The sequence below is a fragment of the Pseudoalteromonas sp. SG45-3 genome, from assembly GCF_014164075.1.
Classification (GTDB): domain Bacteria; phylum Pseudomonadota; class Gammaproteobacteria; order Enterobacterales; family Alteromonadaceae; genus Pseudoalteromonas; species Pseudoalteromonas distincta.
In genome coordinates this window covers 404,594-462,264 of the sequence record NZ_JACJEN010000001.1, presented here as the reverse complement: position 1 = coordinate 462,264, position 57,671 = coordinate 404,594, and the positions used below count along the sequence as shown (strand labels likewise).

At 39.8% G+C, this 57,671-nt stretch carries 58 protein-coding genes and 10 tRNA genes (1 of these 68 cut by a window edge); 38 read left to right on the top strand and 30 right to left on the bottom strand.

Features of this window, described 5'->3' with window-relative positions; all coding sequences use genetic code 11:
- From H5126_RS02125 to hemA, 13 genes are all read right to left on the bottom strand, one after another.
- Positions 1-1,012: the beginning of a PKD domain-containing protein gene (locus H5126_RS02125; protein ID WP_182721305.1), read on the bottom strand. The gene continues 2,297 nt to the left of window position 1, outside the view; 1,012 of the gene's 3,309 nt are visible here — the first part of the coding sequence; the start codon lies at positions 1,010-1,012; the stop codon falls past the left edge of the window.
- Positions 1,013-1,028: 16 nt separating this feature from the next.
- Positions 1,029-2,114, bottom strand: coding sequence for a 23S rRNA (cytidine(2498)-2'-O)-methyltransferase RlmM (gene rlmM, locus H5126_RS02120; RefSeq protein WP_024605425.1), 1,086 nt, complete (start codon positions 2,112-2,114; stop codon positions 1,029-1,031).
- A 17-nt stretch (positions 2,115-2,131) separates the two neighbouring features.
- Positions 2,132-2,500 (bottom strand): DUF423 domain-containing protein, encoded by a 369-nt coding sequence (locus tag H5126_RS02115; RefSeq protein WP_024595287.1) that lies wholly within the window; start codon positions 2,498-2,500, stop codon positions 2,132-2,134.
- Positions 2,501-2,519: 19 nt separating this feature from the next.
- Positions 2,520-3,155 (bottom strand): alpha/beta family hydrolase, encoded by a 636-nt coding sequence (locus tag H5126_RS02110; RefSeq protein ID WP_182721304.1) that lies wholly within the window; start codon positions 3,153-3,155, stop codon positions 2,520-2,522.
- A gap of 2 nt (positions 3,156-3,157) precedes the next feature.
- Positions 3,158-4,060 carry a transcriptional regulator GcvA gene (locus tag H5126_RS02105; protein ID WP_002958561.1) on the bottom strand — a complete coding sequence of 301 codons (903 nt, stop codon included), beginning with the start codon at positions 4,058-4,060 and terminating at the stop codon, positions 3,158-3,160.
- A gap of 121 nt (positions 4,061-4,181) precedes the next feature.
- The gene (gene kdsA, locus H5126_RS02100; RefSeq protein WP_002958560.1) at positions 4,182-5,036 is read right to left on the bottom strand and encodes a 3-deoxy-8-phosphooctulonate synthase; all 855 of its coding nucleotides are present in this window, start codon (positions 5,034-5,036) and stop codon (positions 4,182-4,184) included.
- Between the two features lie 9 nt (positions 5,037-5,045).
- A complete protein-coding gene (locus H5126_RS02095) occupies positions 5,046-6,299 on the bottom strand; it encodes a DUF819 domain-containing protein (protein ID WP_024595290.1) in 1,254 nt (417 codons plus the stop codon).
- Between the two features lie 14 nt (positions 6,300-6,313).
- Positions 6,314-7,141: a tetratricopeptide repeat protein gene (locus H5126_RS02090; protein ID WP_002958558.1), complete on the bottom strand. Its 828-nt coding sequence runs from the start codon at positions 7,139-7,141 to the stop codon at positions 6,314-6,316.
- Between the two features lie 149 nt (positions 7,142-7,290).
- On the bottom strand, positions 7,291-7,665 hold the full coding sequence (locus tag H5126_RS02085; protein WP_007583965.1) for a SirB2 family protein: 375 nt from the start codon (positions 7,663-7,665) through the stop codon (positions 7,291-7,293).
- Positions 7,666-7,694: 29 nt separating this feature from the next.
- Positions 7,695-9,239, bottom strand: a complete 1,545-nt coding sequence (locus H5126_RS02080) for a response regulator (RefSeq protein WP_182721303.1) — start codon at positions 9,237-9,239, stop codon at positions 7,695-7,697.
- A 54-nt stretch (positions 9,240-9,293) separates the two neighbouring features.
- On the bottom strand, positions 9,294-10,133 hold the full coding sequence (gene prmC, locus H5126_RS02075) for a peptide chain release factor N(5)-glutamine methyltransferase (protein WP_182721302.1): 840 nt from the start codon (positions 10,131-10,133) through the stop codon (positions 9,294-9,296).
- 2 nt (positions 10,134-10,135) lie between these two features.
- Positions 10,136-11,221 (bottom strand): peptide chain release factor 1, encoded by a 1,086-nt coding sequence (gene prfA, locus H5126_RS02070; RefSeq protein WP_002958554.1) that lies wholly within the window; start codon positions 11,219-11,221, stop codon positions 10,136-10,138.
- 7 nt (positions 11,222-11,228) lie between these two features.
- Positions 11,229-12,485, bottom strand: a complete 1,257-nt coding sequence (gene hemA / locus H5126_RS02065; RefSeq protein ID WP_024594740.1) for a glutamyl-tRNA reductase — start codon at positions 12,483-12,485, stop codon at positions 11,229-11,231.
- A gap of 83 nt (positions 12,486-12,568) precedes the next feature.
- Between hemA and lolB the strand changes: the two genes are divergently transcribed.
- The 16 genes from lolB to H5126_RS01985 all read left to right on the top strand — a co-directional run bounded on the left by lolB (position 12,569) and on the right by H5126_RS01985 (position 19,252).
- Positions 12,569-13,156 (top strand): lipoprotein insertase outer membrane protein LolB, encoded by a 588-nt coding sequence (lolB, locus tag H5126_RS02060; protein ID WP_033020640.1) that lies wholly within the window; start codon positions 12,569-12,571, stop codon positions 13,154-13,156.
- A gap of 2 nt (positions 13,157-13,158) precedes the next feature.
- Positions 13,159-14,016: a 4-(cytidine 5'-diphospho)-2-C-methyl-D-erythritol kinase gene (gene ispE / locus H5126_RS02055; RefSeq protein WP_182721301.1), complete on the top strand. Its 858-nt coding sequence runs from the start codon at positions 13,159-13,161 to the stop codon at positions 14,014-14,016.
- 88 nt (positions 14,017-14,104) lie between these two features.
- The gene (locus tag H5126_RS02050; protein WP_002958550.1) at positions 14,105-15,052 is read left to right on the top strand and encodes a ribose-phosphate pyrophosphokinase; all 948 of its coding nucleotides are present in this window, start codon (positions 14,105-14,107) and stop codon (positions 15,050-15,052) included.
- A gap of 149 nt (positions 15,053-15,201) precedes the next feature.
- Positions 15,202-15,813 carry a 50S ribosomal protein L25/general stress protein Ctc gene (locus H5126_RS02045; protein WP_002958549.1) on the top strand — a complete coding sequence of 204 codons (612 nt, stop codon included), beginning with the start codon at positions 15,202-15,204 and terminating at the stop codon, positions 15,811-15,813.
- Positions 15,814-15,832: 19 nt separating this feature from the next.
- A complete protein-coding gene (pth, locus tag H5126_RS02040) occupies positions 15,833-16,417 on the top strand; it encodes an aminoacyl-tRNA hydrolase (RefSeq protein WP_002958548.1) in 585 nt (194 codons plus the stop codon).
- A gap of 53 nt (positions 16,418-16,470) precedes the next feature.
- Positions 16,471-17,562, top strand: coding sequence for a redox-regulated ATPase YchF (ychF, locus tag H5126_RS02035; protein ID WP_002958547.1), 1,092 nt, complete (start codon positions 16,471-16,473; stop codon positions 17,560-17,562).
- 456 nt (positions 17,563-18,018) lie between these two features.
- Positions 18,019-18,095: transfer RNA gene (locus tag H5126_RS02030), tRNA-Met, on the top strand.
- 46 nt (positions 18,096-18,141) lie between these two features.
- A tRNA-Leu gene (locus H5126_RS02025) sits at positions 18,142-18,226 on the top strand.
- A 39-nt stretch (positions 18,227-18,265) separates the two neighbouring features.
- Positions 18,266-18,340 (top strand) — tRNA-Gln (locus H5126_RS02020).
- Between the two features lie 5 nt (positions 18,341-18,345).
- Positions 18,346-18,422: transfer RNA gene (locus H5126_RS02015), tRNA-Met, on the top strand.
- An 89-nt stretch (positions 18,423-18,511) separates the two neighbouring features.
- Positions 18,512-18,596: transfer RNA gene (locus tag H5126_RS02010), tRNA-Leu, on the top strand.
- 40 nt (positions 18,597-18,636) lie between these two features.
- Positions 18,637-18,711, top strand: a tRNA-Gln gene (locus tag H5126_RS02005).
- A 71-nt stretch (positions 18,712-18,782) separates the two neighbouring features.
- Positions 18,783-18,867, top strand: a tRNA-Leu gene (locus H5126_RS02000).
- Between the two features lie 39 nt (positions 18,868-18,906).
- A tRNA-Gln gene (locus H5126_RS01995) sits at positions 18,907-18,981 on the top strand.
- Positions 18,982-19,052: 71 nt separating this feature from the next.
- Positions 19,053-19,137 (top strand) — tRNA-Leu (locus H5126_RS01990).
- 40 nt (positions 19,138-19,177) lie between these two features.
- A tRNA-Gln gene (locus tag H5126_RS01985) sits at positions 19,178-19,252 on the top strand.
- 41 nt (positions 19,253-19,293) lie between these two features.
- Here the strand turns inward: H5126_RS01985 and H5126_RS01980 are convergent.
- Both H5126_RS01980 and H5126_RS01975 read right to left on the bottom strand, forming a co-directional pair.
- Positions 19,294-20,877, bottom strand: a complete 1,584-nt coding sequence (locus H5126_RS01980) for a bifunctional diguanylate cyclase/phosphodiesterase (RefSeq protein ID WP_002958546.1) — start codon at positions 20,875-20,877, stop codon at positions 19,294-19,296.
- Positions 20,878-21,031: 154 nt separating this feature from the next.
- Positions 21,032-22,201 (bottom strand): FAD-dependent monooxygenase, encoded by a 1,170-nt coding sequence (locus tag H5126_RS01975; protein ID WP_259418318.1) that lies wholly within the window; start codon positions 22,199-22,201, stop codon positions 21,032-21,034.
- 256 nt (positions 22,202-22,457) lie between these two features.
- Here H5126_RS01975 and miaB point away from each other — a divergent pair, with 256 nt between their 5' ends.
- From miaB to lnt, 5 genes are read left to right on the top strand one after another with little or no spacing between them, the layout of a single operon-like run.
- Entirely contained in the window at positions 22,458-23,906 is a 1,449-nt protein-coding gene (gene miaB / locus H5126_RS01970; protein WP_002958544.1) for a tRNA (N6-isopentenyl adenosine(37)-C2)-methylthiotransferase MiaB, read from the top strand.
- Positions 23,907-23,956: 50 nt separating this feature from the next.
- Positions 23,957-25,015, top strand: a complete 1,059-nt coding sequence (locus tag H5126_RS01965; RefSeq protein WP_002958543.1) for a PhoH family protein — start codon at positions 23,957-23,959, stop codon at positions 25,013-25,015.
- A gap of 4 nt (positions 25,016-25,019) precedes the next feature.
- On the top strand, positions 25,020-25,478 hold the full coding sequence (gene ybeY, locus H5126_RS01960) for an rRNA maturation RNase YbeY (RefSeq protein WP_002958542.1): 459 nt from the start codon (positions 25,020-25,022) through the stop codon (positions 25,476-25,478).
- Between the two features lie 22 nt (positions 25,479-25,500).
- Positions 25,501-26,385, top strand: coding sequence for a CNNM family magnesium/cobalt transport protein CorC (gene corC, locus H5126_RS01955; RefSeq protein ID WP_002958541.1), 885 nt, complete (start codon positions 25,501-25,503; stop codon positions 26,383-26,385).
- A complete protein-coding gene (gene lnt / locus H5126_RS01950; RefSeq protein ID WP_182721207.1) occupies positions 26,366-27,916 on the top strand; it encodes an apolipoprotein N-acyltransferase in 1,551 nt (516 codons plus the stop codon). Before corC ends, lnt begins: the two co-directional genes overlap by 20 nt.
- A 480-nt stretch (positions 27,917-28,396) precedes the next feature.
- On the opposite strand, the gene H5126_RS01945 is transcribed toward lnt, so the two are convergent.
- The 4 genes from H5126_RS01945 to H5126_RS01930 all read right to left on the bottom strand — a co-directional run bounded on the left by H5126_RS01945 (position 28,397) and on the right by H5126_RS01930 (position 32,062).
- The gene (locus H5126_RS01945; protein ID WP_182721206.1) at positions 28,397-28,846 is read right to left on the bottom strand and encodes an ATPase; all 450 of its coding nucleotides are present in this window, start codon (positions 28,844-28,846) and stop codon (positions 28,397-28,399) included.
- Between the two features lie 89 nt (positions 28,847-28,935).
- Positions 28,936-29,784 (bottom strand): alpha/beta hydrolase, encoded by an 849-nt coding sequence (locus H5126_RS01940; protein ID WP_182721205.1) that lies wholly within the window; start codon positions 29,782-29,784, stop codon positions 28,936-28,938.
- A gap of 29 nt (positions 29,785-29,813) precedes the next feature.
- Entirely contained in the window at positions 29,814-30,824 is a 1,011-nt protein-coding gene (locus tag H5126_RS01935; protein WP_182721204.1) for an RDD family protein, read from the bottom strand.
- Positions 30,825-30,976: 152 nt separating this feature from the next.
- Positions 30,977-32,062 (bottom strand): alkene reductase, encoded by a 1,086-nt coding sequence (locus H5126_RS01930; RefSeq protein WP_182721203.1) that lies wholly within the window; start codon positions 32,060-32,062, stop codon positions 30,977-30,979.
- A gap of 180 nt (positions 32,063-32,242) precedes the next feature.
- On the opposite strand from H5126_RS01930, the gene H5126_RS01925 reads away from it, so the two are divergent.
- Together H5126_RS01925 and H5126_RS01920 are read left to right on the top strand one after the other, a co-directional pair.
- Positions 32,243-33,019 carry a hypothetical protein gene (locus H5126_RS01925; protein ID WP_182721202.1) on the top strand — a complete coding sequence of 259 codons (777 nt, stop codon included), beginning with the start codon at positions 32,243-32,245 and terminating at the stop codon, positions 33,017-33,019.
- A 67-nt stretch (positions 33,020-33,086) separates the two neighbouring features.
- Positions 33,087-33,611 (top strand): CIA30 family protein, encoded by a 525-nt coding sequence (locus tag H5126_RS01920; RefSeq protein ID WP_182694060.1) that lies wholly within the window; start codon positions 33,087-33,089, stop codon positions 33,609-33,611.
- Between the two features lie 21 nt (positions 33,612-33,632).
- Here the strand turns inward: H5126_RS01920 and H5126_RS01915 are convergent, their stop codons facing one another.
- The 5 genes from H5126_RS01915 to H5126_RS01895 form a co-directional block, all read right to left on the bottom strand.
- Positions 33,633-34,169: a hypothetical protein gene (locus H5126_RS01915; RefSeq protein ID WP_182721201.1), complete on the bottom strand. Its 537-nt coding sequence runs from the start codon at positions 34,167-34,169 to the stop codon at positions 33,633-33,635.
- A 146-nt stretch (positions 34,170-34,315) separates the two neighbouring features.
- The gene (locus tag H5126_RS01910) at positions 34,316-34,570 is read right to left on the bottom strand and encodes a hypothetical protein (RefSeq protein WP_182721200.1); all 255 of its coding nucleotides are present in this window, start codon (positions 34,568-34,570) and stop codon (positions 34,316-34,318) included.
- A gap of 25 nt (positions 34,571-34,595) precedes the next feature.
- Positions 34,596-35,072: an FKBP-type peptidyl-prolyl cis-trans isomerase gene (locus tag H5126_RS01905; RefSeq protein WP_182721199.1), complete on the bottom strand. Its 477-nt coding sequence runs from the start codon at positions 35,070-35,072 to the stop codon at positions 34,596-34,598.
- A 2-nt stretch (positions 35,073-35,074) separates the two neighbouring features.
- Positions 35,075-37,498 carry a Lon protease family protein gene (locus tag H5126_RS01900; protein ID WP_223231687.1) on the bottom strand — a complete coding sequence of 808 codons (2,424 nt, stop codon included), beginning with the start codon at positions 37,496-37,498 and terminating at the stop codon, positions 35,075-35,077.
- A gap of 77 nt (positions 37,499-37,575) precedes the next feature.
- Complete coding sequence (locus H5126_RS01895; RefSeq protein WP_002958528.1) at positions 37,576-38,034, bottom strand: zinc ribbon-containing protein; 459 nt, start codon at positions 38,032-38,034, stop codon at positions 37,576-37,578.
- A gap of 175 nt (positions 38,035-38,209) precedes the next feature.
- Here H5126_RS01895 and leuS point away from each other — a divergent pair, with 175 nt between their 5' ends.
- From leuS to lipA, 13 genes are all read left to right on the top strand, one after another.
- Complete coding sequence (gene leuS / locus H5126_RS01890; RefSeq protein WP_024594703.1) at positions 38,210-40,798, top strand: leucine--tRNA ligase; 2,589 nt, start codon at positions 38,210-38,212, stop codon at positions 40,796-40,798.
- Between the two features lies 1 nt (position 40,799).
- The gene (gene lptE / locus H5126_RS01885; protein ID WP_024594704.1) at positions 40,800-41,291 is read left to right on the top strand and encodes an LPS assembly lipoprotein LptE; all 492 of its coding nucleotides are present in this window, start codon (positions 40,800-40,802) and stop codon (positions 41,289-41,291) included.
- The gene (holA, locus tag H5126_RS01880) at positions 41,291-42,328 is read left to right on the top strand and encodes a DNA polymerase III subunit delta (protein ID WP_002958525.1); all 1,038 of its coding nucleotides are present in this window, start codon (positions 41,291-41,293) and stop codon (positions 42,326-42,328) included. The genes lptE and holA overlap by 1 nt, the downstream gene beginning before the upstream one ends.
- 17 nt (positions 42,329-42,345) lie before the next feature.
- Positions 42,346-42,981 carry a nicotinate-nucleotide adenylyltransferase gene (gene nadD, locus H5126_RS01875; RefSeq protein ID WP_024594705.1) on the top strand — a complete coding sequence of 212 codons (636 nt, stop codon included), beginning with the start codon at positions 42,346-42,348 and terminating at the stop codon, positions 42,979-42,981.
- A 55-nt stretch (positions 42,982-43,036) separates the two neighbouring features.
- A complete protein-coding gene (gene rsfS / locus H5126_RS01870; protein WP_002958523.1) occupies positions 43,037-43,354 on the top strand; it encodes a ribosome silencing factor in 318 nt (105 codons plus the stop codon).
- A gap of 37 nt (positions 43,355-43,391) precedes the next feature.
- Positions 43,392-43,862 (top strand): 23S rRNA (pseudouridine(1915)-N(3))-methyltransferase RlmH, encoded by a 471-nt coding sequence (gene rlmH / locus H5126_RS01865; protein WP_002958522.1) that lies wholly within the window; start codon positions 43,392-43,394, stop codon positions 43,860-43,862.
- A gap of 9 nt (positions 43,863-43,871) precedes the next feature.
- A complete protein-coding gene (gene mrdA / locus H5126_RS01860) occupies positions 43,872-45,740 on the top strand; it encodes a penicillin-binding protein 2 (protein WP_033020633.1) in 1,869 nt (622 codons plus the stop codon).
- The gene (rodA, locus tag H5126_RS01855; protein WP_002958520.1) at positions 45,737-46,843 is read left to right on the top strand and encodes a rod shape-determining protein RodA; all 1,107 of its coding nucleotides are present in this window, start codon (positions 45,737-45,739) and stop codon (positions 46,841-46,843) included. Before mrdA ends, rodA begins: the two co-directional genes overlap by 4 nt.
- Positions 46,843-47,607 carry a septal ring lytic transglycosylase RlpA family protein gene (locus H5126_RS01850; protein ID WP_182695326.1) on the top strand — a complete coding sequence of 255 codons (765 nt, stop codon included), beginning with the start codon at positions 46,843-46,845 and terminating at the stop codon, positions 47,605-47,607. The genes rodA and H5126_RS01850 overlap by 1 nt, the downstream gene beginning before the upstream one ends.
- Positions 47,608-47,706: 99 nt before the next feature.
- Positions 47,707-48,870, top strand: coding sequence for a serine hydrolase (locus H5126_RS01845; RefSeq protein ID WP_002958518.1), 1,164 nt, complete (start codon positions 47,707-47,709; stop codon positions 48,868-48,870).
- A 174-nt stretch (positions 48,871-49,044) separates the two neighbouring features.
- The gene (gene ybeD / locus H5126_RS01840; RefSeq protein ID WP_002958517.1) at positions 49,045-49,323 is read left to right on the top strand and encodes a DUF493 family protein YbeD; all 279 of its coding nucleotides are present in this window, start codon (positions 49,045-49,047) and stop codon (positions 49,321-49,323) included.
- A 19-nt stretch (positions 49,324-49,342) separates the two neighbouring features.
- Positions 49,343-49,996, top strand: coding sequence for a lipoyl(octanoyl) transferase LipB (gene lipB, locus H5126_RS01835; RefSeq protein WP_010554695.1), 654 nt, complete (start codon positions 49,343-49,345; stop codon positions 49,994-49,996).
- Entirely contained in the window at positions 49,993-50,958 is a 966-nt protein-coding gene (gene lipA, locus H5126_RS01830) for a lipoyl synthase (protein ID WP_002958515.1), read from the top strand. Before lipB ends, lipA begins: the two co-directional genes overlap by 4 nt.
- 80 nt (positions 50,959-51,038) lie before the next feature.
- Here the strand turns inward: lipA and H5126_RS01825 are convergent, their stop codons facing one another.
- Positions 51,039-52,325, bottom strand: coding sequence for a VCBS domain-containing protein (locus tag H5126_RS01825; protein ID WP_182695327.1), 1,287 nt, complete (start codon positions 52,323-52,325; stop codon positions 51,039-51,041).
- A gap of 255 nt (positions 52,326-52,580) precedes the next feature.
- On the opposite strand from H5126_RS01825, the gene H5126_RS01820 reads away from it, so the two are divergent.
- Together H5126_RS01820 and H5126_RS01815 are read left to right on the top strand one after the other, a co-directional pair.
- A complete protein-coding gene (locus H5126_RS01820) occupies positions 52,581-52,820 on the top strand; it encodes an RNA-binding protein (protein ID WP_002958513.1) in 240 nt (79 codons plus the stop codon).
- Positions 52,821-53,139: 319 nt separating this feature from the next.
- The gene (locus H5126_RS01815; RefSeq protein ID WP_182721533.1) at positions 53,140-54,759 is read left to right on the top strand and encodes a M28 family metallopeptidase; all 1,620 of its coding nucleotides are present in this window, start codon (positions 53,140-53,142) and stop codon (positions 54,757-54,759) included.
- 36 nt (positions 54,760-54,795) lie between these two features.
- Here H5126_RS01815 and H5126_RS01810 read toward each other — a convergent pair whose 3' ends face one another.
- The 5 genes from H5126_RS01810 to H5126_RS01790 form a co-directional block, all read right to left on the bottom strand.
- Positions 54,796-55,743: a PDC sensor domain-containing protein gene (locus H5126_RS01810; protein ID WP_024603579.1), complete on the bottom strand. Its 948-nt coding sequence runs from the start codon at positions 55,741-55,743 to the stop codon at positions 54,796-54,798.
- A gap of 220 nt (positions 55,744-55,963) precedes the next feature.
- Entirely contained in the window at positions 55,964-56,179 is a 216-nt protein-coding gene (locus H5126_RS01805) for an EF-hand domain-containing protein (RefSeq protein ID WP_024597051.1), read from the bottom strand.
- An 80-nt stretch (positions 56,180-56,259) separates the two neighbouring features.
- Complete coding sequence (locus H5126_RS01800; protein ID WP_007585537.1) at positions 56,260-56,466, bottom strand: hypothetical protein; 207 nt, start codon at positions 56,464-56,466, stop codon at positions 56,260-56,262.
- 169 nt (positions 56,467-56,635) lie between these two features.
- Positions 56,636-56,848, bottom strand: coding sequence for a calmodulin (locus H5126_RS01795; protein WP_007585535.1), 213 nt, complete (start codon positions 56,846-56,848; stop codon positions 56,636-56,638).
- A gap of 599 nt (positions 56,849-57,447) precedes the next feature.
- A complete protein-coding gene (locus H5126_RS01790; RefSeq protein WP_002958506.1) occupies positions 57,448-57,663 on the bottom strand; it encodes a TIGR02450 family Trp-rich protein in 216 nt (71 codons plus the stop codon).
- Between the last annotated feature and the right edge of the window lie 8 nt (positions 57,664-57,671).

Here is a 57,671-nt window from a genome sequence, read left to right as displayed (position 1 = left end):
TAAATTCAGTGGCTTGATTATATTGCACGCTAATACTTACATCATCTGCAGTTGGTGGATTGTTTGGTGCTAATACTACAACTGTTTTTTGAGCGCTATTTGTAGCGTTATCGTCATCGGTTACAGTAACCACAAATGTAACATTGGTATTTTGTGAAACAGTGGGCGCATTAAAGCTAATGCTTGTTTGTGTTTGAGTAAGTTCAACTACAGGACCACTTATTTGCTGCCAAGTTATGCTATTAATACTACCATCGCTGTCTTGTGCATCTGCAACTAAGGTTACACTGTCACCTTTTTCAGCTTCTTCAGGGCCTGTAACAATGACTGTTGGCGCGCTATTGACTTGATTAATTAAAACCGTTTTACTCGCTTGAGCGCTTTTACCTGCATTGTCAGTTACGGTTACGCTAAAACCTAGTGTTGTATTTTCAGATACATTAGGGGCGGTAAAACTAAGGACTCCATCAGTTTGTGAAAACTCAACATTGTCCCCAGCAGACTGAATCCAATTAATATTACTTATAGTGCCATCTGTATCTTGAGCGTTAGCAACTAAACTAACTTGTGTGCTGGCAAGTGCACTACTTGGGCCTGTTATATTAACTGTAGGAGCATTATTTTGAGAGGTGATAGTGCCTGAAAAAACTTGTTGTGCAGTAGCACCTGAGTTGTCAGTAACTGTAACCGAAAAGCTAAAGGTCGTATCGGTTGTTACACTAGGTGCAGTGGCTGTAAGCGTGTTACCGTTAGAGGTAAACGTAAACTCAGGCCCGCTAAGTTGTTGCCATTGATAGCTGGCAATTTGTCCGTCGCTATCACTTGCAAGCGCTGTAATAGTAAATGATTGATTAGAAGTAATAACGTTACTGCTAACCGAAAGCGTAACACTGGGCGCAGCGTTACCAGGGGCCGTAGTTGTATCACTACTTTCGCCTCCCCCGCCACAGCCTGTGATTAAAAGTGATAAAAAAAGTAAACTTAGCCATTTATTAATATTGTTTTTTACCACTTTTAGCCTCTACATATTAACTATACAAATTTTGTGGCACCTTAGTAACGTTTAAATGAACGGTTATTTCCTCACGATCATGATATAGATGTTTAGCTTGCAACTCGTAATTGATACCTTGTTTCTCAAGCTCTTTTCTGATCATCGAAAGACATTCATAAACACTATCAAAGCGTTTTTTCATAGGCAGCTTTAAGTTAAATATAAACTCTTTTGCGTATGCATTTACTGCCCAGTCAATCATTAGCGTAGTCACTTTGGTCGGTTTTTCCACCATATCGCACACTAACCAAGTAATATTTCTTTTTTCTGGGCGATATTTAAAACCGTCGGCTCTAAAATGTTTAACTTGCCCAGTTTGCATTAAATCGTCATTCATTGGGCCGTTATCAATCGCACTTACAAACATACCACGGCGTACAAGCTGATAAGTCCAACCACCTGGGCATGCACCTAAATCAACACTGCGCATACCGGCAGCTACGCGTGACTCGCGTTGTTGCTCAGGTATAAATACGTTAAATGCTTCATCGAGTTTTAACGTTGAGCGACTCGGTGCATCGCTTGGCATACGAAGGCGCAAAATACCCATGAAAAATGGAGAATTATTAAAGCTATACGAGTAACCAACATAAGCCGTATTGTTTGTTAAAAACATGACATGCATTACTGGGCGATTTGCTTTTGGCTCACGTAGTACAGTATTTTGTTTTTCGAGGGCTTTTTTAAGCGGTGTTGAGATTTTTTTACAGAACGTTAAAAGCTCTTTGCCTTCGTTTGTGTCTGGCGTTTCAACGCGCAGTTCTGAGCACAATGTAAAATCTTTAGCAGCTTCAACTACTGCGCTCACACGGTCCTCTACTGGCATGTTTTCAAGTAATGTGCCGGCAAACCATTGACGTGCAAACACCATGTTTTTAAAATCAACTTTTTTGATTATTTCATCGCTGTGATGCGCTTCAAAACATTCGTAAACAACATAACCTGTATTGGGTTTTGCTTTTACATACCCTGCAAAACCTTGCTCTGCAGCATGAAACGTTATTTCAGCAGCGGCATCGTTTTCAAAACCACTACGACAAAAAATCACAACACTAGACATATTAACCCTTAAACTCTTTAAAACTTAAATCGTGCAACTTGCACTAAAATAACAATCCAACCAATAATAAAGCACAACCCACCAAGCGGTGTTATAGGCCCAAGCCACTTCATTCCTGTTAGAGCGAGTAAATATAAACTACCACTAAAAAGTAGTGTGCCCATTATAAAAAAGCCACCAGCCCAACTCAGGTTTATGCCCCATTTAATTAAAATAGCCACCGCAATAAGTGCAAGTCCATGTACCATTTGATACTCAGCAGCCGTTTTAAAAACGCCTAATGAATACTCCGATAAGCGGCTTTTTAAACCATGGGCAGCAAATGCACCTAACATCACCGAAAGCATACAAAAAATACTACCGGTCATTAAAAATAATTTAATCATCTAACCCCCTGCTCGAGTCTTAACGTATCTCAATTTGTTGCTTAATAAATTCAACAGCACTTAACGCTGCTGTTTCTCTATTTTGCAGTTCAGTTACGCCACTTTTTATACGTGGTTTTAATGAGTGATCGCCATCACTCAGCCAAGTAAACAAAGGCTGCTTTGGCATTTTCATAGTAAGAAGTTCTTCACGTGTACCAAATGTATCTCGCTCGCCCTGTAATACTAAAAAAGGGCAAACAATATCAGCAAAATGATCGGTGCGTAATTTTTCTGGCTTACCCGGCGGATGAAATGGATAACCAAATGCTATAACACCTGAAAGGCTTTGCTCTGTACTACATGCAAGCATTGATGCCATGCGACCGCCCATCGATTTACCGCCTATAAACAACGGCAAATCTGGCTGCGCACTCGTTAGCACTCGTTCATAATAAATAAGTAGCTTTGGTGCTCGCTCAGGAGGCCTGCGTTTATTAGTTTTTTTAGCGATTTGCATATATTCAAAATCAAATAAACCAACATCAACACCCTGCTCGCTTATTAATTTTGCCATGTGCTGCATAAAGTCAGAATCGCTACCAGCACCTGCGCCATGTGCAAATATAAACTGTGCTATTGCAGGTTTCTCCGTGCTTTTAAACCATTCAATCATTATTAATACTCATGTTCTTGCTCATGCTCTACTAAGCTCAGCATCCACTCTTTAAACGAAACTATTTTACCAAGCTCTGTTTGCGACTCACGAAGCACTAAGTAATACGCATTTTTACTCTCTAGGCTATGATTAAACGGAATTACCAAACGCCCTGCGTCTATGTCGGGTTTAGCTAATACACTATTGCCAATTGCCACACCTTGTCCATGTACCGCTGCTTGTAAAACCATAGAGGAGTGGCTAAATATAGGCCCTTGATTTACCTGGATGTTACGCACGCCTGCGGTTTTCATCCACGTCTTCCAGTTTTTACGTGTAGTGTCGTGTAATAGTGTGTGATGCGCTAAATCACTAGGTTGATCAAGCGGCTTTAACCCGCTTAATAACATAGGACTACAAAGTGGTACTAAATATTCGGTATGAAGCTTGTACGCTTGTACGCCATTCCAATGGCCCCTTCCATAATAAATAGCAATATCTACGTCATCAGTGAGTGAGTTTTCATCTTGGTCTTGTGCTTTTATTCGAACATCTATCTCTGGATGTAACTCATTAAACAAACTCAAACGAGGCACTAACCACTGAATAGCAAAACTAGGGGTTAGGCTTACCGTTAGTGAGCCCTTAGCGCCACGAGCTAATAGCTTTTCAGTTGCATCAATAAGCTGAGTAAAAATCTCTTTAATATCTAAAAAATAGCCTTGGCCTTCTTCAGTTAATAATAAAGAGCGGTTTTTACGTAAAAACAACTTCAGCCCTAAATGCTCTTCAAGAGTTTTTATTTGATGACTTACTGCCGCCTGCGTTACATAAAGCTCTTCTGCAGCTTTTGTAAAGCTTAAATGGCGTGCAGCCGCTTCAAAGGCTTTTAATGCGTTTAATGGAGGTACCCGTCTTGACATAATAACCAAGCTTAGAATTAGTTTTTCTTATGCGTGAGATTATATACATCATATAAGTTTGTGTATATTAAAGGCATAAAAAAAGCGACCTGAGTCGCTTTTTAATAAACATCATGCTTAATTATAAATCGCTTGCACTTGTATCAAGTGGAGCAAAACTTTTAATTAAATCATCAACCGCTTTCATTTGCGTTAAGTAGCCTTCTAACTTACTAAGCGCTAGCGCACATGGGCCATCACATTTAGCTTCGTTAGGATTTGGATGCGCTTCGATAAATAAACCAGCAATACCCAACGCCATACCACTGCGCGCAAGCTCTGCAGCTTGTGCACGACGACCATCAGCAGAGTCAGCTCGTCCACCAGGGCGTTGTAGCGCATGTGTTGCATCAAAAATAACAGGTGCCATTGCCTTCATGTCATCCATACCCAGCATATCAACCACAAGGTTGTTGTAACCAAAGCTAGAACCACGCTCACAAAGAGCTACGTTGTTATTACCAGCTTCATTAAATTTAGTAATGATATGACGCATTTCATGTGGCGCTAAAAACTGTGGTTTTTTCACATTAATAATTGCACCTGTTTTAGCCATCGCCACAACTAAATCTGTTTGACGCGCTAAAAAAGCAGGTAACTGAATTACATCAACAACTTCTGCAACAGGTGCAGCTTGATGCGGTTCATGTACGTCAGTAATTAGTGGAATTTTAAACGTGTTTTTAATTTCTTCGAATATTTTTAAACCTTCTTCCATACCTGGACCACGGTACGAATTGATTGAAGAGCGATTAGCTTTATCAAATGAGGCCTTAAATACATAAGGAATATTTAGTTTCGTCGTAACTTCTACGTAATGCTCTGCAACACGCATTGCTAAATCGCGAGATTCTAATACGTTAATACCACCAAACAATACAAACGGTTTATTGTTTGCAAGTTCAATTTCATTAATTTTAATAATTTGGTCTTTCATTTAAATTCCTTAAGGTGCAACTGCTTGCATCATTAATCCACAAATATAAGCCATATAAGTACCCACACCGTAGCCTAGTACAGCTAACAAGACACCAACAGGCGCTAATGACGGATGAAACGCTGATGCTACAACAGGTGCTGACGCTGCGCCGCCCACATTAGCCTGAGAACCCACTGCCATATAAAATAACGGTGCTTTAATCAGTTTAGCCACAATTAACATAATGCTTGCATGCACTAACATCCAAATTGCACCCACTAAAAATAGCCCAGGGTTATTGAAAATAGCGGTTACATTCATGTGTAAACCAATCGATGCAACCAAAATATATAAAAAGCTAGAAGCTACTTTTGAAGCGCCAAACGCTTCTATTTGCCTCACTTTAGTAAACGATAAGCCTATACCAATCGTTGTTGATATAACAATTAGCCAAAAGAATTTACTGTTTAAGCTGTATTCTTTTGCCCACTCATAAGTAGTGCCAAAGTATGGTCCTAAAAAGTCAGCGCAAAAGTGCGCTAAACCAGTTATACCAAATGCAATTGCAATCAGCGTCATGTAATCATTAAGAGTTGGGATGCGTGCATGTTCTGCGTGATATTCTTCCACACGCTTTTTCAAGTCTTCAATTGCGCTTGTATCAGCACCCGTCGCTGCATCAATCTTTTTATGATTTGCTGCCATTAACAATAAAACAGCCATCCAAATATTAGCGACAATTACATCGACTGTAATCATTACAGAAAATATATCACCACCAACTTCAAACATTTCTTTCATTGATGCTTGGTTAGCACCGCCGCCAATCCAGCTACCTGCAACAGTTGTCATACCGCGCCATACGGCATCTGGGCCATGCCCACCAACAATACTTGGGTCAAATGCGCTCACCACTAAAATAGCTAATGGCCCACCAATAACAATGCCTAAAGTACCCACTAAAAACATAATAAGTGCTTTAGGGCCTAAGTTAATAATCGCTTTTAAATCAATACTAATGGTAAGTAGTATTAAACAGGCAGGTAGTAAGTAGCGCGAAGCCACATAATAAACATTAGATTTATTACCATCTACAATACCAAAGGTATTTAATAACGAAGGTAAAAAGTAACACAGCAATAAAGCAGGTACGTATTTATAAAATCGTTTTAAAGCTGGACGCTCACTGTTTGAGGTTTTAAAAATAAACCCCAAAATAATAGCAAGCAAACCAAGCACAACGGCATCATTTGTAATTAATGCGCTTTGAGTTTCAACCATAATTATTCCTATTCTTAATGGTGCGTTTTATTATTATCTTCTAGTTCTTCTATTTGGTGTTGAATAATCTCTATTGCAGGATCGTCCGGACACTCATCTACAAAAAACTGTAAATCATCACGTGCCATTTTAGGGCAACCGAGCTGATTTAATAAGTAACCTCTGTCGCGTCTCTCATACGGGTCGTCGCCTATTAACTCCATTAGCATCTCTACACAGGTTAAAGCATGACCAAATTTATTTTCGCTAATGAAAGACCATTTTTGCTGAGCTAAAAATAACTTATATACTTCGTCATCAAAAATCAGTTCTAGTGGCTCTTGCTCTTGACCATCATCTTCATCTGCGTTTTCAGGGATAATATACCAACTTTGTTGTCCACTGCTTGGCTCTATTATGTAGCCTTCTTCATCACTAATCGCCACATGTACACCAACATCACCTTGGGTAAGACTAAGGTTCGCGTCACAGTTAGCTTGTTGTAAAAAATGACAAAGTATAATTGCCAGTGTTGTAGGTGAACCACTGCGCATAGAAAGCGTATAGCTTAATGTATTTAATTTATATTCAGGCACTTTTAAACCTGATGCACTAAATAGCCAATCACTGTAAAACATATCTAATAATTTTTCGAGGCGATCGTGCTCATCACTCACTTTTAAACACAGCGCTGAAATTTGCTGTTCAAAGTCAGTTAAAGTTTCATAACATGGTGTTAAATCTATCTGAGGGTCCCACTTTGACTCTGCTTTAATACAGCGGTAAATCGCTGGAGGTGTAAATTCATCGTAAGCATCATCAAGATAAGATTCATCGTGTTCGTCAAACCCGAGGGTAGTCATTAATACTGCAACATTTTAGAAAACGAAGGCGTAGTTTACCTAACTTTAAAGCTATATACCAATATAGAGGTGTATTTGAATATTTTCTGAGAGGGAGTTGTATTTGAGCTTTACAAAACAACTATAAAGCTCAAATAGTCAGATATTACTTAAAGCAAAAAAGCTGATTTAGACGTCGCTAAATAACCTATCGCTAAAATAACAGCGGTATTAACTAAAACGTAAGCAACTTTAGCCGTCATTTTAGTTTGTCTGGCGCTTTTAGCCCCAATACCAATATATATAACCACTAAAACTATTTTTTCTAATAGCCAATATTGTTCAAACGGATTAATTTTGGCCATAAATATAAGCGTAAGTGCAGACACTAATAACAAAGTATCTATACTGTGACTACCAATCATTACTGCTTTATTTTTTGCTAATTTACCACTGCCCATTCGCGAAAAAGCGCGAACATAAAATAATATTACACTTAACATCGCAATTGCCATGTGCGAGTGCTTTACTGCTAAATAATCCATATGCCCCTGTACTTCTGTTTTATAAAAATTTAATCAGGAAAACGGCTAAGAACCGCCTCTAACTCATCAAGCTTTTCGTTAAATACTTCAACCATTTTTGGTTCAAAATGTGTGCCTTTTTCAGCATTAATTTCATCAACCACATTTTGTAATGTCCAAGGCTCTTTATAACACCGTTTATGGCGAAGTGCATCGTATACATCAGCAAGTGCGACTATGCGACCAAATACATTAATTGCGTTTCCGCTTAGACCTTGTGGGTAACCAGACCCATCCCATTTTTCATGATGCTCTTTTGCAATAATTGCACCTGTACTCACAATTTCATGGGGAGAGTCTTTTAAAATAGTATAGCCTTTATCAGTATGGGTTTTCATCACTTCCCATTCTTGAGGTTCTAACTTTGCTGGTTTGTTTAAAATCGCATCAGGAATACCCACTTTACCTACATCATGAAGAGGAGACGCCAACCTTACTAAATCTGCATCATGTTTAGATAAACCATAGCCCTCAGCTAAAATATGACAAATATGTGCTACACGTTTAACATGATTACCTGTCTCGGTTGAGCGCTGCTCTACTGCTTCACTTAACCTATAAACAAGCTCTTGTTGTGTCGCTTCTATTTCAGACTGAAGCTGCACATTTTCAAAGGCAAGTTGCACATTTTGAGAAAATATTTTGATTAAATGACGCTGAGTATCCGTTAAATCCTTTGGGACACCTGATATGAACAGCATTGAATTATGATTGTACTCACTACTGCAGTACGCAAATAAGTAATTATCTTTATAAATGATACTTTTATCATTAAGCGCCTGATGACACGCACTTAACTGCTCAGCTTGTAATACCTCATCAAGCTCTTTACCTTCACTTTTTTCAAAATCGCCAGTGCCAGAGCAAACTATTAGTTTTTTATTTTTTTCATGTTCTGGGTTTTGTGCAACTAAAGTGGTGGCATACATAGCTTGATCAGCAATACCCAATAAAGATGTTAATTGCTGCATAACGCCTTCAATAAAGTGCTCTATTGAATGCGCAGAAAAAATATCACGAGACGCTACAATTATTTTCTCAAGCCCTTCGCGTGATTGCTCAATCGAAATAATATCCCGATACGAGCGTAGGCTCGACATAATAACAGTAAATAATTTTTGAGCCGTTAGCTCCGTTTTCGATTTGTAATCGTTAATATCATAATTAATAATGACTTGACGTTCAGGTGCCTGGCCAGGTTGGCCTGTTCTTAAAATAATCCGTATATGATTATTTTTAGCTTCTTCACGAATAAACTTAGCAACCTGCAAACCAGCGTCGTCGGTTTCCATTACCACGTCAAGTAGCACAATAGCGGCATCTGGATGCTCTTTTATGAGCTCTTTCGCTTCAGCACCTGAGTAAGCACTAATAAACTCTAAGCGTTTATTTTGAAATTCAAAATCACTCAGTGCTAGTTTTGTAACAGCATGAACTTCAGGTTCATCATCAACGATTAATACTTTCCAGGTACCGTGTTCAATCTCATCGATTGTTTCTTCTGGTTCATCTGAAAATAAAAAATCACCCATCATAGTCGAAATTCCTTCATGGCATTATTTAACGCACTAGTAGGCAATTATTATTCTCTAGGGCCACAGTGCAAGTGTTACACGGTCATTGTTACCAAGGTCTTTCACTGTTTTAATATTAACAAATGCCATTTTTTTGAAAAAATGACGAACAGCTTCACCTTGCTCAAAACCGTGTTCTATTAAAAGATAGCCACTAGATAACAAATAGTCACGTGATTGTGTAATTATTTGTTTAATATCAGACATTCCGCAATCATCAGCCACTAATGCCGACAAAGGCTCAAAGCGCACATCGCCCTGATTTAAATGTATATCACTGCTTTCAATATAAGGTGGGTTAGTGACAATTAGGTTGAATTTTTCACCGTGCAACTCACTAAACCAGTTGCTTTGCTTAACGTGTACGTTGTTAATCGCCAATCGCTGCTGGTTACGTGTAGCAAGTGCAACAGCATCGCTTACTCTATCTACTGCAGTAATTTGCCAATTAGGCATTTCACTACCCAGTGCCAACGCAATTGCACCAGTACCGGTGCCTAAATCAAGTACTTTAGCTGTAGCAGGTACAGTCACTTCAAGTGCTTGTTCTACTAGCGTTTCGGTATCTGGTCGAGGTATTAAGGTTGTTGCGTTAACTTCAAGCGATAAACTCCAAAACTCACGCTGCCCCGTAATATGTGCAACAGGCTCACCTTTTAAACGTCTTTGGATAAATACATTAAACTGCGATTGTTGCTCATCACTAAGCGCATGTTCTGGCCAAGTAAAAAGGTAACTGCGAGGTTTTTGAAGTATATGAAGAAGTAAAACTTGTGCATCTAATTTAGCACTTTCGCTGCTAAGTGCTAATAAGTCAGCACCTGCAGCAATTGCTTGTTCAAGAGTGTGAGCCACAATTACTCGTCGCCCATGGCCGCAAGTAAGTCAGCTTGATGCTCTTGCATTAATGGGTCAATAATCGCACTTAAATCACCGGCTACCACTTCGTTTAAACGATAAAGTGTTAAGTTAATACGGTGATCGGTAATACGACCTTGCGGGTAGTTATAAGTACGAATACGCTCAGAACGATCGCCACTACCTACCAAGTCACGACGTTCAGAGGCTTCTGCCGCATGGCGTTTTTCATCTTCAGCTTGTTGCAGTCGAGCTGCAAGTACTGACATCGCTTTAGCGCGGTTTTTATGCTGCGAACGCTGATCCTGACACTCAACCACAACACCGGTAGGTATATGTGTAAGTCGAATAGCAGAATCAGTTTTATTTACGTGCTGACCACCTGCGCCTGATGCACGAAATGTATCAACTTTTAAATCTGCTGTATTAATTTGTATCGCTTCTGCTTCTGGTACTTCTGCCATAACCGCAACAGTACACGCTGAGGTATGAACACGACCTTGTGATTCAGTCTCTGGCACACGTTGTACGCGGTGTACACCTGATTCAAACTTTAATTGACCGTAAACGCCTTCGCCACTGATATTTGCAATAACTTCTTTGTAACCGCCATGCTCACCTTCATTGGTGCTTACAACTTCTACTTTCCATTTTTTATTTTCTGCGTAGCGGCTGTACATACGAAATAAGTCACCAGCAAAAATAGCCGCTTCATCGCCGCCCGTCCCTGCACGTACTTCAACAAACACGTTGTTGTTATCTCGCGGATCTTTTGGCAACATTAATACTTGAATTTGATCTTCAATCACTAGTATTTGTGCTTTTGCTTCTTTATATTCTTCTTGCGCCATTTCACGCATTTCAGGGTCAGAATCTTTAAGCATTTCTTCTGCACTGGCTAAATCGTCTTGCGTTTCTTTATAGTTTAAAAACGTTTTTACAATCTCTTCAAGCTCAGAATACTCTTTTGAAAGCGCACGAAAACGGTTTTGATCACTAATGACCGACGGGTCGCTTAGCAGCGCTTGTACTTCTTCATAACGCTCTACTAAGGTTTCTAATTTATTATAAACAGACTCTTTCATTTAACGGTTATTCCTGATCAATACCTAACATTTTTTTCAACTGGTTTAGCTGCGCCACTTCACCTTTTTTCGCTGCATCTTGTATTGCACGGGTAGGCGCGTGCATTAAGCGATTGGTTAATTTATTGGCGAGCTCTAATATAATTTTTTCTGCATCTTTACCTGTATTGAGCTGACTAACAGCACGCTCTACAAGTTCAGACTTAATTGTTTGTACATCGTTTCGATAATGGCGGATTAAATCTACCGAATCGAGTGAACGCATCCACATTGCAAATTCTTTGGTGCGTTCAGTAATAATTATTTGCGCTTGCTGTGCAGCTTGCTCGCGCGCTGCCATATTCTCGCTTACAATGGTTTGTAAGTCATCAACGGAATATAAATAGGCAGCATCTAGCTCCCCAACTTGGCTTTCTATATCACGCGGAACCGCTATATCTATAAATAGCATAGGTTTGTGACGTCGCTGCTTTAGCGCCTGCTCAACCACCCCTTTACCAATAATAGGCAAAGTGCTGGCTGTAGAACTAATCACTATATCGGCTTTATGCAAACGCTCAGGCAATTGCGCCAAAGCAATCACATCTGCCGACACTTCATCAGCTAAGTTACGAGCTCGCTCAATAGTTCTATTTGCAACAGTGATATTTTGAGGCTCATTTTGGTATAAATGTTTAGCAACCAATTCAATGGTTTCACCTGCGCCAATTAATAACACATTGGTCTTATCAAGCTTGCCATAAATATGCTTTGCCAAGTTAACTGCAGCAAACGCTACCGATACAGCACTTGCGCCAATATCGGTTTCAGTTCTAACTTGTTTCGCTACTGAAAATGTTTTTTGAAACAACCTATCAAACGTAACACCAACTGCATCGTGGTTTTTAGCACTAAAAAACGATTGTTTTATTTGCCCCAAAATTTGCGGTTCGCCCAACACCAAAGAATCCAACCCACACGCCACGCGCATTAAGTGATTAATAGCATCGTTATCTTCGTAGCAATAAGTGTTTTTGCTCAGTTCATGTTCATCCAAACCATGGAAACTGGCAAGCCAGCTCAACAGTGTTTGGGAATTTTGCTGAGCGAGGCTACAATAGATCTCGGTTCGATTGCAGGTAGACACAATAACCGCTTCATTAAAGTCGGCATGGCCACTTAATTGTTGCAACGCCTCTGAAATTTGCTCAGGCGAAAAAGCCACTTTTTCACGTAATTCTACGGATGCGGTTTTGTGATTTATACCTAGTGCTATTATGGTCATATTTGCCAAATATTGCTGAGCCCTACTTCAAAGGCGGTAATTTTACCAAAAATCAGCGGAATATGGAAAGTAAGGAACAACATTTGATTCGACAATATTTGATTTTATTCATGTTTTTTTTGTTTTTAGGTGGCTGTGCTCATCAAATTGATACAAAAACAACACTTTATGATGATTGGAAACCACGTTTAGCTGCTCAAAAAACTTGGCAAGTAGAAGGTAAACTTGCATTTATTAGCCCAGAAGAGCGTCAATCTGCAAACTTAAATTGGCAGCAAACAACAAATTCCAATAATTTAATACTGACTACTTTTATTGGTACTCGTATTTTGTCGCTTAAACAAACAGCTAACGGTGCTGAATTAGAGTTTGACGGTGAACAATACTTTGATACTAATGCTGCAGAGCTTTTAAAACGATTAACGGGTTTTACACTACCGGTTGATAATGCCGATAACTGGCTTAAAGGCACTATTGACGATGAAAGTTTAATTGTTGATGAGCTTGGGCGTGCAAAGCAAGTATTATGGTTTGATAATACAGGCAAAAAATGGCAAATAGATTATGGCACCTATGTACAAAACGCAGGTTACTGGTTACCTACTAAACTGACGTTAAAGCACCAACAAATAAAAATTAAAATTCAACTATACGATTGGCAGTTTAAATAAGTATGAATAACAAAACCTCTTTTTCACTTATAGCTCCGGCAAAACTCAATTTATTTTTACATATTAATGCTCGCCGAGAAGATGGCTATCATGAACTTGAAACCTTATTTACTTTTTTAAATTTTGGCGATGAGCTGCATTTTGAGTTAACAACAGATGGGAGTATTTCTGTCGGTGGTGATACTAAAGACATCCCTCTAAATGATAATCTCATCTATAAAGCGGCTTTATTATTACAAACACACTGTAAAACCTCTTTGGGTGTAAAAATAAATTTAATTAAGCGCTTGCCGATGGGGGGCGGTGTTGGAGGAGGTTCATCTGACGCAGCGAGTACTTTATTAGCCCTAAATAAGTTATGGAAATTGGCACTAAATTTAGAAACACTAGCTCAACTAGGGCTCAAGTTAGGGGCAGATGTTCCAGTGTTCATACAAGGTCAAAGCGCCATAGCGCAAGGTATTGGTGAAAAACTACACCACGTAACACTTGAACAAAAATGGTACTGCGTTGTACACCCTAACCAACATGTAAGTACCGCAAAAATATTTACACATCCAGATTTAAAACGCGACACACCAAAAATAATAGGCGACTGGAAACACCACACTTTGACCAACGATTGTGAGCCTTTAGTTAAAAAGCTTTGCCCCGAGGTTGAAAAAACCCTCCAGTGGTTGCTAAAATACGCACCGTCGAAGATGACCGGAACAGGTTCATGTTGTTTTGTCGAATTTGCTAGCCAAGTTCAAGCACAAGATGTACTTGAAAATCTCCCCCATACTTGGCAGGGTTTTGTGGCTTCAAGCGCAAATGTCTCACCTGCTCATACGGAGTTAACCGCCATATTCGATCAATGAAGTAACGTACAAGTAATCATAAGTTAACCCGCAGTGAAATTTATCATTGCCCGTTAGTCCAAATATTCAGTGCCTGAGGAACCCTACCGTGCCTGACATGAAGCTCTTCGCTGGTAACGCAACACCTGAGTTAGCTCAAAAAGTTGCAAAACGTTTATATATTGAATTAGGCGATGCTGTTGTTGGCCGTTTTAGCGACGGTGAGATCAGTGTTCAAATAAATGAAAATGTTCGTGGCTCGGACGTTTTTATCTTGCAATCAACCTGTGCCCCTACAAACGATAACCTGATGGAACTTATCGTTATGGTTGATGCTCTACGTCGTGCATCTGCAGGTCGTATTACTGCCGTCATTCCTTATTTTGGTTATGCGCGCCAAGACCGTCGTGTACGTTCTGCTCGTGTTCCAATTACCGCTAAAGTTGTTGCAGATTTCTTATCAAGTGTTGGTGTTGACCGTGTTCTTACGGTTGATTTACACGCTGAACAAATCCAAGGCTTCTTTGATGTACCTGTAGATAACGTATTTGGCAGCCCTGTATTACTTGAAGATATGAAAGAACGCGACTTTGAAGACGTCGTTGTTGTATCTCCAGATATTGGTGGTGTTGTACGTGCTCGTGCAATTGCAAAACTACTAAACGATACCGATTTAGCAATCATTGATAAACGTCGCCCTCAAGCAAATGTTTCTCAAGTAATGCACATTATTGGTGACGTTGAAGGTCGTGATTGTATTATCGTAGATGATATGATTGATACCGGTGGTACATTGTGTAAAGCCGCAGAAGCACTTAAAGAACATGGCGCTAAGCGTGTATTTGCATACGCAACACACCCTATCCTTTCAGGTAAAGCAGCCGAAAACTTACGTGACTCAATGATTGATGAAGTAATTGTAACTGACTCAATTCCGCTATCTGATGAGCTTAAAGCCCTTGATAAAGTTAAGGTACTTACGCTTGCTGACATGTTAGCAGAGACTATTCGTCGTATTAGTAACGAAGAATCTATCTCAGCGATGTTTGAACACTAAAATTAAACATCCCTGAATATAAAAGCGCCTTTTGGCGCTTTTTTTGTAAGCGATGTTTATTTTATCTGGGCGTGGTGGTATGATAGCGCGCCTTTTGGCTAGGGACCTTGGTCGCAAAGGCCCTACACATTTAAATAACTGGAGACATCATGTCTAACAAAACTTATACGTATAACGCTGAACTTCGCGTAGAAACTGGTACTGGTGCGAGCCGCCGCCTACGTCGCGAAGACAAAGTTCCTGCAATCCTTTACGGAGCTGATAAAGAAGCTTTATCTCTTACTTTTGCTCATAAAGATATGATCAAAGCTCAAGAAGACGAAGGTTTCTACACGCATATCCTTACGCTTAACGTTGATGGCGAAGCTGTTGAAGTAATCTTAAAAGATATCCAACGTCACCCATTCAAGCCTAAGCTTACTCACCTTGATTTCCAACGTGTAGATGCTACTCATAAATTTCAAACTAAAGTTCCTCTACACTTCATCGGTGAAGAGATTGTAACTAAAGCTGGCGCAACTGTTGTTCACCAGTTAACTGAAGTTGAAATTACGTGTCTTCCAAAAGCACTTCCAGAATTCATTGAAGTAGATGTTTCTAAGTTTGTTGTTGGCGATTCAGTTCATATCTCTGACCTAACTTTCCCTAAAGGCGTTAGCTCTGTAGATTTAGCTAAAGGCGAAGGCCATGATCAGTCTATCCTGACTATCAAAGCAAACAAAGCAGCTCCAGTTGAAGACGACGCTGCAGCAGCAGAATAATATTTAAGGTCTCGCAACCTTGAATTCTATTCAAATGCTTGTGGGCCTGGCTAATCCAGGCCCCGAATACGCAAACACACGCCACAATGCAGGTGCTTGGTTCATCGAGCAAATCGCTGCACGCTATAACTGCACTCTAAAACACGATCCTAAATATCACGGCCTTACAGGCAAAGTGATCATTCAAGGCCAAGAATTCAAATTATTGATCCCCACTACTTACATGAATTTAAGTGGTAAAGCGGTCAGTAGTTTAGCTAATTTTTTCAAAATCCCTGTCGAGGACATTTTAGTTGCCCATGACGAATTGGATTTAGACCCAGGCGTTGCCAAATTAAAAAAAGGTGGCGGGCATGGCGGTCATAATGGTTTAAAAGACATTATTGCAAAAATGGCAAATCAAAAAGACTTTATGCGCTTGCGCATTGGTGTAGGTCATCCGGGGCATCGTGAAATGGTAACTGGTTGGGTGCTTGGAAAAGCGGCCAAAGAAGACCAAGAAAAAATGGATGCTGCTGTTGATGAAGCAGTTCGTTGCATGGAAATACTTGCAAAAGATGGTGTGTTAAAAGCACAAAACAGACTACATTCGTTTAAACCCTAGTAACTTGGGTCCAAGTACACCGTTTAAACGAATTCTAAACAAGGTATCTTACTATGGGTTTTAAATGTGGCATCGTTGGCTTGCCTAACGTAGGTAAATCAACGCTTTTCAATGCACTAACTAAAGCGGGTATTGAAGCCGCTAACTTTCCTTTTTGTACCATTGAGCCTAATACAGGTGTGGTACCTGTGCCAGATCCTCGTCTAGACGAACTTGCTAAAATTGTTAATCCTCAACGAGTTCTTACCACTAGTATGGAATTTGTAGACATTGCTGGCTTGGTAAAGGGCGCATCTAAAGGTGAAGGCCTTGGTAACCAGTTTTTAGCTAACATTCGTGAAACCGATGCAATTGGCCACGTAGTTCGCTGTTTTGAAGATGAAAACATCATACACGTAGCAGGCACTATTGACCCTGCTGACGATATTGACGTAATCAACACTGAGTTAGTACTTGCTGATATGGATAGCGCTGAAAAAGCCCTTTTCCGTAACGCAAAAAAAGCAAAAGGTGGTGATAAAGACGCCAAAGAGCAAAATGCCGTACTTGAAAAAGTAAAAGTGCATCTTGATGAAGGCTTAACTTTACGCGCTTTAGCATTAACTAAAGAAGAAAAAGCAGCAATCAGCTCTATCAACTTCTTAACTATTAAACCAACTATGTATATTGCAAACGTTGCTGAAGATGGTTTTGAAAATAATCCATACCTTGACCGTGTACGCGCTATTGCTGCAGCAGAAGATGCGATTGTTGTTCCTGTATGTGCTGCTATCGAATCTGAGCTTTCAGAATTAGATGACGAAGACAAGCTTGAGTTTATGGCTGATCTTGGCTTAGAAGAGCCCGGCCTTAATCTTGTTATTCGTGGTGGTTATGAATTACTACAATTACAAACTTATTTCACTGCGGGTGTTAAAGAAGTGCGTGCATGGACAATCCCTGTAGGTGCAACAGCGCCACAAGCAGCGGGTAAAATCCATACCGACTTCGAGCGTGGCTTTATTCGTGCGCAAACGATTGCTTTTGACGACTTTGTTGCCTTTAAAGGTGAAAGCGGCGCAAAAGAAGCAGGTAAGATGCGTCAAGAAGGTAAAGAGTACATTGTTAAAGACGGCGATGTAATGAACTTCTTGTTCAACGTATAAGGTAAATGAAACCGAATTAGTATTGGTAATAATTTTAAAGGCTCGTTTTTACGAGCCTTTTTTGTACCTCCAACGTTATAAACTTATAAAATTGATATAGCCCCAACCTAAATGCCTACGTTTAATCTAAAAAAACACACTGCGCAGAAGATCAAACCTCAATAATAAGTACCTCTTAAACAAATTAATGTTAAGATTTAACCAGAGCGTAATAATTTGTTGAATAATCAAACAGCTTCAAACTATTGGTTTTTGCTTTTTTTATTTAGCGACAAATTTTGTATGTGAATTGCACTCAAAAAATCATCATTTTTATTAAAATTTAGCCGCTTAGCTTAATTTTCCTGCAAACAAACACAGTTAAGTGTTTTTTTGCAAAAAAGGTGTTGACGAATTTGGGTCATATCAGCATAATACGCCCCGCACTCAGCGATGAAGTGCTAACAAAAAAAAGATGGCTAAGTAGCTCAGCTGGTTAGAGCACATCACTCATAATGATGGGGTCACAGGTTCAAATCCCGTCTTAGCCACCATATTTTTTTGTTGCTCAATGAAGAGTTTAAAATAACTACCTTGTGTGCGGGAGTGGCGGAATTGGTAGACGCGCTGGATTTAGGTTCCAGTATCTTAGGATGTGAGAGTTCAAGTCTCTCCTTCCGCACCATAATTCTTGATAAGAATTAAAACTATCAATTGTTATTGTTGGGATATCGCCAAGCGGTAAGGCACCAGGTTTTGATCCTGGCATTCCCAGGTTCAAATCCTGGTATCCCAGCCAACAATGGCTAAGTAGCTCAGCTGGTTAGAGCACATCACTCATAATGATGGGGTCACAGGTTCAAATCCCGTCTTAGCCACCATTTCTATTTTTAGAAGTGGCTCTGCAAGAGTTAAATTGCACTCAATGAAGAGTCTAAAATAGCTACCTGTGTTTTATAACACAAACGATGCGGGAGTGGCGGAATTGGTAGACGCGCTGGATTTAGGTTCCAGTAACTTCGGTTGTGAGAGTTCAAGTCTCTCTTTCCGCACCATGTTCTTGATACGAACTAAAAATATCAATTAATTCTTTGTTGGGATATCGCCAAGCGGTAAGGCACCAGGTTTTGATCCTGGCATTCCCAGGTTCAAATCCTGGTATCCCAGCCAACTTCTTCTACCAAGGAAAGTTGGATAAAAGAATGACTCTTGCTTAGAGTTTAAATGAGCAAATTAGTGATGCGGGAGTGGCGGAATTGGTAGACGCGCTGGATTTAGGTTCCAGTATCTTAGGATGTGAGAGTTCAAGTCTCTCCTTCCGCACCATGTTCTGATAAGAACTAAAATTATAAAAGAATTCTTTGTTGGGATATCGCCAAGCGGTAAGGCACCAGGTTTTGATCCTGGCATTCCCAGGTTCAAATCCTGGTATCCCAGCCAACTTCTTCTACCAAGGAAAGTTGAATAAAAGAATTACTCTAGCTTAGAGGTTAAATGAGCACATTAGTGATGCGGGAGTGGCGGAATTGGTAGACGCGCTGGATTTAGGTTCCAGTATCTTAGGATGTGAGAGTTCAAGTCTCTCCTTCCGCACCATGTTCTTATTAAGAACTAAAATTAATATCAAATTTATAGTTGGGATATCGCCAAGCGGTAAGGCACCAGGTTTTGATCCTGGCATTCCCAGGTTCAAATCCTGGTATCCCAGCCAATTTGACTTCCTTCTCTAAAACTTCTCAATATTCATTAAATTCAGCTTACTTTTTCTGTACTTAAATATACATTTATAAATTCGTCTATATTTATTGGTTTGCTATATAAATACCCTTGTAAATAATCACAGTTCATACTCAATAGCGCTTGTTCTACTTCTTTGGTTTCTATTCCTTCAGCTACTACATCGCAATTTAATCGGCTCGCCAAAAACAACGTAGATTCTACAATAGCGTAATCAGGCGGATTAATGAGCATGTCTTTGATAAACGATTGATCTATTTTTATCTGGTTTATGGGCAACTCCCTTAATAACGACAGTGACGAAAACCCCGTACCAAAATCATCAACACTAAATTTAAATCCACGCATACTTAACTGCTGCATCATTTTTCTTGCTGCGGGTATGTTTGTCATCATTGCCCCTTCTGTAATTTCAAATATTAGTGAATCACTTAAAGTCGGGTCAGTAGTAAGTAAGCTAATTATAAATTCGTAAAACTCGCTGCTTTCAATATCTTTCGTTGATAAGTTGACATGAATAGTACCGGTAAACCCAAACAGTTTAAGTTTTCTAATATGGTTAACTGCTTCTTGTACAACCCATTTCGATAAAACAAAAATAAGCCCTGTACGCTCAGCTACACTTATAAACTTTTCAGGACTAATAAAGCTACCATCAGCTTGCGGCCATCGGATCAGCGCTTCTAGGCCATGCAATTGAATATCTTTGGAGTTCATTATTGGTTGTAAATAAAGCTCGAACTCACCTTTGTGTAACGCGGCTTTAATTTTGACTGATAAATCAAAAAAGTCCTCAGCTCGTTTACCTATTTCAGATGAGTAATTTACTAAAGGTTGAAATGTCTTTTTTGCTTCATGCAGTGCCAAGTTGGCTTTTTTTAGTAACTGGTCGGGTAATCGGCTATCATCTGGGAAACGGCTTACGCCTATACTTAATTGTATTTTAACCATTTGCTCATGTGTACAAAACGGAGCTTTAACGGCTGAGTTTATAATATTTACACAGTGAGCCATGCTTTCATCAGTATCGGTATTCAGTAAGAACGCAAACTCATCCCCCCCTATTCGATATAACTTAGCAATGCCACATAGTTCTTTGCTTAACTTATTAGCAAAAGCAGCCAGTAGTTGATCACCACATTGATGACCAAACGCATCATTAATTTGTTTAAAATTATTTAAATCAATATAAAATAATGCAAATGAAGAAGGGTAATCGACTTGTTTACTCAAGGATTTAAAAAAGTTATTGCGGTTGGGTAAGGTTGTTAAGTTATCGTGCTCAGTTTGATATTTTTGATACTGCGTTGCTTGCTCTATTTTAAGGATGCTTTTCAAACTCAGTTTGACAACTAAGAAAACAAACCCTGCACCACCAAATAATATTGTGGCAACTGCATTTCTTATTATTGGTGCCGTATCGTAATTTGAAAAGTAATAAAGTATCCACCAATACCCTAAAATAAAACAGACAATAGCGCATAACAGTACACTCCACGCTCTTTGCGATGTTTTTTTACAAACTTTAAAGGTTGTTTTTAAGCTAGCAACTAGCAGTAGCGCACCTAAAATAATTATTACTGAAAAAAAATTATCCACACATAGGCTCTTTAAAATTATTAAATTGCGGTTTAGTGATATAACCCTAGTCAAATTAAAATTTTATTTAATATAACTGGGTCACTATTTGTCCACTTAAAAACAGACATAAAAAAAGGCTCATAAATGAGCCTTTTTAATCTCTACTTTAAATTTAGCCTAAATCACCGCTAATTGCGTATTTTAAAACCCAGTTTTTTATAGGGCCTGTATTATTAGCCATTTTTAAAAACTGGCTACGTGCCCATTTAAGTGGCGCAACTTGGTTAGAAAAGCCAAAGTAACAGGCATCCATCATGCTCATCATTAATAAATTAGCTTTACGGCGAGCTCGCTCGTATTCTTTAAGCGTTAACGGGCACCCTATATCCGCAGCATTATCTAAAACTTCAGCAAGTGCCACTACGTCCTGAAAACCTAAATTAACGCCCTGCCCTGCAAGGGGATTTATTGTATGTGCAGCGTCACCGACTAAAACTAAGCGCCCTTGTGAATAATTGTTAGCATGTTGGCGAGTAAGCGGAAATATTGCATGGGTTTGTACTTCAAAGTCTCCAGCAAGTTCAGGAAATTTATTAAGTATGTGCATTTTTAGCTCAGCTGGGTTTAGCCCTTTAAATGCTTGCAGTGTATTTGCATCATCGTACCAAATTAAATTAGCGTATGGTGCCTGCATTGGCAAAAATGCGAGTGGCCCACTTGGCGTAAACTGCTGCCATGTTTTTATTTGTTGCGGCGCATCGAGTTTAATTAATACCCCCATACAATGTTGCTGATACTGCCAGCCGGTAATTCCTATATTAGCTTTAGCACGCAGCTGCGATTGTCCGCCATCGGCTGCAATCACTAAATCAGCGGTATAGGTTTGAGCTCCATACACAAGCGTAATTAAATCATCCGTTTGCTCTATTTTAGTAATAGGCGTGGCTTGCTCAATAACCTCAATTTTATAATGATCAAATTGCTGCCATAAACTTGCTTGAATTAAACTATTTTCAATTAAGTGGCCTAAATGCGTGGTGTTTATATCGGCGCAGTCAAACAATAAATTATCACCACCGCGCTCAAATGCCTCTAATTGCTGATAAGGCGCTATGCGGTTTTGTCTTAAAAGCGGCATTGCTCCTAATTCATCAAGTAAATTTTCTGAAAAACGATTAATAGCCGACACTCTAATATCAACCTTATCACTACTAAGAATCTGTGATGGGTCTATTAGGTGTTTTTCGATTATGCGTACGCCAAAGCCCTGTTGAGCAAGCTTTATCGCCATAGCCGCGCCAACCATGCCACCACCAACTACTATCACATTATTTTTAGTCATGTTTTTCATCATTTTATTATTACTTGAGTCTGTTTTGATTGTATCAAAATTAATTTGTTTTATACCAGAGGATATCCCTAACTGCTGATTAAACTCGCCTCGTATTGATTTGAGATCACAAACATGAAAACTATACTTGGATCTGGACGGGTATCCAGCTAAAATACGCCTCCTTTAAGTGAGCATGCTTGCTCCTTAATCCTGTTTCAAGCACATTTTTGTGCCACTATCGAATTGAACACGAGGCTATATTTCAATGAGCAAAAAGCTGCATATTAAAACCTGGGGTTGTCAGATGAACGAATACGACTCTCAGAAAATGGCTGAACTTTTAGATGCCACCAACGGCTACCAGCTAACTGAAGATGCAACAGATGCCGACGTAATCTTACTTAACACCTGTTCAATTCGTGAAAAAGCACAAGAAAAAGTATTTCACCAATTAGGTCGCTGGAAGTTATTAAAAGACGACAAGCCAGATTTAATCATTGGTGTAGGTGGTTGTGTTGCCTCACAAGAAGGTGACTCTATTCGCCAACGTGCACCATTTGTAGATGTTATTTTTGGTCCGCAAACGCTACACCGTTTACCAGAAATGATTAAACAAGTGCAAGGCGACAAAGGCTCATCGGTTGTTGATATTTCATTCCCAGAGATTGAAAAATTTGACCGTCTGCCAGAGCCAAAAGCAGATGGCCCATCTGCTTTCGTATCAATTATGGAAGGCTGTTCTAAGTACTGTACTTTTTGTGTTGTACCTTATACTCGCGGTGAAGAAGTTAGTCGCCCAGTAGATGACGTACTACTTGAAGTTGCACAACTTGCAGAGCAAGGCGTACGTGAAGTAAATCTTTTAGGTCAAAACGTAAACGCATACCGCGGTGATACGCACGATGGTGAAATTTGTTACTTTTCTGATTTAATTCGTCTTATTGCAGCTATTGATGGTATTGACCGTATTCGTTACACCACATCGCACCCGGTAGAATTTACCCCAGATATAATCGACGTTTACGCCGATGTGCCAGAGCTTGTAGATCACTTACATTTACCAGTACAAAGTGGTTCAGACCGTATATTAAACCTAATGAAACGTGGCCATACGGCAATTGAATACAAATCGACAATTCGTAAGTTACGTAAAATTCGTCCTAACTTAAGCATGTCGTCAGATTTCATTATTGGTTTTCCAGGCGAAAGCAAAGAAGACTTTGAAGCAACCATGAAGCTTATTAGCGACATAGGTTTTGATATGAGCTTTAGCTTTATTTACAGCGCACGCCCAGGTACGCCAGCGGCAGATTTGCCAGATGACGTAACAGAGCAAGAGAAAAAAGAGCGCTTATACTTACTACAAAACCGTATTACACAAATGGCGCAGCAAATTAGTCGTCAAATGTTCGATACAGAGCAACGTATACTTGTTGAAGGTCCTTCTAAGAAGAACCCTATGGAATTACGTGGCCGTACAGAAAACAACCGTGTAGTAAACTTTGTTGGCCCGCACACAGTGATCGGACAGTTTGTTGATGTACGTATTACCGAAGCACTACCTAACTCTTTACGTGGTGACTTAATTCGTACAGAATCAGAAATGAACTTACGACGTGAAGTAGCTCCTTCAGCTATTTTAACTAAAGCTGCAGCTGCAGAGCCAAAACCAGACACTGTTAACGAAATTGGCGTAGCTACTTTCGTTCCTTAGTCACACAATTAGCGCCAGTTAACGCTGGCGCAGTACTATAGGAAGCAATTTTGAGTAATCAGTTAAAAACATTAGAGATTTATTTAGAACCTGCCGATAACAAACGCCTATCTTCTTTATGTGGCCCGTTTGACGAAAACATCAAACAAATTGAACGCCACCTGGCTGTTGAAATAATTCACCGTGACAACTTTTTTAAAGTAACCGGTAAACTACACAACTGCGCCGGCGCTGTAGAAATCTTAAAAAACCTTTATGTTGATACTCAGCCAGTTCGTGGTGTTTTAGGCGAAATAGAACCCGACGCCGTTCATTTAGCTATTACCGAATCAAAAGCCTTAGAGCAAGATGCATCCAGCAGCGCTTATGGCAAAGAAATGGTTATTAAAACCCGCCGTGGTGTAATTAAACCACGTAACGACAACCAAGGTGTTTATGTAGCTAATATTTTAAACCACGACATTACCTTTGGTATTGGCCCTGCAGGTACTGGTAAAACTTACCTTGCAGTTGCAGCCGCCGTCGACGCTCTTGAGCGCCAAGAAATACGCCGTATATTACTAACGCGCCCTGCTGTAGAAGCTGGCGAAAAGCTTGGCTTTTTACCTGGCGATTTAAGTCAAAAAATAGACCCATACCTGCGCCCTCTTTACGATGCGCTTTTTGAAATGCTAGGTTTTGAAAAAGTAGAAAAGCTCATCGAAAAAAATATCATCGAAGTCGCACCGCTTGCTTACATGCGCGGACGTACTTTAAACGATGCCTTTATTATTTTAGACGAAAGCCAAAATACCACCGCTGAGCAAATGAAAATGTTTTTAACCCGTATAGGGTTTAACTCAAAAGCGGTGATTACAGGCGATATTACACAGGTCGATTTACCTCGTGGCACACGCTCAGGCCTTCGCCATGCAATTGAAGTGCTTGATGGCGTAAACGAAATTAGCTTTAACTACTTCAAAGCCCACGACGTAGTACGCCACCCTGTTGTAGCACGCATAGTTGAAGCCTACGAGCGTAACGACGAAAGCGAGCGACTTAAGCGCATTGAAAAGCAAAATGCAAAAGACGCACTCGCTGCTCTTCAACAGCCTACTACTAAAGAGTAATACTTTGACAACCGAACTTGATTTACAAATAGCCTGTGAGTTTGACAACCTCCCAAGCGAAGAACAATTTGCACTATGGGCCGACAAAGCCCTTAGCCAATACCGTGACGAGTCCGAACTCAGTATCGTTATTAGCGACGAAGCGCAATCGCAACAACTTAATAACGACTATCGCGGTAAAAATAAACCGACCAACGTACTGTCGTTCGAATTTGAAGCACCACCAGGCATAGATATTCCCTTGGTTGGTGATTTAATTATTTGCCCAGCCATTGTATTAGCTGAAGCAATTGAGCAAGAGAAGTCATTTCATGACCACTTTGCTCACATGGTTATTCACGGATGCTTGCATTTGCTTGGATTTGACCATATAAAGAGTGACGATGCTTTAGAGATGGAAAGCATCGAAAAGCAATTACTTGCAGAGCTAAACATAGCAGACCCATACCGGGACGATATTTAAATTAACGGAGCAATTAGACGCAATGAGCGACGGTAACTCGCAATCTAGCCAGGGTTCTTCTGGCAAAACGTGGTTGGGCAGAATAGCCCAAATGTTGCAAGGGGAACCCCAGAATAGAGAAGAGCTGGTCGAAGTTATTGCCGATGCGCAAGAACGAGACGTAATCGATCCAGAAACAAAAGAGATGATAGAAGGTGTGCTTGGCGTGTCTGAGCTTAAAGTGCGAGACATAATGGTTCCGCGCTCACAAATGATCACTCTTGAGATCGACAGCCCGCTTGAAGAACTAATTCCAATGATGGTTGACTCAACTCACTCACGTTTTCCAGTTGTGATTGAAGACAAAGATCATGTAGAAGGTTTTTTACTCGCTAAAGATTTATTGCCACTGATCTTAAATAAAGACGAGCATTTACCATCAATACGCGATTATTTACGCCCAGCAATGGTAGTACCTGAAAGCAAACGTGTTGATACATTGCTAAACGAATTCCGTCAGCAACGCTACCATATGGCTGTTGTTATTGACGAATACGGCGGCGTATCGGGCTTAGTAACGATTGAAGATATTCTTGAAATAATTGTTGGCGAAATCGAAGATGAGCACGACGAAGAAGAAGAACATCAAGATATTCGTCAACTTGCTAAACATGTCCATGTAGTGCAAGCACTCACACCTGTAGATGACTTTAACGAGCATTTTAAAACAGGCTACAGCACAGACGAAGCCGATACTATTGGCGGAACTGTACTGCACGCATTTGGCCATATGCCAAGCCGTGGTGAAACGATTGACATAGAAGGTTACCAATTTAAAGTAACCAACGCCGACAATCGTCGTATTTTGCAACTGCAAGTCACCGTTCCTAAGGCTGATGATAACGACAGTGAAGAAACTGCTAACTAGACTTACCCTATTAGCAAAAGATAAAAAAGCATGGCTCGCACTCGTTGCGGGCCTTGTTTTAACTTTTGGCTATGCCCCTTTTGAAATTTGGCCCATCGTATTTATTAGCCTTGGCGCCATAATTTTTTGCATTAATCCCAATAATACCGGTAAAGCACACGCAAAAACCGCCGCTAGATATGGCTTTATATTTGGCCTAGGCTGGTTTGGTGCAGGTATAAGCTGGGTACATGTTTCTATTGCCACCTTTGGCGGTATGCCGCTTATAGCGTCGCTCTCGTTAATGGCTTTTTTGTGCTCATACTTAGCATTATTTCCCGCACTTGCCTTTTGGGCAACTACACGCTTTGCTAGTGGCCCTAAAAGCTTTGGCGCATTACTAATTGCCTGCTTTGCAATTAGTGAGTATTTACGTGGCACCGTACTTACCGGTTTCCCGTGGTTAAGCTTTGGCTACACACAAACCGACGGACCTTTAAGGCTGCTCGCCCCTTATATTGGCGAGTTTGGCTTAACACTAACATGTGTGGCTATTGGCTTTGCACTATATAGACTTACCCAAAAAGATTTTAAAACCCCGGCGGTTACTGCGACAGCTGTTGCGCTTATTTATACAGGTGCAAATACCACAGGCAGCATTCATTACACAGATAAAAACATGTCAGTATTGCTCGTACAAGGGAACATACAGCAACACCTGCGCTTTGAGCCAAGTGAGTTTTGGACCACAATGAGCAAATACCAAGACATGACACGTCCACATTGGGATGCCGACTTAATAGTATGGCCAGAAGCCGCAGTGCCTGAAATAGAAATGCTTGCCGATTCCTACCTAGCCAATTTAGACAGTGCCGCCTCGTTTAATCAAACCGCCCTTGTAACCGGTATTGTTGACTACCAGCGAGACACCAAAAATATATTCAACACACTTATTGTGGTCGGTAATAAAGAACGTGGCGACGAGCATGGGCATTACCATTACCTTGATAAAAACCGCTATCAAAAACACCAGCTACTACCTATTGGCGAATTTGTACCGTTTCAAGACTTTTTGCGCCCTATTGCCCCATTATTCGATTTGCCTATGTCATCGTTTACCCGTGGCGACAAAGTGCAAAACAACTTGCGCGCCAATGGCTATAACCTACTCCCTGCTATTTGCTACGAAATTGTTTTTGCAGATTTAGTACGCGGTAATTACAAAAGCGATTCCGACCTACTCTTTACAGTAAGTAACGATGCCTGGTTTGGTGACTCTATTGGGCCTTTGCAACACATGCAAATAGCCCGTATGCGCGCGCTCGAACTACAACGCCCTCTAGTGCGTGTTACTAACAATGGTGTAAGCGTCGTATACGACCCTATAAGCCACACACAACAAACCATGCCTCAGTTTGAAGCTACCATATTGAAAGCCAAAATTAAGCTTATAAAAGGCGACAGCGTGTACAGCCAATACGGCAATGTGTTTGTGTGGGGATTTGTGTTGTTGATGGGAGTTGTTGGGTTTGGGGTTAGGTTGAGAAAGTGAATTAAAATTAATAGCTGTCGGTGGACAGCTATTTAAAAAAGTGTTTATTGTTGGGTTTCGCTTCGCTCTACCCAACCTACGCAAATTTACTTTTTAATCTAGCCTATGCTAAAAATATAACGAGCTTTGTTCTATTTTTAATGCTTGCTGTTGCTCAATATCAGGTTTAAAAAGTTAAACTCGACTGTAATTTATAATTGGATTTTCACAGATAAACTCACCACCTTTAACGGCATACATCAATACAATATTGAGATTGAGCCTAAATGCCGACCGACTTTAACTTTATCGGTATGCGACTTTATTTCACTTACTTGCGGGAGTTTAATTAAGTATCAAATTTAAATGAGGTTAGCATACAGCATAGTAACATTTTATCGTAACCCGACTATTGGCGTCCACGCTCCCAACTAAATAACTTTTTAGTCATAACTACTCGTTATGCTTTTTGCTTTCTATGGGGGTAGTTTACAGCAACTATCAAAACCACTTAAACTTTAGCTTTGCTGAGTGTACTCTGCTCACCTGTGGCCTCAGTAGATTACAATGAATATCAATATAGCTACTTTTATTTGGTTCTATAAAAATATCATCGCTTTTACCTAAACAATTACCAACAAACTTTCCGTTTTTATCGAATGTAGATGCTATAACACCACCTGCATATATGCTTTCATTGGTGATATTTTTTAACTCGGCAGTTATTCTTACTCGCCCATTTTCTTTAAAGATATCAGAAAGGGTAAGTTTATAATCACTATTTAAGTCGTCAGTGCCCTCCAATGCTTTATTTGATACCTGCTCTTTAAAGCCACTATCAACTTCTGCGGCTATTGTTAGCGCGTACACACTGATACCACCGAGTGTTGCTATTACAAACCCTACCCCCCAAAAAAAGCCCTTTATAGCCTCATTAAAATTATTACTCATTTAATTCCCTTTTAATTTTTCACTACTAAATTTCGTTAACAATATACCCAAAATTACTCCTTTCACTAACCTAGTATATAAATTAAGACTTATTTTTGTAATAAGCTTTTTAAACCATAGTACCAACTAAGCGCTGCCACCGTGCCATGAGTTTCTTCTTCAAAGTAACGTTGATTTATATATAAACTATTACTCGGGTGCACTTTTAGTTTTTTAGCAAGCTCTAAGCCCCATTTATAATTAGCCTCTCCAATTTCACCAAAAGCTGCATTATTAGCAAAAGTAAAATATACATTGCCTTTAAGCTGCTTGTTTATAAGCTGTTGCTCGTCAAAATAACGATTGAGATAATTATTATCCCAAAGGTAGGTTGCATCAATAATTAAGTAATCAGTAAATAAAGAGTGATTGGTAAGTAAAACATAGCTTGCGAACAAGCCACCGAAAGATTCCCCAATTAATACCCGCTTATTTGATGTACGGTAATTTTTATTAATGAAGGGAATAAGTTCTTTTTCAAAAAAAGCGGTGTAGTTTGCGGCATTGCCAATGTTTTCAAATTTTTCGAGTAGCTTACCGTTAAAAGTCCAATCGACATTAGTAGGGGTAAAGTCGCGCTCTCTTATCGCATTTTTACTATTAGGAACAGCGACAATAATTGCTTGTTGAATTTGTTTTTCTAGCCGCTCAGTACTGAGTGCTTCAACAAGCCCCGCTAAGGCTTTTAAATGGGTTGGGTCGCCATCAAGCAAGTAAATAACAGGATATACTCGTTCGAGGTTTTGCTTGTAGCTTGGCGGTAAATAAACACTATAACTGCGCTGCTCACCTAAAATAATAGACTTAAGCTGATGTTTTTTTGCTAACACAATATTTTCTGACGCATACGAAGCTGTAATAAAATACAGATAACTAAACGCCATTAATAAAGCTTTCATAACCATCCTTGTAATTAATAAGAGCAAACTTAACTTTTTACAGTCTCTTCTACCGTTTCAACATTTACAACTTGATTCAAGTTGCCTTTAATAACCACTGTTGCTGATATTTTATCTTGAATGGCTTGTCTGTTTGGGTCCCAATATATCTGTAAAAACCCTAACAAGCCTGTGGCAAAGCCTGCGCCGTAGCCGCCGTAGCGACCAAAACAATCTAATAAACCTAATGGCTCGCCGCTTAGGGCTACAACACGGATATTACAAACCTTTTTACCCGGGGTTTGGCCGCGCCAAAGTAACGAGAACAACGTAAAGTAAACAGCAGCCCAGCCAAAACCTAAGCCTAAGTCTTGAATAATGCCTTTGCTCCACTGCAAAATACTATTTGTGCTTGTTTGTGCAGGTTTTTCTTCTGTTAACTGTGCAGGCTTTATTTCGTTATTTTCACTGAGCACTAATAGTTGTAAAAGTACGGTAGCAAGTTGTGGGCTTTGTAGGTCGTCCATTTCTGCTAATTTGGGAACTTGCCCAATTAAATTATCAAACGCGTTTTGTTGGCAAGGTTGCTCACAGCTTTCATCAGCTGTTTGCGCTAAATAAGTATTTACCCGTTGCTTTTCTGTGGGAGTAAGCTGAATTTCATCTTGTATTTTTACGCCCTGAACAGCTAAAGCTTGATCAGCGTTATCGTCTTCTAAGTAATCAATGCCAATTGAAAGCACAGTAAGTGCGCTTACAAATAAAATACTTGCTGCCGTTATTTTTAAGATTCTTCGCCACACATTCGACATTTTTGGAAGGTATTGCTGGGCCGTACCTTTATAAAAAGCCATTGCAGCAACAAACGCTATTAAAGCAGCGCTAAGCTTGGCCGCTAAAAATATCAGTGCAACATCAATAATAATCGCTAGTGCACGCCGAATTGGCGTAGCTAAAGGCAAGCCCAGTAAAGCGCTGTCAATTTTAAAAGCGTAGGGTGTAATAATTTCTCGGGTTTCAGAATTTGATAATTCTAATTGTTCTATTTCTGTGGCTTTCATTTATTTTCTTGTTATTAAAATAGGTAACCCGGTTAACTTACGCGTTTTTTATTTTTTGCTCAAGGTAAAGCTATTAGAATCAATGCACAAAAAAGGGCTGCATAAAATGCAGCCCTTCATGTTTTTACTCAATGTTAATTACTTACTAGCAATTATACCGTTGGATAATCGGTGTAGCCTTGTTCTGCGCCACCAAACAAAGTGTCGGGGTTGTGGCTGTTAAGTGGCTTGCCTTGCTTTAAGCGTGCTGGTAAGTCTGGGTTTGATACAAACGGGCGACCAAAGCCAATCATGTCGGCCCAGCCTTCGCTAAGTGCTTTGTCTGCGCGCTCTTTGGTGTACTTACCTGCGTAAATTAATACTCCACTGTAGGCTTTGCGAATCGATTTTTTAAATTCAACACTCATTAAAGGTGCGTCATCCCAATCGGCTTCGGCTATATGCATGTAACCTACACCGGCTTTATTTAGTGCCTCAGAAACCGCTAAGTAAGTTTCCTTAGGGTTTTCGTCTACAGTGCCATTAAGAGTTGTTAACGGGGCAAGTCTTACGCCTACTTTGCTGCTACCAATTTCGTCGCTAACAGCATGTACCACTTCAATTAAAAAGCGCATTCGGTTTTGCACACTGCCACCATATTCATCGGTGCGAGCATTTGACTCTGAGTCTAAAAATTGATTAATAAGGTAACCATTTGCAGCATGAAGCTCTATGCCATCAAACCCTGCATTAACTGCATTTTTAGCTGCTTGGCGAAATTCGCCTATGACATGCGTAATATCTTGTTTGCTCATTTCGCGTGGGAGTTGGGTGTCTACAAACCCCGGTGCGCCGTTTGTATCTACAAATACTTTTACGTCTTTTGCGGCAATGGCCGATGCAGAAATAGGCTGCACGCCACCAGTGTTGTCACTGTGGGTAACACGGCCAACATGCCAAAGCTGAGCAAACATCACTCCACCAGCGCTATGTACTGCGTTTGTTACTTTACTCCAGCCTGCAACTTGCTCATTTGAATAAATACCCGGAGTCCAAGCGTAACCTTTACCAAGCTCACTAATTTGTGTGCCTTCGCTTACAATTAGTCCGGCACTTGCGCGCTGTGCGTAATATGTTGCCATTAAGTCGTTAGCTATATCGCCAGGCTGTGTTGAACGCGAGCGAGTCATTGGGGGCATAACAATACGGTTTTTTAATGTTTTACCTGCAAGTTCTATTGGTTCAAAAAGTAATGTCATAATGCCTCCTAAGTTTGATTGCGCTCATAATAACGTAACCAAGCACATGCAAAAACAACAAAAACTGCAAAATAGTTTTGTTGTATCTGCAATAAAGCCACAAAGTAAAACACATTAACTTTAGGTGAACTAAATGTATTTTATTGACTCTTAACAGCACTATTAAGTTGAGGGTTTGATGTGAATAAAGGGAATGCATGGCCGTGGGTTATCTCGTTGTGTATACACGCTATTGTGTTGTACTTTTTGTTTTCGCAATCTATTAAAGTTGCGCCGCCAAAGGAGGAAAAAAACGCAATAATACAGGCCTATGTTACGGTTAATTTAGCAAGCCTACCTAAGCTAAGCTCAGTTGTTACAACAACCAATGCGCCTGATATAAAACCTGTAAACACTAAAACTGATGCACCAAATTCAGCGACCTCTAACACTACACCTATAAAAAAAGATTCTACAAAAGCCAAAGTAAGGGTAACTAAAAAAACGCAAGCCAAAACCATCACGTTACCAAAGGCACAAACAGAGCTTAAAAAAGCCCCTGTAAAACCTGTTGAACCCATGGTAGCAGCGCCTTCAGAGCCTACAACAAAAGCTTCTCAAACATTTAAAAAGCTAAATCCATACGCGCCGCTATTTGGCTCTCCTGTAAATAATATGACTCATAAAAAAATGGTCTCCTTTGGTGAAGATAAAAGCTCTGAAAATGAAGAGATAAACAATAAGCCCACAATTAAAACGCCAGTAAAATCTGATAATTCAGAAGTTATTAGCCAAAATACAACTGGCACACGACGATTAGAAAAATTTAACGGTAAATGCTATTTAATTGATACTTCAACCGTATTTGGTAGTAATGGCATGCCTCAGGGTAGCGGTAAACCCTGTCCTGAGGATAAAACTGATAAAGAAATTATGTTTGAAAAAATCATGAAAAAATGGAGCCGTAAAAATAATTAACTTTAAATAAGTGAACAAATAATATGTTTATCCGTATTGATAAGCTTAAAGTAATTAGGAGTAAGCCATGATCACCAAACAACTATCCTCACTTTTTGTATTTAATTTATTAGTTGTAAGTGCACAAGCTAATGCAAACCAGCGCTGGTACGTTGTTAACGACTCAGTAATGGGCGGTGTATCTAATAGCCAAGTAACACAAACTCAAGAAAGTTTGCTTTTTACAGGCAATGTTTCGCTTGATAATAACGGCGGCTTTGCATCAATACGTACAGAGCTAAGTACACAAAGCCAAAATACTAAAGCTATAGCGCTGCGTGTTAAAGGTGATGGACAAATCTATCAGCTTAGGCTCAGAACTACCAATTACCTTGATGGCGCAGCGTACACTCACTCATTTAAAACAGTAAAAAATGAATGGGTAGATATAAACTTTGCTCCGAGTGATTTTACTTTAACGTATCGCGGTCGCGTGCTTGAGCAACAACCTATTATTGATTTTGATGATATAAAACAGCTAGGCTTTATGATTGCAGGCAAGCAAGAAGGTAAGTTTAAACTTGAAGTGGGTAAAATTGAGTTTAAAAGCTAACCCAACAGCATGTTGGTCGCGCTAAATAGTATAGTCGTCGCCCCGCCTCTTTAGTTCATTAATAACCAGTTCAACCATTTGTTGCTTTATTGCCGCTTGCTCTGATTTTAACTCCCCTAATTGCAGCTCTAACATATCTATTTGTTCTTGCTGTTGCGTGTTTTTATATTGTTTTACACCTAGGTGCTCAGCATCTAAAGTTAAACTCGCATCACTTTTATTCGGCTCACTTACAGAAGTGTTTATAGTTATACTACGTTGTACGGGGCTTTGTTTAAGTTTATTAATTTGCTCTTGCAGCGCAATAACTCGCCCAGCGAAGTGCTTGTATACTTTTTCTAGGTTTTTATAGTGACTGCCAAACGTTGCATTATCTTCACTATACTCTTCGGCTTTGGTATCTAAAAACTTTGATAACACATATTTTGGCTCTTCCTCATTCTCTTCCTCGCTCTTTTCTTCACTCGCTTTTTCAACAGGTAGTTTATCTGATTGCGCTAAAGGTTGAGTATTTGAGCTGTGTACTTGGTATGGAATGGAAGCCGCTGAAATCTTCATTATTTTATCCCTAAAATAGCTTTGTAACTATTATAGGTATCGACCTCGTATTAAAACCCTTGAGTAAATTTTATTGTTAGCTAAAAGCAAAAAGCCCCACTTTATTAAAGTAAGGCTTATACCAATTTATCAAACTAACTCGTTACTTACTTAGTGCTTTGGTTATCTTGCGAGAGCGAAATAAGGGCAAGCGCCGCATTTAGACGAGTATTTAAATTATTATAAATAGTCATTCCAAACACACCGATAATACAAACTATTAAACCCATTTGTAGGTTAACGCTCATCTCTAGTAAAAAAACAGCTGCAACTAGTAAGCATAGCGCTAATGCATAAATAATAGATTGAAAGGTAAAGTTAATATCACCTTTGGCTATTTTAAGTAATTCATCTTTATTCATAATTTACTTCCTTGTTATTTAATCACTAAGACTCAATTGCCAGTAGCTCTACTTCAAAAATAAGTACTGAGGCAGGAGGAATACTCCCTACACGTTTTTCGCCGTATGCTAATTGGTGCGGTACATAAAAAATGTATTTATCGCCTGGGCTCATCAGTTGTAAGCCCTCAGTCCAACCTTTAATCACTTGGTGTAAGCCAAAGCTAATCGGTGTTTTACGCTCTACTGAGCTGTCAAATACAGTGCCGTCGATTAGTGTGCCGTGGTAATGCACGTTAACCATACTTGTTGGGCTTGGTGTGTTTTCACTCTCACCTTTGTTTACTATTTTGAACTGCAAGCCAGAAGCTGTTTCTACTACACCTTCTACTTTTGCGTTAGCGGCTAAGTAATCTGCCCCTATTTTTGCATTTATGCCTGCTTGTTGTTTTGCTTTTTTACTATTTTGAAATATTAAAAAACAAAAAATGGCGATAACCACCGCCAAAATTATATTGATCATTATTAACCTTTTTCGTTATCTAGTTCTTCGTCTTTTTCGTCATCGTTATCGCCATTAACTATGTCGGCAATTTCTTTAAGGCGAGCAAGCGCAATTCCGTTTACTGAGTTTTCTGGATACTGGTCATCAATAATATCGCCAGCTTCTATATCCATTAACAGGTTAAGCGCTTGGTCTACGGTTTCAACTGCGTAAATATTAAATTTACCCGCTTCAACCGCATTAAGTATTTCGTCATCAAGCACTAAGTTAACTTGGTTTGATTTAGGAATGATAACGCCTTGCGAACCTGTTAAGCCACGCATTTTACACAGTTTGAAAAAGCCTTCTATTTTTTCGTTTACGCCACCAATAGCCTGTACATCACCATGTTGGTTAATAGAGCCTGTCAGTGCAATTGATTGGCTAATAGGTAGGCTTGTAATAGACGAAATAAGCGCACACAACTCTGCCAAAGATGCACTATCGCCATCTATATAACCGTAGCTTTGCTCAATAGCGATATTAGCGCTAAGCGTTAAGCTAAAGTGCTGCGCGTATTTATTACCTAAATAACCGGTAAGTAGCATTACCCCTTTTGAGTGAATTGCTTTACCAAGCTCGGCTTCACGTTCAACATCTATTACGCCATCGGCGCCAGCATAAACCGTTGCCGTGATACGCGCAGGGGTACCAAAAGAAGTATCGCCAATGTGTAATACGGTTAAGCCATTTACTTTACCAATGGCTTGGCCGTCGGTTGCAATAAGTGTGTGACCTTCTTTTATATCGCTTAGCATGTTTTCACTAATTTGGCCGGTACGGTATTGCTTACCTTCAATGGCTTCATCAATATGATGCGCATCTATAACAGTTAATTTATCTTGTTTTGCGTAGTAACTTGCCTCTGCAACTAATTCAAGTACATCAGCAAAGCGCGCAGAAAGCTTATTGTGATGCTCTGCTTGGCGGTAGCTAAACTTAAGTAAACGCACCATAGCAGCTTGCGTGGTAGTGCACTTTAATGTTTGCTCGCAGTACTCGGTAACTTTAGTTATAAATTGGTACTGTAATTTATCGCTACTTGGTAAGTAGTAATCAAAGTCAGCTAATACTCTAAATAACTCTGCAAACTCTTCATCGTATTCACCTATGGTGTAATACAGTTCGCGCGAGCCTAATAAAATAATTTTCACATCAAGCGGTATAAGCTGCGGGCGCAGTGTAAAACTACTACCTACTGAGCTATCTTGATACGGTAAGTCGTTTTTAATTTGATGCGTTTTAAGCGAAAGTTTTAAACCATCCCACACTTGAGGGTTAGCCATTACCTTTTCAGCATCCATAATTAAATAACCGCCATTAGCACGGTGCAATGCTCCCGGCTGAATAGAGCGATAACTGGTAATTAAAGACCCTTGCGATGTGGAATACTCAATTTTACCAAATATATTACCAAATGTTGGATTGGGCTCGTACACCACGGGTGCTGCATCGTCTTCTTTAAACTCAACTAAAATATTAGGTGCAAAAAAGTCGGTAAGCATGCCTTTACGATCAAAGTCTTCTTTGCTTTCTTCGCTTTCGTCTTCGTCATCGAGCCACTCAAGTACCGCGTCTATAATTTCAACGCGTATATCTTTTAAATAACGCAGTACACCAATATGAGTTGCATATTTATGTTCTAAGTCTTTTAAAAGCGGTTTTGTGGCCTGCTCTGCAGTCGACTTTTTAAGATTACGCTGTTTTTCTTTTGATTCGCGCTTCCAGCGTGGCAGCTCAATTAACGCTTCTATTAATGCATCTTCTAGCTTTTCAATTTTTTCAAAAAACTCTTCGCGTAACGTTTCTTCAAGTTCGCCAAATTCGCTATCGCTTAATTGTTTACCATCTACAAGCGGTGCAAACCCAACTGAATTTTTTTCTTCGACTAATGCAACACTTTGCTCAAATGCCGCAATTTCTACTGCGGTAATAGCACTGTCGTAGGCATCGTTAAATTCACGGTCGATTGATTTTTTTTTGCGTTGATATCCTGGGTTATCAAATGCAGCAGGAAATGTGTCGAGTACTTCATCTAAAAATGAATCTATGTCGTCACTAAGTTGCTTACTTTGCCCTGCATGCATAAACAGCGCGATAGGCTCTCTGTGGTCATCGTAATTATTTACGTATAGCCATTCGTTTGGGGTTGGGCGGTCTTTTGCGTGTTGCTTAAGTTTATCTTTAACAAGCGTAAAGCGCCCATGGGCAGCCTCGCCCATTACATAAACGTTGTAACCAGGTAGTTCCATCCCTAAAGAGAAATCTAAGGCACTTTGGGCGCGTTGTTGGCCTATAAATGTTAGTTGCTCGGGGTATGGATTGCTCATACACGTATGTACGTGATTAGTAGAAATACTCGGTGCGAGCTTTGAAACAGATAGTGGCAGCAATTTTTTCGTCATTCTAACTTCTTTTTTTACCAACATATTCGCTGGCCTTTGGGCGTATTAAGTGGCCCGCAGCCACTTAATAATTATATTTAAGGGTGCAGCGCCTTACGACTAAAATAGATTCCATCACATTCAATACACGGTGTAATTTGTGTCGCGTGATAAACATCGTAACTATGGGTGCAATTCTTACATACTAATGTGCCCATGGCTATCCATTCGCCTGCGTGATACACACCATTGTGCTTAAAATCTTGACTAAGAGATTGCCACTCAAGCTGAGTTTTATCTTCTATGTGCGAAAGCTCAAACCATAATGATTCTTTAAGCTCTTGCCATGCAAGCGAATTATAGTGCGATTCGTTTTCTTGGACATGTTCTATATCGCGCTGTAAATAACTTTTATATAAAGCGTATCTTTCTTGCCCTAAATCTTTAAGTGCCTGCTCAGATTCAACAAATCGAGTAACTGCGTCTTTTACTTCATGATCTTTTACATCTTTTAGCCATTTGGTTAAATCGCCAAGCCATGCTTTATAATCTGCCATTTTTTACTCCTTCAAAATTGCTGTTAAATCACCCTATAACTTAGATAAGTATAGGTTAACCTGAACTGAAGGTTAGAATTTATCAAAACCGCGTTTTTGACGCTGTGAATAGCACTTTATTTGGGGTATCCTAATGGCAATTTTTTATTAGTTTGCAAGAAGTCTGGAACCATAGATGCAAGAGCAATATAACCCGCAAGATATAGAGTCAAAAGTACAAAGCTACTGGGAAGAAAACCAGGTATTTAAAGTCACTGAAGATGAGAGCAAAGAAAAGTATTATTGCCTTTCTATGTTTCCTTATCCGAGTGGTCGACTGCATATGGGTCATGTACGTAACTACACCATTGGTGATGTTGTTTCTCGTTTCCAGCGCCTGCAAGGCAAAAACGTAATGCAACCTATGGGTTGGGATGCGTTTGGTTTACCTGCAGAAAACGCTGCTATTAAAAACAAAACAGCACCTGCTAAGTGGACATACGAAAATATTGACTACATGCGTACACAGCTTAAGCAATTAGGTTTTGGTTATGACTGGGATCGCGAAATTGCGACGTGTCATCCAGAATACTACAAGTGGGAGCAGTGGTTTTTCACTAAGCTTTACGAAAAAGGCTTAGTGTATAAAAAAATGTCGACGGTTAACTGGGATCCAGTGGATCAAACAGTATTAGCTAATGAGCAAGTTATTGACGGTCGCGGTTGGCGTTCAGGCGCTGTGGTTGAGCAAAAAGAAATTCCACAGTGGTTTATTAAAATTACCGACTACGCACAAGAACTACTTGACGATTTAGACAAGTTGGAAGATTGGCCAGAGCAAGTTAAAACAATGCAGCGTAACTGGATTGGCCGCTCTGAAGGGTGTGATATTGAATTTAAACGCACCGATAACGACGAAACTTTTAGTGTATACACAACTCGTCCAGACACCTTTATGGGTGTTACGTATGTTGCTGTTGCTGGTGGTCACCCTATTGCACAAGAAGCCGCTAAAAATAGCGATGCTGTTGCAATGTTTGTTGAAGAATGCAAAAACACCAAAATTGCCGAAGCAGACATGGCAACAATGGAGAAAAAAGGCATAGCAACAGGCTTTTACGCAACTCACCCATTAACGGGCGAGCAAGTACCAATTTGGGTCGCTAACTTTGTATTAATGCATTACGGCTCAGGCGCTGTTATGGCGGTACCTGCACACGACCAACGCGATTTTGAATTTGCAACGGCTTACGGCCTAGATATTAAACAAGTAATTGCACCGGTTGAAGGCTCAGGTCTTGAAGTAAACCTTGAGCAAGAAGCATTTACCGATAAAGGCGTACTTGTAAATTCAGGTGAATTTGATGGTCTTGATTTTGACGCCGCGTTTAAAGCCATTGCCGACAAGCTTGAAGCACTCGGTGTTGGGGAGCGCAAAGTAAACTTCCGTCTACGTGACTGGGGTGTGAGCCGTCAGCGTTATTGGGGCTCTCCAATCCCAATGCTGAGCGACGAAGAAGGCAAAGAACTTGCAGCAACAGAAGATATGCTACCAGTTCGCTTACCAGAAGATGTGGTAATGAATGGTGTAACGTCACCTCTTAAAGCAGACCCTGAATGGGCTAAAACAACAGTAAATGGCGCACCTGCGTTTCACGAAACTGACACGTTTGACACCTTTATGGAATCATCTTGGTACTACGCACGCTACTGTAGCCCACGCTACGACGAAGGCATGCTAGATCCAGCGGCTGCTAACTATTGGTTACCAGTAAACCAATACATTGGTGGTATTGAGCACGCTATTTTACACTTATTGTACTCGCGATTTTTCCATAAATTATTACGTGACTTTGGTTTAGTAAATTCAGACGAGCCGTTCGACCGCTTACTTTGTCAAGGTATGGTGCTTGCTGAAACATTTTATCGTAAAGATGAAAAAGGCGGCGATGTATGGATTTCGCCAAGCGATGTAAATACCGAAACCGACGACAAGGGCCGCGTAACTAAAGCATGGCATAAAGAAGACGGTGAGCCGGTATTCTCATCAGGCATGAGTAAAATGTCGAAGTCTAAAAACAACGGTATAGACCCACAACAAGTAATTGCCCAATACGGTGCAGATACAGTGCGTTTATTTATGATGTTTACAGCACCACCAGAGCAAACGCTTGAATGGTCAGACTCAGGTGTTGAAGGCGCACATCGCTTCTTAAAACGTGTATGGAAATACGCAGTAGATGTTAAAACAGTAGGTTACCAAGCACTTGATAAATCAGCGCTCACTAACCCGCAAAAAGTACTACGTCGCGACTTACACAAAGCAATTGCTAAAGTGACTGATGATGTTGAACGTCGTCAAACCTTTAACACCGCTATTGCAGCCATTATGGAGCTTTCTAATAAGTTATTAAAAGCACCACTGAGCGACAAACAAGATGTAGCGATTGCTAACGAAGCACTTGAAGCATTAGTTATTATGCTTGCACCTATTACTCCGCATTTATCACATGAGCTTTGGAAAGAGCTTGGTAAAGAAGGCGAGATTTTAGATGCGCAGTGGCCAAAAGTTGACGAGTCGGCTCTTGTTGAAGATGAAAAACTAATCATCGTACAAGTAAACGGCAAGCTTCGCGCTAAGTTAACAGTGGCAGCTGATGCCACTCAAGAGCAAGTAGAAGCCCTTGCGTTTGCAGAATCTAACGTAACTAAATTTACGGATGGCGCAACTATTCGTAAAATCATTTACGTTCCAGGTAAACTACTTAACGTGGTAGCTAACTAATATGGCTGCATTTAACGCCATTAAAAATGGACTAGCCTTAGTGCTAGTCTGTTTTTTGTTATCAAGCTGTGGCTTTCATTTAAAAAAAGCCTCTAGCTTGCCTGATAACTTAAAACAGCTAACACTTGTAGGCGATGATGAAAAATCGACTTTATTTACTGAGCTTAAAAAAGAGCTTAAAGCGAGTAACGTAGAGCTAGTATCGTCAGCTAAAGATAAAGCCCAATTGTATTTACGCAAAGAAAGTATTGAACGCCAAACTCTTTCGCTGTTTCAAAATGGTCAGGTTGCTGAATACGAACTTGCTTATGGCGTGTCGTATGTAGTTAAACTCCCTGGCGAAAAAGCGATAGAAAAACGTTTTGAGCTTTACCGTAATTACCAAGACGATCCGGATCATGCATTAGCAAAAGCAAAAGAGCTTGAGCTACTCATTAGCGAGATTCGTGAGCAAGCCAGTCGTCGTATTGTTAGAGAGCTGTCGCAACTATAATGCGCTGCTATGCTAATCAACTACCGAGTGAATTAAATAAAGGGCTAAAGCCCTTTTATTTAGTATTTGGTGAAGAGCCTTTTCAAGAAGCGCAGTGCGTACAACAAATTCGCGACTGTGCTAAGCAACAAGGTTTTGATGAAGTAATTAAGTTTACTTTAATGCAAGGATTCGATTGGCAAGAAATCATAGCCCAGTATCAGAGCATGTCGCTGTTTAGCGCCCGCACTATTATTGAGCTTGATTTAAACCAACAAAAGCCAGGCGTTATTGGCAGTAATACCTTTAAAAAAGTAGTTGAGCTGGTTAATCCCGATACTATTTTAATTGTTAAAGGCGCTAAAGCCAGTCAAGAAGTACAACGTGGTGCGTGGTTTAAAGCCCTTGATAAACTAGGCGTGTTCGTACCTTGCTACCCACTTACGGGCTCTCACGTAAAACGATGGCTTGATGAGCAATGCCAACGTTTATCACTTAATATGCAAAGCGACGCCAAAGTAAGCTTAATAAATGCCACTGAAGGCAACTTATTAGCCTGTTTTCAGGAGCTTGAAAAGCTCTCGCTACTACACGGCAATGCATTAATTACTCAGCAACTAGTTATGCAAGGGCTGTTAAATCAAGCCAAGTTTGATATTTTTGATTTAAGCGATGCACTATTAAATGGCCACGCTAAACAAGCTATAAAAGTACTAAACAAACTTGCCAGCGATAACACCGAAGTGGTGAGTATTTTGTGGGCTATAACCAAAGAGCTTAATACACTTATAAGTGTGCAACTTGGTTTATTAAATGGCGAACCCATAGCAAATTTATTTAAACAAAAAGCAATTTGGAAAAACCAACAAGGTCCAGTTCAAAACGCAATTAACCGTTTAAATATGCACACACTGGAACAAATAAACAGTGATGTTGCGTTGTTTGATGCCAGTTACAAGCAAGGTAATTTAATTGCACCTTACCAAGCGCTTGCTCATATTTGTATTAAATTTTGCCAGCCGCTCAACATTCCTATGCCGTGCCACGCGGTTAATTAATAAATAATGGGTGTTAAATGATCGCAATTTTTGGTGGCACTTTCGACCCCGTCCATTTAGGCCATCTAAATATGGCGCAGCAATGCGTTAATGCGTTTAATTTAGATACGCTTTATTTTATGCCCTGTGCACTCCCTGCACATAAAGCAGCTCCGGGAATTAGTACGCAGCACCGTATTAATATGCTAAACGCAGCTATTGCACCTTATCCTCATTTTGAACTCGATTTAAGAGAGCTTAACCGAGCTGGTCCATCGTATTCGCTACTTAGTTTGCAAGAACTTCGTAAAGAGCACCCCACTACACCTATTTTATTTTTAATTGGTATGGACTCGTTTAACAATCTCGATAAGTGGTTTGAGTGGAAGGCAATAACACAGCTTTGCCATATTGTGGTGTACCAGCGCCCAGCTCAACATTGCACTGTAAAAGGTGAGCTCAAAAGCTATATGCAACACGCAAATGCTGGCGAAGTAGCGGCACTTAAACACTCACTTGCAGGTAAACTTTATTTTTTACCGGGCGAAATGCTCGATGCAGCCTCAAGTACAATTCGCAAGCAGCTAAAAAAAAGTAATAAAAAGAATGAACTATTGCCCGATGCAGTGAGTCATTACATAGAAGTGCATCAGCTCTATCAAATTGATGCTTAAAAACTCCTAGCGTGTTAAAATGCGCGCCATTAAATTTTTAAATTGAGACAAAACCTTGGATTCAAAACAACTACTCGCCTTTGCTATGGACAAAATTGACGATATGAAAGCGCGTGACATCGTTCATATTGACGTAACTGAAACATCAGATATTACAGATTACATGGTAATTTGTTCTGGTACTTCTAAACGCCACGTACAGTCAATTGCCGATCACTTAGCAAAAGAAGCGCGTCATGCAGATTCAGAGCCACTAGGTTATGAAGGTGAAGGCGACGGCGAATGGGCACTGGTTGATTTAGGTGATGTGGTTGTACACGTGATGCAAAACGAAGCACGTAGCTATTACGATCTAGAAAAACTGTGGGGCTAAACGCTCACTCATTTTAGACAATGCTTGGAAGTAATACGTGAAAATACAAATGATTGCTGTTGGTACTAAAATGCCAGCATGGGTAGAAACGGGATTTGCAGAATATCAGCGCCGTTTCCCTAAGGATATGGCGCTAGAGTTAATCGAAATTCCAGCCGGTAAACGTGGTAAAAATGCAGATATAAAGCGTATTTTACACATTGAAGGTGAAAAAACATTAGCGGCTATTCCAAAAGGCAATCGTATTGTAACGTTAGAGGTAACAGGGAAAGCACTGGATACTCACCAACTTGCTAAAAATATGGAAAAATGGCAACTCGATGGCCGCGATGTAAGTTTACTTATTGGCGGACCTGAAGGACTTGCTCCAGAGTGTATTGCAGCGTCTGAGCAAAAATGGTCGTTATCTAATTTAACATTGCCGCATCCTTTGGTGCGTATAATTGTTGCAGAGAGCCTTTACCGAGGCTGGAGCTTAAATAACAACCATCCTTATCATCGCGAGTAACCCCTTGCCATGCTAAAACATAGACCCACTATTCGTGACCACTCCGCAGAAGCAAACTTATTTGCTAGGCGAGCATTCGTGGGTTTTGTTTTTGTATTAGGATTAGTCGCAGTATTGCTTTCTAATCTTTATACTATTCAGGTCGAAGATCACCAAGACTACCAAACCCGCTCCAACGATAATCGTATTAAAGTTATTCCTATTGCACCCAACCGTGGTTTAATTTACGACCGTAACGGTGTGCTACTTGCTGAAAACAAACCTGTTTACAACCTTGAGGTCATCCCCGAAGAGGTAGACGACCTTGACGAATCGCTTGATCAAATAAGTAAAATAATTGCGATTACAGAGCAAGACAAACAAGACTTCTTAAAAGATATAAAACACACCCGTCGTTTTAAATCACAAGTATTAAAAGCTCGCTTAGACGAAACAGAAGTGGCGAAATTTTCGGTTAATCAACATAAATTCCCTGGTTTTAGCATTGAGGCACGCCTTGCACGCTACTACCCATTTGGCGACACACTAACGCATGCGCTCGGTTACGTTGCCAAGCTTAATAGAAAAGAGCTAAACCAATTAGAACAAGAAGACCGTGCAACCAATTACCGCGCCACACATGATATTGGCAAACTCGGCATAGAAAAATATTACGAAGAAACACTGCACGGTAAAGTAGGCTCACAACGGGTAGAAGTTAATAACCGTGGCCGTGTAATACGCACCCTGAGCATGACCCAACCGCAACCTGGTAGCGACCTAGTACTTACTTTAGACGTGGGCTTGCAACAAATAGCACAACATGCGCTTAAAGATATGCGTGGCGCTGTTGTAGTTATGGACGCCAAAGATGGCGGCGTGCTGGCACTTTATTCAAACCCAAGTTACGATCCAAACTTATTTGTACACGGCATTAGCAGCAAAAATTATAAAGCGCTGCTTAACCAAGACCGACCATTAATAAACCGTACTACGCAAGGTCGTTATGCGCCGGCCTCTACTGTAAAGCCTTTAATGGCAGTATTAGCGCTTGAAGAAAATATAGTAAATGAGTCAACATCAATGTGGGATCCTGGCTTTTTTCAAATTCCAAATGTTGAACATAAATGGCGAGATTGGAAACGTTGGGGCCATGGTCATGTAGATGTATATAAAGCGATTGAAGAGTCGTGTGATACCTATTTTTACGATGCGGCTTATCGATTAGGCATTACTAAAATAAGCGATTTTATGGCCCGTTTTGGCTACGGCGATTTGTCAGGTATTGATATTCACGAAGAAACTACTGCTATTCTACCTTCAAAAGAATGGAAAGAAGGACGCTTTAAAGAGTCTTGGTGGCGCGGTGATACTATTTCGGTAGGCATTGGCCAAGGTTACTGGACTGCCACACCTATTCAAATTGCAAATGCAACTAACATATTAGTTAATCGTGGTATTAATCATCCACCTCATTTGGTGCAAGTAATAAAAAAAGATAACGACATAACGCAAATTAACAACGAAGAAAAACCCCCTGTTATTTTAAAAGATCCGCGCCATTGGCAGGTATCGTTAGATGCAATGCATAATACAGTACAAAAAATATCAGGCACAGCCCACAAAGCATTTAAAGGGACTAACTACGACTCGGCTGGTAAAACCGGTACCGCGCAAGTAGTTAGTATTGCCCAAGGTGAGCGTTACGATGCAGAATCTCTTAAAGAACGCCAACGCGATAATACAATTTATGTAGGCTTTGCACCTTATAGCGATCCTAAAATTGTGGTTTCTGTTGTATTAGAAAACAACCACGGCGGCATTCAAATAGCTCGCCAACTTATGGATTACTACTTTGCAGCCAACCCTGTTAATCTTGCAAGGAACGAGACACCATGACCGCTTTGCACGATAAACGCTCTATTTGGATGCGTATGCACCTCGACCTACCGCTGCTTATTGCACTACTTATAATGATGGCTGGCAGCATAATGGTTGTTTACAGCGCAAGCGGGCAAGAGTCTTCTATGATGATTAGGCATATGACCCGCATGGGCGGTGCGATTGTTGCTATGATTGTTTTAGCCCAGTTTTCGCCTGCCACGTTAAAGCGGTTAGTGATCCCACTTTATTGTGTTGGGTTATTAATGCTAGTCGGTGTACTTTTATTTGGAGTAAGCTCAAAAGGCGCGCAGCGTTGGCTCAATTTAGGGGTGACACGGTTTCAACCTGCAGAATTAATGAAGTTGGCAGTCCCGATGATGGTAGCTTGGTATATAGGTAGAAATCACTTACCACCTCGCCCGCTACATTTAATTATTGGTTTTATGATTGTAATGCTCCCTACATTATTAATTAAAGAACAACCCGATTTAGGTACCGCTATACTTATTGCAAGCTCAGGTATATTTGTATTATTTTTGTCTGGGTTGAGTTGGCGTTTAATAGGGTTTTTAAGCTCGATTGTAGCGCTTGCTGCATGGCCATTTTGGCACTACGGTATGCACGATTATCAAAAACAACGTGTACTCACCTTTTTAGATCCTGAGAGCGATCCGCTTGGTTCGGGTTATCATATTATTCAATCGAAAATTGCTATTGGATCAGGCGGCATAGAAGGTAAAGGCTGGTTGCTTGGTACACAATCGCAATTAGAGTTTTTGCCAGAGCGCCACACCGACTTTATATTTTCGGTTTTAAGCGAAGAATTTGGCTTATTCGGCGTATGTGTTTTACTTAGCCTGTACTTATTTATTATTGGTCGTGGTTTATACATTGCTGTTAATGCACAAGATGCATTTGGTAAATTGCTCGCAGGCGCACTCACACTCACCTTTTTTGTATATGTATTCGTAAACATAGGCATGGTATCGGGTTTATTACCTGTTGTAGGCGTACCTTTACCACTGATTAGTTATGGTGGTACATCGATGGTGACGTTAATGGCAGGATTTGGCATTATTATGTCAATCGCGACAGATAAAAGGATGCTTTTAAAATAATGCGACACACGAATCAGTTTATATTTACTACATTATTAATTTTACTTTTAAGTGCTTGTAGTAGTGGGCCAAGTAGCCGTTATAGTATGCGTCATGATGCAGCGCCATTAAGAGCTCCAACTACACTTGAGATGCAAGACGCTATAGTTACCGAAACCACTAAAAGTGCTAGCGCTAGCCGCCCATACACAGTGCTTGGTAAAAGCTATTCGCCCATGCTTGATGAGACGGGTTATAGTGAGGAAGGCATTGCCTCTTGGTATGGTCGTAAATTTCATGGTTATCACACTTCAAATGGTGAAACGTATGATATGTTTGCCATGACCGCAGCGCATAAAACGCTGCCACTACCTAGCTTTGTTAAAGTAACCAATACAGCAAATGGTAAATCGGTAATCGTACGCGTGAACGACCGTGGCCCATTTCATGACGATAGAATAATTGATCTTTCGTACGCAGCCGCTTATAAGCTTGGCTACTACACCCATGGTACAGCAAAGGTTAAGCTAGAGGCCGTTACGCTTGCGGGCGCAACTGCGCGTCAAACCTATATTCAGGTAGCTGCAGGTAGTACACTTGCTAATATTGAAGCACTTGCCAGCACATTGCGAGAGCAATACAAATTACCAACAAATATTGTGCAAAAAGACGATATTTACAGATTGCATTTAGGGCCAATAAAAGACACCCCTCATGCAGACGAAGTATTAAAAAAATTAAAACAAAATCAATTTCAAAACGCGTTCTTGCTTTACACTCAGTAAGACTAATACCCAAACCAGCCCAAGATGCTCGCATCTCGGGGTAGTTTGGGTATAAAATGGCGTAACGCGAATCTTTAACTTTAACCATTAATGAGTATGATGAAATCTATTAAACATAAAATCCTCAAAGGTGTATGCGGCCTAGTTTGTACAGCCGCCGTATTCTCAGCCAGCGCCCAAATTATTCCGGCACCACCTCAAGTTAATGCGAAAGGTTATTTTTTAGTCGACTTTACAACTGGTAAAGTTATTGCTGAAGGTGAAGCCGATACACAGCTAGCACCTGCAAGTTTAACTAAAATGATGACCAGTTATGTAATTGGTACTGAAATTAAAGCAGGTAATATTGCCACTACCGATATGGTAACGGTAAGCGAAAAAGCATGGGCTAAAAACTTTCCAGAATCTTCAAAGATGTTTATTGAAGTAGGTAAACAAATTAGTGTTGATGAGCTTAACCACGGTATTATTATTCAATCAGGTAATGATGCATGTGTAGCAATGGCTGAGCATATTGCTGGAAGCGAAAGCGCATTTGCTGATTTAATGAATGCCCATGCTGCTAAATTAGGTATGAGCAACAGTCACTTTATCAACAGCCACGGCCTTGATACTGACGAGCACTTCACAACTCCACGCGATATGGCGACACTTGGTGCTGCTCTTATTCGTGATGTGCCAGATGAATATGCACTTTATAAGCAAAAGTCATTTACTTATAACGGCATTAAACAATATAACCGTAACTCATTATTATGGGATGAAAGCTTAGATGTTGACGGCATTAAAACAGGGCATACATCAGAAGCTGGTTACAGCCTAGTTACCTCAGCAACTAAAAACGATATGCGTTTAATTGCTGTTGTTATGGGTACCTCAAGCGAACGAGCTCGTAAAGTAGAAAGTAAAAAGCTACTTAACTATGGTTTTCGTTTTTATGAAACAATTACTCCGTACAAAGCAGGCGATAGCTTTGCAGAACAACGTATTTGGATGGGTAACAAAGAGAACGTATCTTTAGGTATTTTAGAAGATACACCAATTACTATCCCACGTGGTCAGCATAAAAACCTTAAAGCTAACTTTGAGCTAGATAATACGCTTGAAGCACCACTTGCTAAAGGTACTAAAGTAGGTACGTTATTCTTACAACTAGAGGGCGAAGATATTGCTCAATACCCACTAGTTACACTTGAAGAAGTGGAAGAAGGCAGCTTCTTTAGCAAAATTTATGATTACTTACGCTTACAGATCATGCAGTAATTTATATCTCCCCTATTAACTAGGTAACTAATTTAAACGTCTCCACTGTGAGGCGTTTTTTTTTGCTTGAAAAATGTTAGAATGCGCCCCATATAAGCAAGACTGCTAATTGCCTATCTGTATTAAGCTTCAAGCTTGCATAGAGTCCACACTTTTGTATGAGGAGTCACCGTCGTGGTTCAACCTGTTAAAGATACTAAATTTGATGAGTACCTAGAGTACCCTTGCCCATTTACATTCAGAATAATGGGTTTAGCTAACGTAAACTTAACTGATCAAATTTTAGCTAAGTTACAACCAATAGCACCTGGCGATTACGCCCCTAAAGTAAAACCAAGCAGCAAAGGTAATTACGAGTCAGTAAGCCTTGTAGCAACAGTTACTAGTGGCAAACACATTGAAGAAATTTACAACGTGATCAGCAATATTGATGACGTACGCCACATGCTTTAATCCATAGTTGAGATTTGTTGTGAACGAAAACACTTTGATCGTACGCCAACTGGGTCGTCAGCGTTATATGCCAATTTGGCAAAAAATGCAGGACTTTACCGACACCCGTGATGAAAATACGCCAGATGAAATTTGGCTTGTAGAGCACGAGAGTGTATTCACCCAAGGTCAGGCTGGTAAGGACGAACACTTACTAGCTCCTGGCGACATTGAGGTGATTAAAGTTGACCGTGGCGGGCAAGTAACTTACCACGGCCCAGGCCAGCAAATGATGTATGTATTATTTAATCTACGTCGTTTAAAGATTGGTGTACGTGAACTGGTTACTTGGCTTGAAGAGTGCATTATTGAATCACTCGCCGAGTATGGTATTGAAGCTTATGCTAAAGCTGATGCACCAGGTGTATACGTTAATGACAGTAAAATTGCATCCCTTGGTTTAAGGGTTCGTCGTGGTTGCTCGTTTCATGGCTTAGCATTAAATGTTAACATGGACCTAAGTCCATTTTTACGCATTAACCCATGTGGTTATGCGGGCATGAATATGGTGCAAACTAAAGAATTAGATGGTCCTCAAAACCTAGAAAGTGCGGGTGAAGGATTGGTGAAACACATGATCAAGAAGCTTAATGCAACACAGGTTAAGCATACTGAAGGGTTTGAAAACGAATGAATAAACCAGTCAAAATGGAACCAGGTGTAAAACTACGCGACGCAGAAAAAATGGCGTTGATCCCAGTAAAAGTTTTACCTACAGAAAAAACTGAAATGTTGCGTAAGCCAGAATGGTTAAAAATTCGCTTACCTAAATCAACCGATCGTATTGACGGTATTAAAAAAGCGCTACGTAAGCATGGCTTACACTCGGTATGTGAAGAAGCTTCGTGCCCTAACCTATCTGAATGTTTTAACCACGGTACAGCTACCTTTATGATTTTAGGTGCTATTTGTACTCGTCGTTGCCCATTTTGTGATGTTGCTCATGGTCGCCCATTAAAACCTGATGCCACTGAACCTGAAAAGCTAGCACTTACTATTAAAGATATGAAGCTAAGCTACGTTGTAATCACTTCAGTTGACCGTGATGATTTACGTGATGGTGGTGCACAGCACTTTGCTGATTGTATTCGCGAGATTCGTAAACATAATCCCACTATCACTATTGAAATATTAGTACCTGATTTTCGTGGCCGTATGGACCGCGCACTAGAGATTTTAATCGAGACGCCACCAGATGTGTTTAATCACAACTTAGAAACTGCGCCACGTTTATACAAACTAGCGCGCCCAGGTGCTGACTACAAATGGTCATTAGAATTACTTCGTCGCTTTAAAGAAGCTCACCCAGAAGTAAAAACTAAATCAGGCTTAATGGTAGGTTTAGGTGAAGAAATTAGCGAAATAGAAGAAGTACTTCGTGATTTGCGTGCGCACAACGTAGACATGCTTACTGTAGGCCAATACTTACAGCCTTCTAAGCATCACTTACCGGTTAAACGCTACGTGCCACCAGTAGAATTTGATGGCTTAAAAGCGTATGCAGATGAAATTGGCTTTACTCACGCGGCTTCTGGCCCGTTTGTACGTTCAAGCTACCATGCTGATCAACAAGCAGCGGGTAAAGAAGTGAAATAATCACTTTTATCAAAAAATTAAAAAAGCCGTTAATGATGCATAATTATTAACGGCTTTTTCATGCTAATTGATAAAATAGCTTACTGCGCTATCTTACCTTTTGTAATAGAAAAATCAGCAAACCTAATACGTTCTTCATCAACTCGAAGGCTGTCGGTTTCAACAATTGAGCGGTAAATTCCCCACTTAGGGCGAGCAAAATCAGCATCACTAAAGCCGCGCCACATATCTATGTTTTGCTCGCTTATATTAAATATCTCTGCATTATCGCTTAAGCGCGTTAACGTCATATCAAACTTACCGTTTTCACTAAATGTAGCTTGTACAAATACCTTGACCCATTCATCTGTAATGAGTGACCAGTCGGTTTCAATGAGGTTTTTATCAAGCCCTGTGCTGTTACCGTTTTCATCAAAGCCTGCACTATATCGCACTTGCAGCTGATTACCTGTACTGTTTTTTTGTGCTCCAGAGAGCGTAATAACAGGCTGGTCGTCGTTGCCATTAGTATTATCGTTGCTGTCATTTCGAGCTTTTATTTGAAAAAAATGGCTAAACTTACTCGTAAGCTCAAGCTCGCTGCTTACTTTAAATTTCCAGCTATATTGAAATGTCTCACCCTCAAACGCCAGTGTTTCTTGTGGTGATTTATCGTAGGTTTTTATTTCGTTACGTTGTCTATCACTTACGCCTTTGTCTTTATCTTGGTCATCATCTCGGTGAGCTAAAAAGACAAAATGGTTACCAATTATCGTATCGGTATCTTCAATAATATGGACAACACTTTGATGATTGCCAGCATATAAGTCTGGAGATTCAATTGACCCTTCGCCGAAGGCATTTTCAATAAGCGTGTATGCGTCAAGCCCCGAATTAACGCCATCTGATCGCAATAAAACGTGTGATATTTTCTCAAAGCCATCAGCTTGAGCTATTGGTGCACCTACAATTGTTATGATAATTTGTGCGCTGGTACCATCTACAGAGTTTACTGTTATTGTATCTTGTAGTGTTTCACCTTCACTTAAAGATGTTATTGAAGCGTTTAAATCGTCAAGTGTGTATGACCAATCTCCACCAGCATTTAAGCTAAAAAAACCATAGCTTGTAGCGCTATTTTCTTGTGCTACAAAAGCAGCTTCACCTGATTGTTGATCCGTAATAGTTAACGAGCCTGTTATTGCATCATTACTATCGCTAATAACTTCACCTAGAGTGTTACCACCAATTGTTGCAGGAGTTTGTGAAGAAATCGCTTCATTATTTTGCACCGTAGGATCAGAGCCTGAGCTGCCACAACCAGTAACTAAACAAGATAGAAGTATAGCTGTAACTGTATTACAGGGTTTAAGGGTATATTTAGACATGAGTAGTTCTGCGGTTAATAGTAAGTTAATTAAATATTAATTTACCAATTTATTGTACAAATAACCACAACTCAATTACCAATTAACATTACCAATTTACTGATATTTTAAATTTAATTATAAAATCTATTATTTTCATAGTGATACAAAAAATTATTTCTATAGAGTGTTTATTTATATTTGTTTTAAAATAAAATTAGGTTAAACCTGAGTTACTTGAGATAATTAATACTGACATAATTATTTAGGTTCATTATGAAACTATTAGTTCGTAACTTGTCTCGTGCTACCACTGAGCATGAGCTTCGTACTTTATTTGCAGAGCACGGTAAAGTGACTACTTGTAACTTGGTACTTGATAAAGAAACTGGCCAATCTAAAGGTTTTGCCTTTGTAGAAATGCCAAACGACATAGAAAGTAAAAGCGCAATTACTGCACTTAACCAATCTACTGTTGATAAAAGTAAGATCCGCGTAAAACTTGCAGACGCATAAAGCTAACTGCAACCTATGCAAAAAAACCAGCTAATGCTGGTTTTTTGCTTTTAGTGCCCAGTATTATAAAAGAAGCAGACAGCACAAAAAATGTCTCCTGCTCAGCTAATATTGCAGCAGCAAAAAATGCAATGCCACTAGCTATAAATAAATACCCACTTTTTTACATTGGCCCATTATGTGCTCCTTTAGGTTGTTCGTTATTTATACACTTTATAAAATCAATCTGCAATTGAATGAAAAGTTCTCTATAAAAATTCGACATCGCTGCGGTGCTTCCTTTATATTGAAAGCCTAATTAAATAACAATATGAAGACTATGGCATCTACTCTTTTAAAAAGCGCTAGCCTAAGCTTGCTAGTTGCACTCTTTGGCTGCTCAGAGCCTGCAAGCGAGAAAACTCCATTAGAAAATACAGCAGGTGTAAGCCTTAGCAATATTAAACAGCATATTAAAACGCTAGCCTCTGATGACTTTGAAGGCCGAGGCCCGCTTACTCATGGTGAAGTAAAAACCGTAGGCTACTTAAGCGAGCAATATAAAGCGCTGGGTTTAACCGGTGCTTATAAAGGTAAATACTTACAGCCTGTAAAAATGGCAATGGTGACAGCTAATCAGGATATGCAGTTAAAGGTAGGTGATTTAAGCTTTGAATCAGGTAAAGACTTTACCGCACGTACCGAGCAGCTTCAGCCATTAATTGATGTACGCCATTCTGACGTTGTATTTGTTGGCTATGGTATTAATGCACCAGAATATAACTGGAATGACTATAAAAATATCGATGTAACTGGTAAAACTGTGGTTGTGCTAGTTAACGATCCAGGCTTTGCTACTCAAAACGACGCCCTTTTTACTGGTAATGCAATGACCTACTACGGTCGTTGGACTTATAAATATGAAGAAGCCGCTCGCCAAGGTGCAAAGGCTGTATTTATTGTTCATGAAACAGCACCTGCGGCATACCCTTGGGGCGTAGTTGAAAGTTCAAACACCGGCACTAAATACACGTTAATGGATAACAATTTAAACGCGTCTAAATTACCGGTTATGGGCTGGCTAACACTTGATGCGACTGAGAAAATGTTTAACGCCGCAAAGCTTAACTACCAAGATTTAAAACAAGCAGCATTAAATGATGACTTTAAAGCGACGCCACTTAACTTAAAAGCAAACCTTGCCTTTAAAAACGAAGTATCACATGCCAAATCGCATAACGTAGTTGCACAAATTACAGGTAGCGAATCACCTGACGAATACGTTGTTATTAGCGCTCACTGGGACCATTTTGGTACTAAACAAACTGATACTGGCCCTAAGATTTATAACGGCGCGGTAGATAACGCTTCAGGCACTGCAGCCACGCTTGAAATAGCACGTATAATGAGCAAAATGAACAAGCAAAAACCATTTAAACGCTCAATTATTTTTGCTAACTTTACAGCAGAAGAAACGGGGTTAATTGGTTCTGAAGAATTTGCATCAGGTGCGGTTGTACCTACAAAACAAATGGTCGGTCTATTAAATATTGATGGCATGAACGTGCTTGATGGCACTGACTACATTTTACAATACGGTAAAGATTTATCGACAATGGAAAACTATTTAGCAAAGGCTGCAAAATCACAAGGCCGTGTTGTTAAAATGGATCCTCGCCCGCAAAATGGCTTGTTTTTTAGATCAGATCATTTCTCGCTTTCTAAGCAAGGCGTGCCTAGTTTATTATTTATGAGTCTGGGTGATACCGATCCTGAGTACATTGCGCATAAATACCATAAAGAAGCAGACGACTACTCAGCTGATTGGTCGTTAGGTGGTGTTAAGCAAGATATAGATCTTATTGTTGATATAGCCACACAGCTTGCAAATAATGGCGATTGGCCAAAGTGGACGAGCGAGTCTGACTTTAAAGCCAAACGCGCACAAGATAAGCAATAAATAGCTATTAAATAGTTATGTAATATAAAAATCCTCCTACTTGGAGGATTTTTGTTTTAAACGAGCGCGCATTAATAGCGTTTCGGCCTTTGCCCCTAAATAAACATAAATAGCCAGTGCAATTAAAAGCCCTACCACTGCCAGCATCATCGCTATGGCAGGCATTAAATATTCCGATTGCCCCAACGCCGCTTTAAACATAGTTAACAGCGCCTCAATTGATATAGCAATCAACACAGTAGAGATAAACCGTGTAATAGTGCGCCGCGTAGACGAGTGCCTAAAAATATCCTTATGCATCAGGATTTCTTCTTCGAGTATTGTTTTACCTAAATCAAATACTGCCAATGCCAAGGTGATGTAAATAATGATACTAAAGGGTTCAAGTGGGTCTGATGAGGTATCTACATGAGTTAATAGAGCGTATATATCACTAAAAACGATATTTAGTAAAAATAATACTAAGCAAAATAAGCACGCCACAATAATACCGTAACCCGCCTTGAAGTAAGGCGACATATTAGCGCGCGCAGTATCACCCATTACAAACTCAATAAGCTGCGTTAAGCTCACATCAACAACCAAGTAATGTTGATTATTAATTGGTTTTTTTAGCTCTTTAATCGCCGATATACATAAATGGTTAGTCGCTATAGAAATATAGGGATCAGTAAAGCACACTTTATCACTTGCTTTAGCGTTCAAAAAATAGGGTCGCTCACTTAAATCTTGTTGATTACCACTTTCACCTAATTTTTTGCTGTATGCGCGTTTAAAGCAGACGTTATTACCCTGCTGCAAACCTTCTGCATTTAAACAATATTGTAATTCTAAAAATGGGTACTGCTTAATCAGATAGCGAGTATCACGTTCTTTAGTTAATCCGTCCTCAATACTCATTAAAATAGATTCAAGTAAACTGTGTATTACATGCTCATATTCGTGGTAGCGCTCAACACTACTGATATAACTCATTCGCGCCATTTTAAATACTCATTAACCTAAGTTATAAATAGATTTGCAAGTTTAAAACCAACAATAAAATAACTTAACAATCAGTAACTTGACACTATTCAAACTCAAGTTTTGCACTACTTTGGTGACTAAATAGTAATATATTAAATTAAATGCACAAAAAAGCAGCTAAGTATTAATTACTTAGCTGCTTTGTGAGTATGACTGGTAAGGTTCTACATAGAGCTTATTACTGAACCTTCGAAAACTCTTCTTTAGATAACTCGCCATTACCATCTGTATCTAATTGATCAAAAAGCTGTACTAGTTGCGAGTTTACTTGGGCTTCTGTTTTGCTAATTACGCCGTCGCCATCTGTATCAAAAGAATCAAAATCTACCGCAGCAAACGCCGCTGAAGAAGAAGCTAGGGCTACAAGAGCTAAAGTTTTGTGTAATGTTTTCATAATCGTTTCCTTAGGCTTTGAGCCTGATTAGGGGTAAGAAGTCCTTTTCAAAGATCCTTTAGGAGTAAAATGTCTATAAATTAATATTCAAAAAAATCATTTTCTGTCGGACCACCGCTACTTTGAACATTCAGCTCGTCAAATTGCTCTATCACTTGCACCGATTCTTCAGAGCGACTAATTGAAGCGTTGTCGTCTGCATCGCGTGTTTCAAAGTCTGTGTTTGCAAATACTACTGACGAAGAAACAATAGCCATAAGTACAAATGTTGATTGTAGCTTTTTCATAATTTAATCCTTCAAAAGTATGCGGTGTCCTAAATAAATTTGCTCTATAGTGCTCTCTAGCCACTTCCTGGTTATTCTTTTTAGTAGGCTCCCTTGCCTACTTAGGTTGTCTTTGGCAACTCAGAATTTAGATAACATCACAGAGCATTAACTGCTTAAGGCTTTAATTTTAGGCCTTAGAAAACTCATCTTCAGATAGCTCACCATCTTGGTTTGTATCGAGTTCTTCAAATTTGCTTAAAAGCTCAGCATCTACTGAAGCTTCGGCTTGGCTGATTGCGCCATTACCATCTACGTCTAGCGTATCAAAATCTGTTGCTGCAAAAGCCGCTGATGAAGAAGCTAGCGCCATTAGTACTAATGTTGATTGAAATGTTTTCATAATAGTATTCCTTCATTGGGTTGTTGCGATTAAGGCCTTTGGCTTTCATCACGTTTTGCTTAATACACTCTAGGTATTACAACTTCGGTGCCACTTTTTATTTATCATTTAAAAACAATGAGCTAAATGATATAAAGCGAGAAAAGCTTAATTTGCGGAGGTGTTATTGTTGCTATTTAGCAACAGCCATTTAACTAAAAATAATAAACCATTATAAATCAATTGGTTAAGTTTAATTAAAAAGACACACTTTGGCTAAAAAGCCAATAAAGGGGGCGTTTAGGTTAGCCTTCAAAATAAACTGAATATGAACATGGAAATTACATCGGATTTATTTTCGGCTACTAAATAATTAATTTATTTTTAATCAATAAGTTACATTATTTTTTGAGATTTATTATAAAAATTTTGAAAGGATATTTTGAAATTAATTGTTTTGTTGCCAAATGGCGAATTTATCTAGGAAGGTTTCAATGCTAAAGCTAAGTTGTAGCATTCAACTCATAATTTAATGCGCTGTAAAATGTAGGTTTGCTTAAATTAAGCAAACCTACATCGTGTGCCAGCTATTGGAGTAAGGTAAATTATATAGATTTAAACTACTTCCACCCTTGCAGCCACTTTTGGTTATCCTTTAAATCTCGCCAACTAATTGGATATTGATTTTTTGACATAACAGCCTCAGTAATACATTCAATTACATTGCCGTCTTCATCAAATTCCACCTCAACAATAATGAAGTGTTTTTCTTTATTTATAGCAGGTGTTGCGGTCCATTTACTATTCAATAATTTTTTAGGGTTTAGTTTATTCATTTAATGTA

What these genes read in the sequence shown, in the direction of transcription:
- rlmM (WP_024605425.1), bottom strand. Translation starts at nt 2,114, where the DNA reads ATGTCTAGTGTTGTGATTTTTTGTCGTAGTGGTTTTGAAAACGATGCC.
- H5126_RS02115 (WP_024595287.1), bottom strand. Translation starts at nt 2,500, where the DNA reads ATGATTAAATTATTTTTAATGACCGGTAGTATTTTTTGTATGCTTTCG.
- H5126_RS02110 (WP_182721304.1), bottom strand. Translation starts at nt 3,155, where the DNA reads ATGATTGAATGGTTTAAAAGCACGGAGAAACCTGCAATAGCACAGTTT.
- H5126_RS02105 (WP_002958561.1), bottom strand. Translation starts at nt 4,060, where the DNA reads ATGTCAAGACGGGTACCTCCATTAAACGCATTAAAAGCCTTTGAAGCG.
- kdsA (WP_002958560.1), bottom strand. Translation starts at nt 5,036, where the DNA reads ATGAAAGACCAAATTATTAAAATTAATGAAATTGAACTTGCAAACAAT.
- H5126_RS02095 (WP_024595290.1), bottom strand. Translation starts at nt 6,299, where the DNA reads ATGGTTGAAACTCAAAGCGCATTAATTACAAATGATGCCGTTGTGCTT.
- H5126_RS02090 (WP_002958558.1), bottom strand. Translation starts at nt 7,141, where the DNA reads ATGACTACCCTCGGGTTTGACGAACACGATGAATCTTATCTTGATGAT.
- H5126_RS02085 (WP_007583965.1), bottom strand. Translation starts at nt 7,665, where the DNA reads ATGGATTATTTAGCAGTAAAGCACTCGCACATGGCAATTGCGATGTTA.
- H5126_RS02080 (WP_182721303.1), bottom strand. Translation starts at nt 9,239, where the DNA reads ATGATGGGTGATTTTTTATTTTCAGATGAACCAGAAGAAACAATCGAT.
- prfA (WP_002958554.1), bottom strand. Translation starts at nt 11,221, where the DNA reads ATGAAAGAGTCTGTTTATAATAAATTAGAAACCTTAGTAGAGCGTTAT.
- hemA (WP_024594740.1), bottom strand. Translation starts at nt 12,485, where the DNA reads ATGACCATAATAGCACTAGGTATAAATCACAAAACCGCATCCGTAGAA.
- ispE (WP_182721301.1), top strand. Translation starts at nt 13,159, where the DNA reads ATGAATAACAAAACCTCTTTTTCACTTATAGCTCCGGCAAAACTCAAT.
- H5126_RS02045 (WP_002958549.1), top strand. Translation starts at nt 15,202, where the DNA reads ATGTCTAACAAAACTTATACGTATAACGCTGAACTTCGCGTAGAAACT.
- ychF (WP_002958547.1), top strand. Translation starts at nt 16,471, where the DNA reads ATGGGTTTTAAATGTGGCATCGTTGGCTTGCCTAACGTAGGTAAATCA.
- H5126_RS01975 (WP_259418318.1), bottom strand. Translation starts at nt 22,201, where the DNA reads ATGACTAAAAATAATGTGATAGTAGTTGGTGGTGGCATGGTTGGCGCG.
- miaB (WP_002958544.1), top strand. Translation starts at nt 22,458, where the DNA reads ATGAGCAAAAAGCTGCATATTAAAACCTGGGGTTGTCAGATGAACGAA.
- corC (WP_002958541.1), top strand. Translation starts at nt 25,501, where the DNA reads ATGAGCGACGGTAACTCGCAATCTAGCCAGGGTTCTTCTGGCAAAACG.
- H5126_RS01945 (WP_182721206.1), bottom strand. Translation starts at nt 28,846, where the DNA reads ATGAGTAATAATTTTAATGAGGCTATAAAGGGCTTTTTTTGGGGGGTA.
- H5126_RS01940 (WP_182721205.1), bottom strand. Translation starts at nt 29,784, where the DNA reads ATGAAAGCTTTATTAATGGCGTTTAGTTATCTGTATTTTATTACAGCT.
- H5126_RS01935 (WP_182721204.1), bottom strand. Translation starts at nt 30,824, where the DNA reads ATGAAAGCCACAGAAATAGAACAATTAGAATTATCAAATTCTGAAACC.
- H5126_RS01930 (WP_182721203.1), bottom strand. Translation starts at nt 32,062, where the DNA reads ATGACATTACTTTTTGAACCAATAGAACTTGCAGGTAAAACATTAAAA.
- H5126_RS01920 (WP_182694060.1), top strand. Translation starts at nt 33,087, where the DNA reads ATGATCACCAAACAACTATCCTCACTTTTTGTATTTAATTTATTAGTT.
- H5126_RS01915 (WP_182721201.1), bottom strand. Translation starts at nt 34,169, where the DNA reads ATGAAGATTTCAGCGGCTTCCATTCCATACCAAGTACACAGCTCAAAT.
- H5126_RS01910 (WP_182721200.1), bottom strand. Translation starts at nt 34,570, where the DNA reads ATGAATAAAGATGAATTACTTAAAATAGCCAAAGGTGATATTAACTTT.
- H5126_RS01905 (WP_182721199.1), bottom strand. Translation starts at nt 35,072, where the DNA reads ATGATCAATATAATTTTGGCGGTGGTTATCGCCATTTTTTGTTTTTTA.
- H5126_RS01900 (WP_223231687.1), bottom strand. Translation starts at nt 37,498, where the DNA reads ATGACGAAAAAATTGCTGCCACTATCTGTTTCAAAGCTCGCACCGAGT.
- H5126_RS01895 (WP_002958528.1), bottom strand. Translation starts at nt 38,034, where the DNA reads ATGGCAGATTATAAAGCATGGCTTGGCGATTTAACCAAATGGCTAAAA.
- leuS (WP_024594703.1), top strand. Translation starts at nt 38,210, where the DNA reads ATGCAAGAGCAATATAACCCGCAAGATATAGAGTCAAAAGTACAAAGC.
- lptE (WP_024594704.1), top strand. Translation starts at nt 40,800, where the DNA reads ATGGCTGCATTTAACGCCATTAAAAATGGACTAGCCTTAGTGCTAGTC.
- holA (WP_002958525.1), top strand. Translation starts at nt 41,291, where the DNA reads ATGCGCTGCTATGCTAATCAACTACCGAGTGAATTAAATAAAGGGCTA.
- nadD (WP_024594705.1), top strand. Translation starts at nt 42,346, where the DNA reads ATGATCGCAATTTTTGGTGGCACTTTCGACCCCGTCCATTTAGGCCAT.
- mrdA (WP_033020633.1), top strand. Translation starts at nt 43,872, where the DNA reads ATGCTAAAACATAGACCCACTATTCGTGACCACTCCGCAGAAGCAAAC.
- rodA (WP_002958520.1), top strand. Translation starts at nt 45,737, where the DNA reads ATGACCGCTTTGCACGATAAACGCTCTATTTGGATGCGTATGCACCTC.
- H5126_RS01850 (WP_182695326.1), top strand. Translation starts at nt 46,843, where the DNA reads ATGCGACACACGAATCAGTTTATATTTACTACATTATTAATTTTACTT.
- H5126_RS01845 (WP_002958518.1), top strand. Translation starts at nt 47,707, where the DNA reads ATGAAATCTATTAAACATAAAATCCTCAAAGGTGTATGCGGCCTAGTT.
- lipA (WP_002958515.1), top strand. Translation starts at nt 49,993, where the DNA reads ATGAATAAACCAGTCAAAATGGAACCAGGTGTAAAACTACGCGACGCA.
- H5126_RS01825 (WP_182695327.1), bottom strand. Translation starts at nt 52,325, where the DNA reads ATGTCTAAATATACCCTTAAACCCTGTAATACAGTTACAGCTATACTT.
- H5126_RS01820 (WP_002958513.1), top strand. Translation starts at nt 52,581, where the DNA reads ATGAAACTATTAGTTCGTAACTTGTCTCGTGCTACCACTGAGCATGAG.
- H5126_RS01815 (WP_182721533.1), top strand. Translation starts at nt 53,140, where the DNA reads ATGGCATCTACTCTTTTAAAAAGCGCTAGCCTAAGCTTGCTAGTTGCA.
- H5126_RS01810 (WP_024603579.1), bottom strand. Translation starts at nt 55,743, where the DNA reads ATGGCGCGAATGAGTTATATCAGTAGTGTTGAGCGCTACCACGAATAT.
- H5126_RS01805 (WP_024597051.1), bottom strand. Translation starts at nt 56,179, where the DNA reads ATGAAAACATTACACAAAACTTTAGCTCTTGTAGCCCTAGCTTCTTCT.
- H5126_RS01800 (WP_007585537.1), bottom strand. Translation starts at nt 56,466, where the DNA reads ATGAAAAAGCTACAATCAACATTTGTACTTATGGCTATTGTTTCTTCG.
- H5126_RS01795 (WP_007585535.1), bottom strand. Translation starts at nt 56,848, where the DNA reads ATGAAAACATTTCAATCAACATTAGTACTAATGGCGCTAGCTTCTTCA.
- H5126_RS01790 (WP_002958506.1), bottom strand. Translation starts at nt 57,663, where the DNA reads ATGAATAAACTAAACCCTAAAAAATTATTGAATAGTAAATGGACCGCA.